Origin of the sequence: Robertmurraya massiliosenegalensis JC6, from assembly GCF_000311725.1 — a bacterium.
Lineage (GTDB): Bacteria > Bacillota > Bacilli > Bacillales > Cytobacillaceae > Robertmurraya > Robertmurraya massiliosenegalensis.
The window spans coordinates 362,216-403,309 of record NZ_HE978515.1 but is presented as its reverse complement, the minus strand read 5'-3'; the positions used below and the strand labels follow the sequence as shown (position 1 = coordinate 403,309).

44 protein-coding genes and 2 pseudogenes (1 of these 46 running past the window's edge) are annotated in these 41,094 nt (G+C 37.3%); 37 read left to right on the top strand and 9 right to left on the bottom strand.

Annotated features, from left to right (window positions below; translation table 11 throughout):
- Positions 1–97 precede the first annotated feature (97 nt).
- The 6 genes and pseudogenes from BMSHG_RS18365 to rpsN all read left to right on the top strand — a co-directional run bounded on the left by BMSHG_RS18365 (position 98) and on the right by rpsN (position 3,859).
- Positions 98–964 carry a 5'-3' exonuclease gene (locus BMSHG_RS18365; protein WP_019155928.1) on the top strand — a complete coding sequence of 289 codons (867 nt, stop codon included), beginning with the start codon at positions 98–100 and terminating at the stop codon, positions 962–964.
- Between the two features lie 410 nt (positions 965–1,374).
- Positions 1,375–2,121: a GTP-binding protein gene (locus tag BMSHG_RS26500; RefSeq protein WP_019155927.1), complete on the top strand. Its 747-nt coding sequence runs from the start codon at positions 1,375–1,377 to the stop codon at positions 2,119–2,121.
- Between the two features lie 10 nt (positions 2,122–2,131).
- Positions 2,132–2,425 carry a permease gene (locus tag BMSHG_RS18355; protein ID WP_019155926.1) on the top strand — a complete coding sequence of 98 codons (294 nt, stop codon included), beginning with the start codon at positions 2,132–2,134 and terminating at the stop codon, positions 2,423–2,425.
- A gap of 5 nt (positions 2,426–2,430) precedes the next feature.
- Positions 2,431–2,655, top strand: a complete 225-nt coding sequence (locus tag BMSHG_RS18350) for a hypothetical protein (protein WP_019155925.1) — start codon at positions 2,431–2,433, stop codon at positions 2,653–2,655.
- Between the two features lie 120 nt (positions 2,656–2,775).
- Positions 2,776–3,466, top strand: a pseudogene (locus BMSHG_RS27765) (CobW family GTP-binding protein); the annotation flags it as partial.
- Positions 3,467–3,589: 123 nt separating this feature from the next.
- Entirely contained in the window at positions 3,590–3,859 is a 270-nt protein-coding gene (rpsN, locus tag BMSHG_RS18330; RefSeq protein ID WP_019155924.1) for a 30S ribosomal protein S14, read from the top strand.
- Positions 3,860–3,958: 99 nt separating this feature from the next.
- Here rpsN and sspL read toward each other — a convergent pair whose 3' ends face one another.
- The gene (gene sspL, locus BMSHG_RS18325; RefSeq protein WP_019155923.1) at positions 3,959–4,099 is read right to left on the bottom strand and encodes a small, acid-soluble spore protein L; all 141 of its coding nucleotides are present in this window, start codon (positions 4,097–4,099) and stop codon (positions 3,959–3,961) included.
- Positions 4,100–4,202: 103 nt separating this feature from the next.
- Between sspL and BMSHG_RS18320 the strand changes: the two genes are divergently transcribed.
- Positions 4,203–4,694, top strand: a complete 492-nt coding sequence (locus tag BMSHG_RS18320) for a divergent PAP2 family protein (protein WP_019155922.1) — start codon at positions 4,203–4,205, stop codon at positions 4,692–4,694.
- A 27-nt stretch (positions 4,695–4,721) separates the two neighbouring features.
- Entirely contained in the window at positions 4,722–4,994 is a 273-nt protein-coding gene (locus BMSHG_RS18315; protein ID WP_019155921.1) for a DUF6123 family protein, read from the top strand.
- Positions 4,995–5,032: 38 nt separating this feature from the next.
- On the opposite strand, the gene BMSHG_RS18310 is transcribed toward BMSHG_RS18315, so the two are convergent.
- The 3 genes from BMSHG_RS18310 to BMSHG_RS18300 form a co-directional block, all read right to left on the bottom strand.
- On the bottom strand, positions 5,033–5,965 hold the full coding sequence (locus BMSHG_RS18310; RefSeq protein WP_019155920.1) for a DMT family transporter: 933 nt from the start codon (positions 5,963–5,965) through the stop codon (positions 5,033–5,035).
- Between the two features lie 4 nt (positions 5,966–5,969).
- Positions 5,970–6,368, bottom strand: coding sequence for a reverse transcriptase-like protein (locus BMSHG_RS18305; RefSeq protein WP_019155919.1), 399 nt, complete (start codon positions 6,366–6,368; stop codon positions 5,970–5,972).
- Between the two features lie 202 nt (positions 6,369–6,570).
- On the bottom strand, positions 6,571–7,248 hold the full coding sequence (locus BMSHG_RS18300; RefSeq protein WP_019155918.1) for a queuosine precursor transporter: 678 nt from the start codon (positions 7,246–7,248) through the stop codon (positions 6,571–6,573).
- 149 nt (positions 7,249–7,397) lie between these two features.
- Between BMSHG_RS18300 and BMSHG_RS18295 the strand changes: the two genes are divergently transcribed.
- Positions 7,398–8,054 (top strand): reverse transcriptase-like protein, encoded by a 657-nt coding sequence (locus BMSHG_RS18295; RefSeq protein WP_019155917.1) that lies wholly within the window; start codon positions 7,398–7,400, stop codon positions 8,052–8,054.
- Between the two features lie 51 nt (positions 8,055–8,105).
- Positions 8,106–8,282: a zinc-finger domain-containing protein gene (locus tag BMSHG_RS27760; RefSeq protein WP_019155916.1), complete on the top strand. Its 177-nt coding sequence runs from the start codon at positions 8,106–8,108 to the stop codon at positions 8,280–8,282.
- Between the two features lie 56 nt (positions 8,283–8,338).
- On the opposite strand, the gene cspD is transcribed toward BMSHG_RS27760, so the two are convergent.
- Complete coding sequence (gene cspD, locus BMSHG_RS18285) at positions 8,339–8,539, bottom strand: cold-shock protein CspD (RefSeq protein ID WP_019155915.1); 201 nt, start codon at positions 8,537–8,539, stop codon at positions 8,339–8,341.
- A 327-nt stretch (positions 8,540–8,866) separates the two neighbouring features.
- Between cspD and BMSHG_RS18280 the strand changes: the two genes are divergently transcribed.
- The 7 genes from BMSHG_RS18280 to mntR all read left to right on the top strand — a co-directional run bounded on the left by BMSHG_RS18280 (position 8,867) and on the right by mntR (position 16,415).
- Positions 8,867–9,838 (top strand): HD-GYP domain-containing protein, encoded by a 972-nt coding sequence (locus BMSHG_RS18280; RefSeq protein WP_019155914.1) that lies wholly within the window; start codon positions 8,867–8,869, stop codon positions 9,836–9,838.
- Between the two features lie 255 nt (positions 9,839–10,093).
- Positions 10,094–11,020 (top strand): metal ABC transporter solute-binding protein, Zn/Mn family, encoded by a 927-nt coding sequence (locus BMSHG_RS18275; RefSeq protein WP_026073520.1) that lies wholly within the window; start codon positions 10,094–10,096, stop codon positions 11,018–11,020.
- 11 nt (positions 11,021–11,031) lie between these two features.
- On the top strand, positions 11,032–11,781 hold the full coding sequence (locus tag BMSHG_RS18270) for a metal ABC transporter ATP-binding protein (protein WP_019155912.1): 750 nt from the start codon (positions 11,032–11,034) through the stop codon (positions 11,779–11,781).
- 10 nt (positions 11,782–11,791) lie between these two features.
- Positions 11,792–12,724: a metal ABC transporter permease gene (locus BMSHG_RS18265; RefSeq protein ID WP_019155911.1), complete on the top strand. Its 933-nt coding sequence runs from the start codon at positions 11,792–11,794 to the stop codon at positions 12,722–12,724.
- Positions 12,721–13,599 (top strand): metal ABC transporter permease, encoded by an 879-nt coding sequence (locus BMSHG_RS18260; RefSeq protein ID WP_019155910.1) that lies wholly within the window; start codon positions 12,721–12,723, stop codon positions 13,597–13,599. Before BMSHG_RS18265 ends, BMSHG_RS18260 begins: the two co-directional genes overlap by 4 nt.
- A gap of 127 nt (positions 13,600–13,726) precedes the next feature.
- Positions 13,727–15,880 (top strand): DNA topoisomerase III, encoded by a 2,154-nt coding sequence (locus BMSHG_RS18255; protein ID WP_026073519.1) that lies wholly within the window; start codon positions 13,727–13,729, stop codon positions 15,878–15,880.
- Between the two features lie 109 nt (positions 15,881–15,989).
- Positions 15,990–16,415 (top strand): transcriptional regulator MntR, encoded by a 426-nt coding sequence (gene mntR / locus BMSHG_RS18250; protein ID WP_019155908.1) that lies wholly within the window; start codon positions 15,990–15,992, stop codon positions 16,413–16,415.
- A gap of 663 nt (positions 16,416–17,078) precedes the next feature.
- Here the strand turns inward: mntR and BMSHG_RS18240 are convergent.
- Entirely contained in the window at positions 17,079–17,288 is a 210-nt protein-coding gene (locus BMSHG_RS18240; protein WP_019155906.1) for a DUF3892 domain-containing protein, read from the bottom strand.
- A gap of 138 nt (positions 17,289–17,426) precedes the next feature.
- Here BMSHG_RS18240 and BMSHG_RS18235 point away from each other — a divergent pair, with 138 nt between their 5' ends.
- A complete protein-coding gene (locus BMSHG_RS18235) occupies positions 17,427–18,122 on the top strand; it encodes an AIM24 family protein (RefSeq protein ID WP_019155905.1) in 696 nt (231 codons plus the stop codon).
- A gap of 65 nt (positions 18,123–18,187) precedes the next feature.
- Here BMSHG_RS18235 and metA read toward each other — a convergent pair whose 3' ends face one another.
- The gene (gene metA / locus BMSHG_RS18230; RefSeq protein WP_019155904.1) at positions 18,188–19,096 is read right to left on the bottom strand and encodes a homoserine O-acetyltransferase MetA; all 909 of its coding nucleotides are present in this window, start codon (positions 19,094–19,096) and stop codon (positions 18,188–18,190) included.
- A 156-nt stretch (positions 19,097–19,252) separates the two neighbouring features.
- On the opposite strand from metA, the gene BMSHG_RS18225 reads away from it, so the two are divergent.
- From BMSHG_RS18225 to BMSHG_RS18205, 5 genes and pseudogenes are all read left to right on the top strand, one after another.
- Positions 19,253–20,941 carry a formate--tetrahydrofolate ligase gene (locus BMSHG_RS18225; protein WP_019155903.1) on the top strand — a complete coding sequence of 563 codons (1,689 nt, stop codon included), beginning with the start codon at positions 19,253–19,255 and terminating at the stop codon, positions 20,939–20,941.
- Positions 20,942–21,000: 59 nt separating this feature from the next.
- On the top strand, positions 21,001–21,522 hold the full coding sequence (locus BMSHG_RS18220) for a hypothetical protein (protein ID WP_019155902.1): 522 nt from the start codon (positions 21,001–21,003) through the stop codon (positions 21,520–21,522).
- Between the two features lie 99 nt (positions 21,523–21,621).
- Positions 21,622–22,476 (top strand): DegV family protein, encoded by an 855-nt coding sequence (locus tag BMSHG_RS18215; RefSeq protein ID WP_019155901.1) that lies wholly within the window; start codon positions 21,622–21,624, stop codon positions 22,474–22,476.
- 144 nt (positions 22,477–22,620) lie between these two features.
- A pseudogene (locus BMSHG_RS26490) lies at positions 22,621–24,506 on the top strand (ABC-F family ATP-binding cassette domain-containing protein).
- A gap of 110 nt (positions 24,507–24,616) precedes the next feature.
- A complete protein-coding gene (locus BMSHG_RS18205) occupies positions 24,617–25,741 on the top strand; it encodes a conserved virulence factor C family protein (RefSeq protein ID WP_019155900.1) in 1,125 nt (374 codons plus the stop codon).
- 46 nt (positions 25,742–25,787) lie between these two features.
- On the opposite strand, the gene BMSHG_RS26485 is transcribed toward BMSHG_RS18205, so the two are convergent.
- Positions 25,788–26,615 (bottom strand): polysaccharide deacetylase family protein, encoded by an 828-nt coding sequence (locus tag BMSHG_RS26485; protein ID WP_019155899.1) that lies wholly within the window; start codon positions 26,613–26,615, stop codon positions 25,788–25,790.
- A 204-nt stretch (positions 26,616–26,819) separates the two neighbouring features.
- Here BMSHG_RS26485 and BMSHG_RS18195 point away from each other — a divergent pair, with 204 nt between their 5' ends.
- The 14 genes from BMSHG_RS18195 to BMSHG_RS18125 all read left to right on the top strand — a co-directional run bounded on the left by BMSHG_RS18195 (position 26,820) and on the right by BMSHG_RS18125 (position 40,937).
- Positions 26,820–27,254 (top strand): BrxA/BrxB family bacilliredoxin, encoded by a 435-nt coding sequence (locus BMSHG_RS18195; RefSeq protein ID WP_019155898.1) that lies wholly within the window; start codon positions 26,820–26,822, stop codon positions 27,252–27,254.
- A gap of 75 nt (positions 27,255–27,329) precedes the next feature.
- Entirely contained in the window at positions 27,330–28,106 is a 777-nt protein-coding gene (locus tag BMSHG_RS18190; protein WP_019155897.1) for a class I SAM-dependent methyltransferase, read from the top strand.
- 254 nt (positions 28,107–28,360) lie between these two features.
- Positions 28,361–29,542, top strand: a complete 1,182-nt coding sequence (locus BMSHG_RS18185; protein ID WP_019155896.1) for an LL-diaminopimelate aminotransferase — start codon at positions 28,361–28,363, stop codon at positions 29,540–29,542.
- A 4-nt stretch (positions 29,543–29,546) separates the two neighbouring features.
- Positions 29,547–30,134: a YpjP family protein gene (locus BMSHG_RS18180; protein ID WP_019155895.1), complete on the top strand. Its 588-nt coding sequence runs from the start codon at positions 29,547–29,549 to the stop codon at positions 30,132–30,134.
- Positions 30,135–30,355: 221 nt separating this feature from the next.
- Positions 30,356–30,937, top strand: coding sequence for a TerD family protein (locus tag BMSHG_RS18175; protein WP_019155894.1), 582 nt, complete (start codon positions 30,356–30,358; stop codon positions 30,935–30,937).
- A gap of 89 nt (positions 30,938–31,026) precedes the next feature.
- Positions 31,027–31,797 (top strand): TerC family protein, encoded by a 771-nt coding sequence (locus tag BMSHG_RS18170; protein WP_019155893.1) that lies wholly within the window; start codon positions 31,027–31,029, stop codon positions 31,795–31,797.
- 94 nt (positions 31,798–31,891) lie between these two features.
- Positions 31,892–33,079 (top strand): HpcH/HpaI aldolase/citrate lyase family protein, encoded by a 1,188-nt coding sequence (locus tag BMSHG_RS18165; protein ID WP_019155892.1) that lies wholly within the window; start codon positions 31,892–31,894, stop codon positions 33,077–33,079.
- A complete protein-coding gene (locus tag BMSHG_RS18160; RefSeq protein ID WP_019155891.1) occupies positions 33,033–34,394 on the top strand; it encodes a phosphoribosyltransferase family protein in 1,362 nt (453 codons plus the stop codon). The genes BMSHG_RS18165 and BMSHG_RS18160 overlap by 47 nt, the downstream gene beginning before the upstream one ends.
- Entirely contained in the window at positions 34,379–35,485 is a 1,107-nt protein-coding gene (locus tag BMSHG_RS18155; RefSeq protein ID WP_019155890.1) for a cysteine protease StiP family protein, read from the top strand. Before BMSHG_RS18160 ends, BMSHG_RS18155 begins: the two co-directional genes overlap by 16 nt.
- A 7-nt stretch (positions 35,486–35,492) precedes the next feature.
- On the top strand, positions 35,493–36,287 hold the full coding sequence (locus tag BMSHG_RS18150; protein ID WP_019155889.1) for an HAD family hydrolase: 795 nt from the start codon (positions 35,493–35,495) through the stop codon (positions 36,285–36,287).
- Between the two features lie 575 nt (positions 36,288–36,862).
- Positions 36,863–38,494: a YceG family protein gene (locus tag BMSHG_RS18140; RefSeq protein ID WP_019155887.1), complete on the top strand. Its 1,632-nt coding sequence runs from the start codon at positions 36,863–36,865 to the stop codon at positions 38,492–38,494.
- 41 nt (positions 38,495–38,535) lie between these two features.
- Positions 38,536–39,648: a toxic anion resistance protein gene (locus tag BMSHG_RS18135; protein WP_019155886.1), complete on the top strand. Its 1,113-nt coding sequence runs from the start codon at positions 38,536–38,538 to the stop codon at positions 39,646–39,648.
- Positions 39,649–39,707: 59 nt separating this feature from the next.
- Positions 39,708–40,316, top strand: coding sequence for a TerD family protein (locus BMSHG_RS18130; protein WP_019155885.1), 609 nt, complete (start codon positions 39,708–39,710; stop codon positions 40,314–40,316).
- A 39-nt stretch (positions 40,317–40,355) separates the two neighbouring features.
- On the top strand, positions 40,356–40,937 hold the full coding sequence (locus BMSHG_RS18125; protein ID WP_019155884.1) for a TerD family protein: 582 nt from the start codon (positions 40,356–40,358) through the stop codon (positions 40,935–40,937).
- A 49-nt stretch (positions 40,938–40,986) separates the two neighbouring features.
- Here BMSHG_RS18125 and BMSHG_RS18120 read toward each other — a convergent pair whose 3' ends face one another.
- A protein-coding gene (locus BMSHG_RS18120) for a GIY-YIG nuclease family protein (protein ID WP_019155883.1) crosses the window boundary here: on the bottom strand, positions 40,987–41,094 show its final stretch. 267 nt of this gene lie beyond the right edge of the window; only the last 108 of its 375 coding nucleotides appear in the window; its start codon lies beyond the right edge, outside the window; its stop codon occupies positions 40,987–40,989.

Sequence of the window (41,094 nt, the reverse complement as noted above, 5' to 3'; positions counted from 1 at the left end):
TCTTGTGATATTTAAGTCACATTAATATTTGTCATGTAGTATAATTAACCTTATTTGCTTACTACAATGAGTTTATTTATAAAGGGGAGTTAGAATTTTGACGAATAAACATTTAATGTTAGTAGACGGGATGGCACTCTTATTTCGTTCATTTTATGCGACTGCTGTAAACAATTATTTTATGATAAATAGTAAAGGGACCCCAACGAATGCCCTTTTTGGATTCGTAAAGCACTTATTTGCTGCAAAGGATCAATTTAACCCTACTCATATTATTTGTTGTTGGGATATGGAAGGGCCAACCCATAGAGCCAAACTTTTTCCAGATTATAAGGCAAATCGTTCTGAGGCTCCAATAGAACTTTTACCTCAGTTCAGTTTAGTAAAGGAATTGGTGTCTTCATTGGATATCCCAAATGTGGGGATTAAAGGATATGAAGCAGATGACTGTATCGGTACAATCGTAGATGAATTAAGCAATGATACGAAAATTACCGTTGTAACTGGTGATAAGGATTTGCTCCAAATCATCAATCATAATACCTCTGTCGCGATATTGAAGAAGGGGATCGGTAATTATGATGTCTTTACAGTAGATAAGTTTGTTGAAGATTATGGGATCTTCCCAAGCCAATTTAGCGATGTAAAGGCGTTAATGGGGGATTCATCAGATAATTATCCAGGAGTAATGGGGATTGGAGAAAAAACGGCGCTTAAGTTAATCAAAGAATTCAATTCCATTGATGGATTACTAGAGAATCTAGATAAATTAACAAAAGGGCAAAAGACGAAAATTGAGAAAGATTTAAAGAGTCTAGAACTATCGAGGGTTTTAGCGAAAATACACAATCAAGTACCAATTGAGTACAACTTAGAACATTCCGAACTGAAAATAGATAAAAACAAAGCGTTAACGATGTTTGAAGAACTTGAGTTTAAAGGATTAGATAAGATTATTAGTTAATAAAGAGAGGCTGGGGAAAAAAGTCGATGTTTACTACTTTTTGATTCCAGTTTGGAGTGTATCAATTCCCTCGCAATTGGAGGAGCGGTATAAAAAAATAACAGGAAAAATTCCGCTTAAGGGTAGAGATAAACTAAATCTGATTTTTTTATGTCCACGTTTTAGACGAATCTCAATGGTTGGAGCAAATAGGGTCTTATAGTAGAAATTTAGACAAACCAAACATACTAAGATTAGTGGGCAAAGTCATCCGTCGATGACCGTACCCACTAATCTTAGTATGTTTTTAATATCTGTAAAGCCACTAGATTCAAAATCATTCCTAAATATTTTTAAATAACCGTAATAATTACGATTATCACTTAATGAATCTACTAGTATACGTAAGATTTTTTAAGGAGGGATGATTGATGAGTAAAATGCCCGTTTTTCTGATTAATGGCTTTTTAGGCAGTGGAAAAACAACACTCATGCTCAAATTAATTAAAAAACTAAGAGAAAATGATCTAAAAGTTGCTGTCGTGCTAAATGAACTAGGCCAGGCCAATTTGGAAAGGCACTTGTTCTCAGAAGGAAATTTTTTTGAATTATTAAATGGATGCATTTGCTGTTCCATTCAAGAGGATTTAAAAATGGTTATGGCAGAACTGACAAATTTATTTAAGCGTAAGGAAGCAGATATTGCCATTATTGAGGGGACTGGAGTAGCCAATCCTTCTGAGATTCACGAAATTTTTGCGCAATCTCCTTTTTCGCAAAATTTTCAATTACAATCATCCGTGTGTTTGGCTGATGCTTCCATGCTACAAGATTATTTAAGTATATATTCAAGTTCTAAGGAAGTTAGGAACTTGCAAAAACAACAAATTGTTCATGCTTCACATATAGTTTTGAATAAAATAGATTTACTAGAAAAAAATGAGCAATTAGAAAAAGTTCAAAAGCTTGTCAGGAAGTTAAATTCTGCTGAGATGATAAGTAAATCAACCTATGGAGATTGCACAGATGAAATTATACAGAAAAGTTCTTACACGATAGATTTGCAAAGAAAGACACAGCTTGAGCCGATTCAACATAGAGAAATAAAGGCAGTGAAACTCAAACTGGCAAATTTAAAAATAGCAAGAACGGACATTAATCAGATTCTTATTAAGTAGTACGGTTTTAATGGCGACAGCTCAAAATTCACTTAATGGTACAACATTTATGATGGGACTAGCTTTCATTCTTTCTCTTTGTTCTGAGGCCGATGCATTTGTTGCAGCATCCTTTGAGCAAATTGTTCGACCTGAATCGATATTGGCTTTTCTCGTATTTGGGCCAATCATCGATTTAAAGAATACACTGGTAATGCTCTCTAGCTTTAAATTGAAATTTGTTCTTGTTTTTATTCTTGCCGTTTTTATGATTGTTTTGATGTTCTCGTTACTGGCAAGAATACTACAAGTAGAGGGAGTTTAGGAAATATGATGAAAAATTCAATAAATAATTGGCAAATAGCAAATGAGTTGCAAGGTGTCATTTTGGTTTCCTTTAGCCTCGTCATTTATAAATTATATTTATCCAATCAAATCATGTTGATTCTTTCTTCAAACATGATTCCCTTTGTCTTAATTTCGATGGTCGGAATGTTTATTATGGTTGGTTTCGGATTATCAATCGTGACATGTATGGGGCACATGAAAAAATAAAACGAAAGAGTTTACAATTAAAGAAAAGTACAGTAAGATTGATTTTAACATGAATCGTAATGATTACGATTATCGATTAAAAACTTTTTTCAGGGGGGGTAATATGGATAAAAAATACCTCTTTTCATTGATCAAATAGAGTTTTGTGATGTGTTAATTTTGAATAAAACGGATCTCGTATCTAAGGAAGAATTGGAGAAATTAGAAGGGGTGTTGCGGACACTTCAGCCAGACGCAAAAATTATTCATAGTGTTAGAGGACAAGTGAACCCGAGAGAGCTATTAAACACAAGAAAATTTGATTTTAACAAGGCAAGTGCTTCAGCGGGCTGGATTAAAGAATTAACACTAGGTCATCAGCAGCACACACCGGAAACAGAAGAATATGGAATTGGGTCTTTTGTATACACTAGAAGGCTCCCTTTTCATTCTGAGCTCTTCAATAACTGGCTTCATAATATGCCAGAAAACATTGTGAGAGCAAAAGGGATTGTCTGGTGTGCAACTAGAAATTCTATTGCCTTATTAATGTCCCAGGCTGGAGCTTCCGTAGCGTTGAACCAGTTTCATATTGGGTGGCTTCGATGCCAAAGCTAGAGCAACAGGAAATATTAAGACAAAACCCAAAAATGCTGGATGAGTGGACCCTGTTTATGGGGATAGAATGACCAAATTGGTGCTGATCGGTACAGAGTTGGAGAGAAAAGAGATTGAAGCAGAATTAGACATGTGCTTACTGACAGATACTGAAATGGAGGATGACTGGAATCTACTAACAGACCCGTTTGAATGGGTTATTACTTATACTTAAGGTAGGATCTATTTGGGAAAAGAAAACAATCATGTTGTTGAGATTCCCTTACTTTATTAATTGAAATTGAATGATGAAATATACGATGAAAAGAAATAAAATAATCTCTGAAGGAGAGCAATTATGGCGAAAAAATCAAAAGTTGCAAAAGAAAAGCAGCGTCAAAAAACGGTAGAAAAATATGCTGAATTAAGAAGAGAGCTTAAAGAAAAGGGGGACTATGAAGCACTCAGAAAGCTTCCAAGAGATTCTTCCCCAACAAGATTAAAGAATAGATGTGAAGTAACTGGAAGACCGAGAGGATATTTAAGAAAATTTAAAATGTCACGTATTGCTTTTAGAGAGTATGCTCATAAAGGACAAATTCCAGGAGTGAAAAAATCAAGCTGGTAAACTCTTCTATTCATTTGGATTATTCACAAATACTAACGTGCGTGCACCTCTAAATATGATCTAAGAGGTGCACTTTTTGACCTTAGTGAAAGATTGAAATTATATCTTAGTATTGCTCTTTTTCGCTCGATTTTCAAGCTCACTTTTGGGATTTTCGGTTAATTCAGCATCTTGTCCATACCCTTGAGGGTTTACTGCAGCTGCCGTTTTGCCGCGATTTCGTTGATCATGTTTGGCCATGAAAACACCTCCCTCACAGATTTTAGTATTTACGGCTCTTATGAAAGTCATGCAGTGTATAGTTTCGTTTAAGAGTCATCACACTAAAGTTAGAGGTGAGATGATGAATAAAGGTGTATACGTTGCATTGTTAAGTATTGGACTTGCTCAAGGTTTGAAAATTCCTATTCATTATGTGAAGGAAAAGGAATGGAGACCTGAACTCTTCTTTCAAACGGGTGGAATGCCGAGTTCACATTCTGCGGGAGTTTCTTCCTTAACAACCTATATTGCTTTACAAAGAGGATTTCCTACAATTGACTTTGCTTTATCACTTGTATATGGCTTAATTGTCATGTATGATGCTCAAGGAATAAGACGTCAGACTGGAGAGCTCACCCTTAAAGTGAATGATTTAGGGGAGTTAATCGATAAGGTCCACCATGATGAAACCGTAAAATTTGAACAAAAAACACCAAAAAAACTCAAAGAAATGCTAGGACATCAGCCAGAAGAAGTAGTTGGTGGTGCGTTGCTTGGAATATTAACTGGGACAATCGGCCATTTATTAACAAAAAAGAATAGAAAATTGTCGAAGTTTAAGATAAAATTTTAGCAGAAGAGTTAATTGTGGGAGAGGAAAGTGGTTGTGGGCTTAGAAGATTATTTACAATTATTAAGTAGTAAAGGTTTTCAATTTGGTGAAGAGGCAATCGGCTTTATTTATTTTGGAAAGCAATATACCAATGCGTCTGATGAATTGGCTCGTACAGCGCTAGAATTAACGTTAAAAGCTCAAAAATCATTTGATGGTAGTTTCTATGTATCTTTATTAGAACTATTAACATCAAAGCAAATTACATCAAGAAACGAAGCACTGAAGTTTATTAAGGAACAAAAGATATTAGCAGTATAAGGCAGGTTCGCAAATTGATGCGCCTGCCTTACCCTTTTTTATATAGAATGAGTATTCTCCTGCTTTCTTTTTTCTTTGAAAGAGAGCTTGGAAGTTGGAAGTTCAGCGAAAAGCATTCCAGCGAGAATCAATAAGCAACCGGCAATGGCGCTGATCGATAGGCGGTCATTCGCCCAAATGAAGCCGGTAATCGCAGCAAATACAGGCTCCATCGCAAAAATTAAGGCAACTCTAGTTGGTGTTGTGAATTTCTGAAAATTTGTTTGGGCTAGAAATGCAAGAGCGGTTGCAAATACGGATGTAATTATGAGTGCAGTTAGGACTTCTTTGCTATACAGGATAGACGGTTGCATGGCTAATTCCCACTCTTCAAAGAAAAAGGAATAGATGATAGATAGAATGGCGACTGTTGAGATTTGGATGATGGTTAACAACAGGGCTGGGTATCGGCTGCTATATTTTCCAGTGAAAGTGATGTGAAGTGCAAAGCCGATGGCACAAATAAAAACGAGCATATCTCCTCTATTTAAAGCAACAACATCAGTCATCGTTAATAAATATAGGCCAATTGTTGCGATTAAAACCCCAAGAATAGCATTTTTACTCGGGCGAAGTTTTAGTAAAATAAACGAGAATAATGGAACAAGAACAACACTCAATCCTGTAATAAACCCCGCTTTGGAAGAGGTTGTATATAATAGTCCCATCGTTTGTGTAGCATAACCTAAAAATAGCCAAGCACCAATCATGATCCCAGAAAGGATGAATTTTTTATTCAATCCTATTAGCTGTTTTCTTTCAAATAGAAGGAGCCAAATCCCTAATAATATCGCCGCAAAAAGGAAGCGAATCCCATTAAATGCAATAGGTGGTAGCAAGTTTATCGCATTTTGGACAATGACAAAGGTCGCACCCCAAACTAGTGCAACCATTAGCAAGGATATATCTGCAAAAATCGTTTTATTTACCAAATTGTTACCTCTTCTCTGTGTTTTTCCTTATCGCTTCTCGTGCCAATTGATCTGCCTTTTTATTTTCTGTATTTGGTATCCATTTGATAAAAAATAAATCAAAATTCTCTATAAGACTTAAAGCTTCCTCAAAGTAAGGAATAAACACTTTGTTCTTTACAAATTCTTTTTCGATCGCACGACTCACTAATTGAGAATCTGTTCGAAATGAAACGACTCTATACTCTTTTTCTAAACAAAGGCGGAGTGCTTTGATCAATGCTTCGAATTCAGCTTCATGGTTATTTAAAATCCCTAATGGAATAGAATAACAAGCAGTCTCTCCGTTCCCTTTCATAAAAATCCCAGCACCGCTCGGTCCAGGATTACCTGCACTTGCCCCATCTATGTAAACTTCAATCAAGCTGAAACCTCCTTGAAGCGAATAATCTGTTTTAAAAATAATATACATAGTTTACCATAAATAATATGTGCCAAACCATATAAAGAAGGCACCGGAAGCGTAAAAATCAACGTATTTTGCCAAAATGTCATCCACAAATGGCAAAAGGCATCTAAAGGGAGTCCTCTCGATCCCTTTTGCACATCGTTAGGTCCAATTAAATTTAATCATTTTTTGGAAAACGTTTTGCAATATAGCCAAATGGAGTATCTAAAATGGAAATGAGGAATTTCAATAAATAAGTAGTCAGAAAGATTTGCCACCATTCATTCATTGGATATACGCCTAAAAAAGCTATGCTTGTAAAGACAACCGTATCTAAAAGCTGGCTAATCATCGTACTTCCGTTATTACGAATCCAAAATTGACGATCTTGAGGAAATTTCTTTCTCAAATAGGAAAAGATATAAACATCTGCAAATTGACTAATTAAATAGGCACATAAACTACCTAAAGCAATTCTTGGTAAAATTCCAAAAATTGTTGCTAAAGATGCATGGGCAAAATCGATTTCATGAGGCTGGAATAATAAAACCATTTGCATAATAACCGTCATTGCTAGTAAGGTAAAGAAACCTAACCAAACGCCCTTTTTCGCATCGTTTTTGCCATATTTTTCGTTCAAAATATCAGTAACAAGAAATGCTGTACCATACATGGTATTTCCTAGTGTAGCTGTTAATCCAAAAATTTCAATCGTTTTAACAACTTGAAGATTAGCTAGCACCGTGGAAAAACCGATCCAGACAAATAAACCAGTTTTTCCGAAGAGACGATAAATAGCGAGAACAAATACAAAATTGACAATAACAAAAATAAGGCCAAACCATTCATTAAACATATGACTTCCTCCTGTAGTTTTGATAATGCGGGAGTTCACGAACCGCATAGGATTATTCAATTGTCTTTGCCTATTATAACGATCTTTATGCTTGCTGAAAACAATTAAGTCATTATAAAAATGGGGAATATTAGGAAAGGTTTGATTAGATGAATTATAAAATCGAGATGACATATAAATTACGTGGAAGCCAGCCTATTGCGTTTGCATCAGAGTGGTTAGATGCAGAAACAGCAATTCGAATGGGGGAGGAATTAGAAAAACTAGGGAAGGTTTCCTACTTTTCATTTCTTGATGAAATGAATCAGTCATGGTCTATGAAAGAAATGAAAAAACTTACAGCGGAGATTGAAGAGGAACCTCATGATCTTACGTTATATTTTGATGGTGGATTTAATAAGAATACATATGAAGCTGGTTTAGGGGCCATTATTTATTATAAGCAAGGGAAGAAACAGTACCGCTTAAGGGCCAATCAATTAATTGAACAGATGGAAACAAATAACGAATCTGAATATGCAGCATTGTATTTTGCTTTAGATTTACTTGAAGAACTTGGTGTCCATCATCTACCGTGTGAGATTAAAGGAGATTCTCAAGTTGTACTGAAGCAATTAGAGGGAGAATGGCCAGTCTTTGAAGAGAAATTGAGTCGCTGGCTTGATCGAATTGAAGAAAAGATGAAAACACTTGGGATTAAGGCGAAATATGAATCTGTGCCGAGAAAAGAAAATAAAGAAGCTGATAAACTTGCCACACAGGCATTGGAAGGTAAAATCATTCATAGTACAATGGAACTTAATTAGTTAAAGGGCATGCATTCAAATGACGAAAAATCGATGAGAGGGGTTGAGCGTTTGAAGCGGAAAGACATCCTTTTAGAAGTGGAAGAACTGCTAAGCAGCTATTGCAAGGACTGTTTTTTACATAGACACCATAAAAAAGAGATGGGAAGGACCTATGCTCATCGTTTTTGTATTACCCAGTGCACAGTTGGTGAGAAGATAAAAGATATTGGCAAAAAACTTGAATAATGGACATTACGAAAGGCTGGTGAAATTCACCAGCCTTATGCTTATAATGTATTGAATTATAGCTTAACTACGTTAGAAGCTTGTGGTCCACGGTTACCTTCAACGATTTCGAAAGAAACTTCTTGACCTTCTTCTAGAGATTTAAAGCCGTCTCCTTGGATAGCTGTGAAGTGTACGAATACATCGTCTCCGCCTTCAACTTCAATGAATCCAAAGCCTTTTTCATTGTTGAACCATTTTACTTTACCGTTTTGCATAAAAAAAATTCCTCCTAAGCCTTTAAGGACACAAAAAAGTGTCAAGTGATATTATCATTAAATGAAATTATATTAGTGCCAATTGTTGCCAAAGGCGGAAATAAATTCACTTTAATGATGTCTATAATATACATGATTGAATCTTAGTCGTCAAGCAATGTAAGCCTTTTTACAACTTATATACTAAAAATTCTGATTAGGAAAATCATTGAAAATTACTATAATAAATCTTTCATATATTCCCATTTTTTGTTATGCTTTGGATAAGTTTAATAGATTTAAATTGCTATAATTATTCATTATAATCTGGATAAGTAGGTGAACGAAATGAAGAAAAAGCAACCTTTTTTTGCGCAAAATACACCTATGACTACTTCCGAAACAGAACAAAGGCAATGGAACGAGCCTGACCAACCATTAACCATCTTAGAGAAATACGACCCGTTGCTACTAAAAAAAGTAGCAGAAAAAATCACAGCAGCTTCTAAGCAAATGGAATCGATTTTTTTTCATGTAAGGGGAGGGAGAGATCTTCCGCTAGAGGAGATAAAAGAGAAGATTATTCCTGTTATTCACGAAGCGGCCAAGATCCCCCATATCTATCACCTCTTCTATCAATTAAATGAAAAAGAAAGCTATACATACAGACATCCGATCGCTGTTGCGATCATTTCCACATTGATTGGAAAGTGGTTAAAATTAAATGAACAAGAGTTAGAGGATTTAACTTTAGGTGCTACATTATACGATATTGGAAAAGCGTCAGTTCCTTCCGACGTATTAAACAAAACGGGGAAACTAACGAGAGAAGAATATGAAATCATGTCCAATCATACGGTATATGGCTATAATCTTCTCAAAAATACAGAGCATATAAATGAAAATGTGGCTTTAATCGCGTTGCAGCATCATGAAAGAGAAGATGGAAATGGCTATCCAATTGGGATTAGTGGTGCTCAAATTAGTTATTTTGCAAAAATTGTAGCCGTTGCCGACGTTTTTCATGCCATGTCCTCACCGAAAATCTATCATGAGGCGCTTCCATTTTATGGAGTGATTAAACAAATGGAACATGATACGTTTGGAAGACTAGATCCGAAGATTGTTTTGACTTTCTTACACAAAGTGATGGATAGCTTAGTAGGAAGAAAAGTTCTTCTTTCAGATGGGAATATCGGAACAATTGTCCTTATAAATCCTTACGATCCGATTCGCTGTCTAGTTCAAACAGAAGATCGTCTAATTGATCTGAAATATAATCACCACCTGCAAATTGAAAGAGTGTTAGAGGATCATTAAATACAGCATAAATGAGTCAAGGTTCCTTATTGAAGGAGCCTTTTTTTGATCCCATTTTTAGGCAAGAAAGAAGGAAATGTGAAAATTTCTGTATTTTTAGGTTGACTTTTTTTTGAACTCGCTTAAAATGTTGCGTATAGGAAACTTTTATTGATTAGACTAAAAAACATGTCCTAAGGTTAAAAAAGTGGTCTTAGTTAATAAAAGTGCGTATGGACAGAAGATAAGAAAATGATGAAGGGATGGAGAAGAAAAATGAAAAAAATGATGTGTTTAATTCTGGTATTCTCGGCTTTTCTATTGGGAGCTTGTGCGAACGAGAGTAGTAATGCTGAACAGTCTAATGAAAAAATTATCGTAACGACAACAATCGGGCAGATAGCTGATGGGGTCAAAAATATCGGTGGAGACAAAGTTGAAGTAGTCAGTCTCATGGGTCCAGGTACGGATCCTCATTTGTATAAAGCCACTCAAGGAGATATGGAAAAACTTGAGAAGGCAGATATTATTTTTTATAATGGCCTTCATCTAGAAGGGAAAATGCTGGATGTGTTCGATAAAATAAATGAAAAGAAACCGACCTATGCGATTGGTGAAGTGATTTCTGAAGGAAATTTACTTGAGGATGCAGAGGATAGCAGTGCCATTGATCCTCATATTTGGTTTGATATTTCTTTATGGACGCAAGCACTTGAAAAGGTAAGAGATGGCCTTATTGAAATTGATCCTGACAATGAAGAATATTATACGAATAATGCAGAGAAATATTTTTCAGAGTTGGATGCTTTGAAGAAGGATACGGAAGATGAAATGAAAAAAATTCCATCAGAGCAAAGAGTGCTAGTCACTGCCCATGATGCATTCGGGTATTTTGGAGCAGCCTATGATATTGAAGTAATGGGCTTACAAGGACTTAGTACAGAATCAGAATATGGTCTTGGAGATGTTCAGAAATTAGTAGATTTATTGATTGAAAGAAATATCAAAGCTGTTTTTGTAGAATCTAGTATTTCAGAAAGGTCCATAAATGCGGTCATTGAAGGAGCAAAACAAAAAGGACATGATGTCGCAATTGGGGGAGAACTATTCTCAGACGCGATGGGTGAAGAAGGCACGGAAGAAGGCACTTATATCGGGATGTATAGGCATAATGTGAAGACTATTACAGAGGCATTAAAGTAGGAGTGAGTAAGATGAAGCCAGTTGAAGTGAAAAATTTAACGGTTGCCTATCAAAAAAAGCCCGTTTTACAAAATGTGAGTTTTACTGTTCCTGAAGGAAAGTTAATCGGGATTATCGGTCCGAATGGAGCGGGGAAATCGACATTAATAAAGGCCATATTAGGATTGATTCCAAAGGCAACTGGTGAAATTAAAGTTTATGATAAATTATATCGGGCAAAGGATCGAATTGTGGGATATGTTCCGCAAAGAGGTTCAGTAGATTGGGATTTCCCAACAAATGCCCTAGATGTTGTGTTGATGGGAAGATATGGCCATGTTGGTTGGTTTAAAAGACCTGGAAAAAAAGATATAGAATACGCTCTAAACTGTTTACAGAAAGTAGGCATGTCAGAGTATGCCAATAGGCAAATAAGCCAACTATCTGGCGGTCAACAGCAAAGAGTTTTTTTAGCAAGGGCACTTGCACAAGATGCAAAGGTTTATTTCATGGATGAACCATTTGTCGGTGTAGATGCGGCGACAGAAAGAGCGATTATTGAGTTATTGAATGAATTGAAGCGACAAGGGAAAACGGTACTCGTTGTTCATCATGATCTGCAGACGGTTAAGGATTATTTTGATCATGTTATCTTGCTTAATGTGAATGTAATTGCAGAAGGGCCAACAGAGCAAATCTTCACATTAGAAAATTTACATCGCACTTATGGTGGGACATTAGCTTTTTTGGAAAAAGGTCATTTTTTGGTGGGGCAGAAATGAGGTGTGAGGGATGGACGTTCTAATAAAAATTAGTTTAACCGATGCAAATACACAATGGGTTCTTCTTGGGACAATGTTGCTTGGAATTTCGAGTGGGGTCCTTGGAAGCATTGCCTTATTAAGAAAACAAAGCTTAATAGGGGATGCTGTCGCACATGCATCACTACCAGGTATATGCATTACGTTTCTTCTTTTAGGAGAAAAATCATTATTGCCCTTATTGATTGGAGCTGCTATATCTGGTCTATTGGCTACATTTTGTATCCAGGCAATATCCTCCTTGTCTATTATTAAGGAGGATACGGCCATCGGCTTAGTATTATCGGTTTTCTTTGGACTCGGAATTGTATTGCTAACAAAGGTGTCCCAATCAAGTGTTGGCAATAAAAGTGGACTAAACGATTTTATTTTTGGGCAAGCGGCATCCCTCGTTGGCAGTGACGTAAAGTTAATGGCAGGAGCAGCTGCCTGCTTAACCGTTATAACGTGGCTTATTTTCAAAGAATTAAAGGTCTTAACGTTTGATCCTGAATTTGCGAAGGGGCTCGGATTGCCTACAAAGCGATTAAACTTTGTCTTCCTTACCTTGCTCGTATCCGCAATTGTGGTAGGAATTCAAGCAGTTGGTGTTATTTTAATGGCAGCGATGTTGATCACGCCAGCAATCTCTGCTCGTTATTGGACCAACTCACTCTCTAAAATGATCATTGTATCCGGAGTCTTTGGTGCCCTATCTGGGGTGGTTGGCACATTATTAAGTACTTTAGGAGAAGGGTTAGCGACTGGCCCTTTTATCGTCGTTACTGCAACGTTCATCTTTTTTATATCCCTTCTGTTTGCACCTGAACGAGGGCTTGTTACAAAATGGATTAAGAGGTTACGTTTAAATAAGCGTCTACAACAGGAATTAATCGTTGGCCGTGAAGGGAAGAGCTATCAATGAGCTATGAAGCATGGATTTTAATCATCGGATCATTAGCAGGTATAAGTTGTGGGATTACAGGTTGCTTTCTGATTTTGCGACGTCTCGCCATGCTTGCAGATGCGATTAGTCATACCGTATTGTTAGGCATTGTTTTAGCCTTTTTAGTCAGCCAAAGTTTGAATGGATTTTATATGCTCATAGGAGCTGCAGGGATTGGAGTGTTAACAGCCGTATTCGTGCAACTTTTAAACAGTTCTGGCATACAGGAAGATGCCTCAATTGGAGTTGTGTTCACATTTCTATTTGCGGTTGGTGTGATTCTCTTAAGCTTGTATGCTGATCATGTTCATTTAGATGTCGATCACGCTCTTATGGGAGAAATCACCTTTGTACCATGGGATTTAGTGCAATGGGGATTCTTACCAGAATTACCGCGGGCTTTTATTATGCTATCAGCAGTGCTTATCATCAATTTGGTGATCATCATTCTTTTTTATAAAGAGTTAAAATTAACTTCCTTTGACCCGCAAATGGCAGCGGCAATTGGAATACCTGTTCTAATCATTCATTATATTTTAATGGCCATGGTCTCCATGACGACAGTCGCTTCTTTTGATAGCGTCGGCGCTATTTTGGTTGTTGCCATGTTGATTGCACCTGGAGCTTCTGCATATTTACTGACGGATAAATTAAGCATTATGCTTCTACTTAGTGCAATACTCGGCGTTGCCGCAGCCATCATTGGCTACTATCTCGCAAGCTGGTTAGACGTATCCATTTCAGGTTGTATGGCAACGGTCAATGGAGTAATATTTGCTTTCGTCTTTCTATTTGCTCCTCATAAAGGCGTCTTGGCGAAAAAATGGTCTCAAAAGGGATTGAAGTTAACTTAGAAGTCTCATTTTTTATGAGGCTTTTTTCTATTTTTTGAAAAAATAGTGAAATGTATTCTCGTAGCTGCTGGAATCATGTACAATAGGAGAGGTGTTTTATTTTGTCAAATTGGAAGTGAGTCCCATTATGAAACTCGTACTAGCGGAAAAGCCAGACCAGGGTCTGACGTTGGCATCCGTATATAAAATGAAGAAAAAGCAAGGCTACATCGAAATTCTACCAAATGAAGTATTCCCCAAAGGAGCATATGTCACATGGGCAATCGGACATATTACACAGCTCATCTCCCCTGAAAAATACGACTCAAATTGGAAAAAATGGTCCCTTCAAACCTTGCCGATGATTCCAGCACAATTTCAGTATGAAGTTTCCAAAGACAAGTGGAAGCAATTTGCTATTATCAAACAGCTTATCTCCGATCCGAATGTGACGGAAATTATTCATGCTGGGGATGCTGGTCGTGAAGGGGAGTTGATCGTTCGCAACATTCTCAGGCAGACGAAATGTCAGAAACCGATGAAAAGGTTGTGGATTTCCTCCCTAACGCCTAAAGCCATTCATGAAGGATTTCAATCTTTACTTTCCGAGAAGGATACGAGAAATCTCTATTATGAGGCATACACAAGAGCATGTGCCGATTGGGTAGTGGGAATGAATGCATCGAGACTTTATAGCCTTCTTCTTAAACAAAAAGGGTTTGCAGATGTGTTTTCTGTAGGGAGGGTTCAAACACCGACGCTAGCTCTTATTGTTAAAAGGGAAGATGAGATCAGTTCCTTTGTTTCTGAACCTTTTTGGGAAGTGAAAGCGAAGTTTAATATCGACAAAAAGAAGTATGATGGCAAATGGGAAAAAGACGGTGTCACGAGAATTGACACAAAAGAGATGGCAGAAAAAATAGCCGCTTTTTGCGAAGGCAAAGAGGCTCAAGTAGCAGATGTCCATTCGGAAAAAAAGGAATATTTACCACCGTTCCTTTATAATTTGTCTTCCTTACAAGCAGAAGCCAATAGGCGTTTTAAATTCTCGCCAAAGAAAACATTGGATACCGTTCAAAAACTCTATCAAAAGGGTATGGTTTCTTACCCTCGCTCAGACTCACGGCATGTGACAAAGGGAGAGGCTGAGATGTTCCCTGAAATACTAGGAAAACTGGAGAATTTCCCTGAATATCATGAATTCTTTCCTCTACCTAACGCTTCCATATTGAATAACAGTAGATATGTGAATGACAAGAAAGTAACCGATCACTACGCGATCATCCCTACAGAGCAAGTTCCTACTATGTCTAGACTTAGCCCTGATGAACAAAAAATGTATGATTTGATTGCAAGAAGTCTGATTGCTGCTCATTATGGAAAGGCTGTAACGGAATATACAACGGTTACAACATTAGTCGATGAGAGAGCAACTTTCCAATCAAAAGGGAAAGTTCAGAAGGAGGAAGGCTGGAGAAAGGTTATTCCTCAATATGAAAAAGATAAGGATCCAAGTCTTCCGATTTTAGAAAAAGGGGAAGTAGGAAAGGTTGCGAAAGTGGAAGTGAAGGAAAGCAAGACCCAGCCTCCGAAGCGATATACAGAAGGTCAATTAATCACATTAATGAAAACGGCTGGAAAGCAGATTGAGGATAAAGAACTTGAAAAAGTTTTGATGAAAACAGAAGGTCTTGGTACAGAAGCTACAAGAGCTGGGATTATTACGATGTTAACAGAACGAAAATACATTGATATCCGCAAAAACCTTGTTTATGCAACGGCAAAGGCAAAAATTCTGATTCAGGCAATCGGTGATGAGATTTTAGCTTCTCCCGAGATGACCGCGAAATGGGAGCAACGCTTAAAAGAGATTTCAGAAGGACAAGCTATTCCGAAGCAATTCATGGAGCTAACGAATAAAATGATCACACATCTTATTACAAATACAACCGAGGCTTCGACTCAATGGGAATTTCCTGAAGAATTGATAGATGGATTTGTTCCGGGGAAACAATCGGGAAAACAAAGGAGACAACCGACTCATTTAGGTCCCTGCAAGAAATGCAGTGGTACGGTCATTGATAAAGGCACCTTCTATGGCTGTTCCAACTATCAAAAGACAAAGTGTGATTTTACAATTTCAAAAAAGATACTCGGCAAATCGGTTACACAAAAGCATATTAAAGCAATATTGTCTGAAGGGAATACTGAATTGATTCAAGGATTTAAAGGGAAAGAAAAAATGTTTGATGCAAAACTTGGATGGGATGAGACAGAGAAAAAAGTGAAATTTGTATTTTAAAATGAAGGACACCATAATCTTTCTTGTATCCCCTTTCTTAATATAGTAAACTTTGAATATAAACAGAAAAAACTTTTGTATTAGTGCAAAATTATTGGAGGGTGTACTGATGGCAACACCAAGTATGGAAGACTATATCGAGCAAATTTACTTATTAATTGAACAAAAAGGTTACGCACGAGTTTCAGATATCGCTGAAGCTCTTTCGGTTCACCCCTCATCGGTAACGAAAATGGTTCAAAAATTAGATAAAGACGAGTATTTAGTCTATGAAAAATATAGAGGATTTACGTTAACTTCAAAAGGCAAAAAAGTTGGCAAGCGTCTCGTTTACCGCCATGACTTACTAGAGGATTTACTGCGAACAATTGGAGTTATGGAAGAAAATATTTATAATGATGTAGAAGGGATTGAACATCATTTAAGCTGGAACGCTATCGATCGCATCGGGGATCTCGTCCAATTTTTTGAGGAAGATGAAACTAGAGTGCATGCATTACGAGATATTCAAAAAAAAAATGAAGAACCGGAATAACCATTTTCTTTTCACGAATAAAACAAAACCTCTACAAAATGTTCGAAGTTTCCGGTTTGTCTCATTCGATCCAACCCTCTCTCACCCTTAAGCGGAGTTTTTCCTGTTATCTCCTCGATGGAGTCCCTTTTAGGGAAAATAACGGAAGATTTTCCGCTTATAGAGGGCTAAATCGTTTATTTTGGCTTTTTTGGAGTGATTAGCAGGAATTTTTCCTGTTATTTCGGCTCTTTTTCATGATGGTTGCTCATTAAGCGGAATTTTTCCTGTTATTTTTTCATACCGATACTCCTACCGTTTATACGAACATTTATCCACAAGTCGAGGGAATTTATAAATTCCTGGATAGACAACAAAAAAGGCGACCGAAAATTTGGTCGCCTTTAATAATACGCTTTTTTCGTAAATGTCCAAATTTTTTTCTCTGAAAAAAATCACAGGCCGACATTTCCCCCTCAAATGAGTTTTAGAGCACACATTATTTTTGCGCAGCACTTTTCGCTTACTTTGAGACTAATTTAACGAGTAATAGTAGGGCTTTATTCTCCTATCTATGACTAAATAGCAACAATGGTTGCGAAAAGAGCCTTTCGTATAGAACATGGTTATTTGTAAAAACCCACAAAGCAGATTTTCCCCCATATATCACGGTTATGGCTATACCTAGTAATAAGATGGGAGATTTTCAAATGCAGCGTGATCAAATAATGTTTCACCATTCTCATATTCCACAATATGAACATCTGAGAATTTCTCATCACTTGCTTCCAATAGCGCTTTTCGATAGGAAATGATTCTTCCTTGGGAAGTTTGGAAACTAATAATATCTCCCATATGATTTCGATAGACGGATACGATTTTTTCTTTTTCCATGAAAGAGGTCTCCTTTATAAACTTTCTTCTTATTGTTGATGGTAAAACAAGGATTTATTCCTTAAAAATAGAAATAGTATCAGTGAAGATTATACGATTAAGAAAATGATGAAAATTTGATAGAGGAGAGGGTATTGAATGAGTCGATATTCAATGAACGAATTTGTTAAACAAACACAGCAGCAGGATAAAGGAGAAGGCTTGTTTGAGCTTGAAACACCGCGTATGCTTGAAATCAATCTCAATGGACAAATCTGGGCAAAGGCAGGAGCGATGGTCTCTTACAGAGGAAACATTAAGTATGAGCGAGAAGGGATTTTTGAGCACGGACTTGGAAAACTGTTTAAGAAGGCGTTTACAGGTGAAGGAACATCATTGATGAAAGCTACGGGCAATGGGAAGCTATATGTGGCCGATCAAGGGAAGAAAATCAGCATTTTACAACTTCAAGGTGAGTCTATTTTTGTCAATGGAAATGATTTGTTAGCCTTTGAACCATCAATTGATTGGGATATTAAACTGATGAGAAAAATTGCTGGAATGATGTCTGGTGGGTTATTTAACGTACGTTTAGAAGGTCATGGAATGATTGCGATTACTTCTCATTATGAACCATTGACGTTGCTGGTAACACCTAATAACCCAGTATATACGGATCCGAATGCGACTGTTGCATGGTCTGGTACCTTAGAACCGGAATTTGTGACAGATGTTTCGTTTAAAACCTTTATCGGAAGAGGAAGTGGAGAATCGATTCAAATGAAGTTCTCAGGCAATGGTTTTGTCGTTGTGCAGCCATTTGAAGAAGTTTATTATTCCAATCAGCAGTCCTGATAATTTTTTATACAAGTCAAAAAAAAGCAGTCTACCTGAAATCGTCAGGGCTGCTTTTTCAATTTCTATTCCCATACATAAGGTGTTTCTTGATAAACATAATAATTCAGCCAGTTTGAAAAAAGAAGATGAGCATGGGAACGCCAACGGTTCAGTGGTTGTCTATTGGGATCGTTATTTGGAAAATAGGATTCGGGTAGATGAATGTCTAAACCTCGTTGACGGTCACGATTGTACTCCTCACCTAACGTACTAGCATCATATTCTAAATGACCAGTAATCATTATTTGTTTGCCGCCACCTGCACTCATGATAAAAGGCCCTGCATCTTTTGAATAGGAAAGGAGCTTAATATCCGGATGTTGAGTAATTTTGTCTTGATCAACATCGGTATATCTTGAATGAGGAGCATAAAATTCATCATCAAATCCTCTTAATAATTTTTCACTCCGGTCATGTACAATATGAGAAAAAACGCCTGAACACTTACGAGGTAATTCGAATTTTCCGATCCCGAAGTGATGGTAAAGGGCAGCCTGAGCACCCCAGCAAATATGTAATGTAGAAGTAACATTTGTAGTTGACCAAGTCATAATTTCTGTTAGTTCCTCCCAATAATCAACTGATTCAAACGGGAGCATTTCTACTGGAGCGCCAGTAATGATCATGCCATCAAATTTTCGATGCTTGATATTCGGGAATGTCGTATAAAATTGATCGAGATGGAACTGACTTGTTGTTTTCGACTGATGTGTCGCCATTTGTAAAAATGAAATATTGACTTGTAAAGGTGTATTTCCGAGCAATCTTAGTACTTGAGCCTCGGTTTTTTCTTTTTCAGGCATCAAATTTAAGATGATGATATTTAATGGCCGAATATCCTGTGTATTCGCCCGAACTTCATCCATAATAAAAATACTCTCTTTTTCTAATATCTCACGTGCTGGAAGAAGCTTCGGTATTTTGATAGGCAAACGATCACTTCCTTGTTTGAATTTTCAATATTTTATATTATATAGCCCTTTAAATGATGTATCAATCTTTTTGCCAAATTAATTCCGAATCTTGTGTATAAAAGATGGTACAATATATGTGGAAATCACCAATGAAATGTAATGGGGGTAAATGCTATGAGTGTGAATGTGAAATTTAAAACTGACATCGAAATTGCCCAAGAGGCGAAAATGAAACCCATTTTAAAAATTGCAGAGGAATTGGATTTAACAGAAGATGATCTTGAGCTTTACGGCAAATACAAGGCCAAGCTTTCGTCTGATTCGATTAAAAGAGTTCAAACGAAGGAATCTGGAAAAATCATTCTTGTAACAGCGATTAATCCAACACCAGCCGGAGAAGGGAAATCTACTGTTACAGTGGGTCTTGGTGATGCATTACATAAATTGAATAAAAAAGTGATGATTGCTTTACGAGAACCGTCTTTAGGCCCGACGATGGGAATAAAAGGTGGAGCGACAGGCGGCGGGTACGCACAAGTCCTTCCAATGGAGGATATTAACCTTCATTTCACCGGTGATTTTCACGCAATCACAACAGCCAATAATGCGTTAGCTGCGCTCGTTGATAACCACTTACAACAAGGAAATGAACTGCGCATTGACCAAAGAAGAATTGTCTGGAAGAGAGCGGTTGATCTGAATGATCGGGCATTAAGAAAGGTTATTGTTGGACTTGGTGGACCTATTCAAGGCGTGCCTCGTGAAGATGGATTTGATATTACAGTAGCTTCTGAAATTATGGCAGTACTATGCTTAGCAACAGATTTACACAATTTGAAACAAAGATTATCGAATATGATCGTGGCCTATAATGTAGATAAAGAACCTGTAACAGTAGCTGACCTTGGTGTAGAAGGAGCATTAACACTTCTTCTAAAGGATGCGATTAAACCAAATCTTGTACAAACGATTGAACATACACCGGCACTCGTCCACGGTGGCCCATTTGCCAACATTGCTCATGGCTGTAACAGTGCGATTGCAACCGTTACAGCAGCGAAATTAGCAGACTTTGTAGTGACAGAGGCTGGTTTTGGAGCGGACCTAGGAGCAGAGAAATTTCTTAATATTAAAGCTAGAGCAGCAGGTTTTAAACCAGAAGCGGTCGTGATCGTGGCCACGATTCGAGCATTAAAAATGCACGGTGGAATTTCAAAAGCTGAGTTAGCAAAAGAAAATATTGCAGGCTTAGTAGCGGGGTTTGAAAACTTAAGAAAACATGCGGAGACAATTCAAAGCTTCGGGCTTCCATTTGTCGTCGCCATCAATAAATTTGTTACAGATACGGATAAAGAAGTTGAGACTCTTCTTGAGTTATGCGCAAAATTCCAGTTGCCAGTTGAGCTAACAGAGGTATGGGAAAAAGGTGGAGAAGGTGGAATTGCACTTGCCAAAAGAGTTCTAGAAGTGATGGAAAAAAGTGAATCTAATTTTTCTCCATTGTACGACTTGTCTGATTCTCTTGAAGGAAAAATAACAACGATTGTTCAAAAGGTATATGGAGGAAGCAACGTAGAATTCTCCTCAAAAGCGAAAAAACAGTTGGAGGATTTCGAACGCTTCGGGTGGGGGAATCTACCCGTCTGCATGGCAAAAACTCAGTATTCATTATCTGATAATCCTTCCATGCTAGGAAGGCCAACAGACTTTACCGTTACCGTGCGAGAGCTAAAGCCATCGATTGGCGCTGGTTTTATCGTAGCATTAACAGGTGATGTTATGACCATGCCAGGTTTACCTAAAGCACCAGCTGCTTTAAAAATGGATGTTGACGCAAAAGGAAATCCAATCGGATTATTTTAATTTTACAACTTGAGCGACGGGGGATGAGCCTGTCGCTCCTTTCATGAGGAGCGAATAATATGTTTGACCCAACTGCATTTGAAAACATGAAGGTCGTATTAGAAGGTGCTTTGTATGACCGAGATTTAGAGGGCGAAATTGCGATCCTTGACCGCAATGATTTGATGAATCTAGCCAAGCTATCAAGACATTATGAGGTGGCGTTTTCTGAGCGGGATTCTTCGTCAGTCCAGTGTACTCTTATTTTAGAAGCAACTTTAGAAAATCTCGCATCAGAATTACATCACAAGTTGCATAACGTTCGGTTAGCTGGGGTGAATCTTCTCATACTTTTTAAAATGGAACATGAAAATAGTCTAGACTTACATAAAAAATTGAATGGAGTACTAACCGACATCTGGGGTGCAGAGAGAACTTTTACACAAAAAGTTAGTTATGACCCCTTTGAAGAAACGAATAGAATTACGAAAGAAATATCCCTTAAATTTAATCGTCTCATTGGTGAAGAACAAATAGATGATCTAATAGTGATGATTGACTATATGGTTGAATCTCTCCAAAAAATAAATCGGCTTTTATAATCGTTAGGCTAGCACTCTTCCCGTTGAACGTGTAAAATAAAATTAGCACCTAACTTTAGTATCAGGTCATAATTATAGTGTGTAGAGGGGGAGAGTGCATTGAAAAGAGTGGCGTGGGTAACAGACAGTACAGCGAGTTTAGATGACGAAATGAAAGCGCATCCAGATTTGTATGCGGTTCCAATGTCGATATCATTAGATGGAGAACAGTTCTTAGACACGATAGATTTAACACCAGAAGAACTATATGAAAGATTGAAATCATTAAAAACTCCACCAAAAACGTCTCAACCATCAGTGGGAGAATTTAAGCAGCTATTTGACAAGCTTAGCCTAGAATATGAGGAGATTATTCCGATACTTGTTTCAGCAAAATTAAGTGGTACGGTGTCGTCCAGTGAACAAGCAGCCCAGTTGGTTGACATCCCAGTAACGACAATCGATTCCAAAATTTTGTCTTATCCATTAACGGTTCAAATTAAACAGGGGATGAAATGGTTAAAAGAAGGCTTGAGTACTGAATCGATTAAAGAAAAAATTGAAAAATTAAGAGAGACATACGAAGTGTATGTGTTAGTAGGCAGCCTTGAACAACTGCATCGTAGTGGAAGAATGTCGGGAATGCGATATTTTCTAGGCAGTATGCTAAATATAAAGCCTATTATTCAAATATCTGATGGAGTCCTTTCGATAAAGGACAAAGCGCGTAGTGAGAAGAAAGCAATGGACAAAATCCTCAGTTATTTGCGTGAGTCTTATGAAAAATTCAACATTCATGAGGTATATATTTTGTATGGACTCCATCAGGAAGCAGCTTTAAAATGGAAGGAAGAACTGCAACTTCATTTTCCTTCGTTACGTTTTAGTTGTCATCCGATAGGGGCAACGGTCGGAGTCCATGCAGGTGAACATACAATTGGAATTAGTTGGTATAATGGTTTAGATGAAAATTAATTAAGATTAATCAAAAGGGATTCGGAGTGACTTCATTCTGAATCCCTTTTGTTTTTATTGGTAGATCGCCTCAAGTACAAGGTTTGTTCGCTTTATGATAAAATGGAGGACGGATAATACTTGATGATTGGATTGGTTTTAAACATGAAGATGTTAACGATAGAAAATTTGACGAAGACGTATGGAGAAAAGGAATTATTTCAGGATATATCATTTACGATTACGGAGAAAGAACGAATTGGCTTAATTGGAGTTAATGGTACTGGTAAGTCTTCCTTACTGAAGATTGTGGCAGGGATCGATGAACCAGATGCTGGCGAAGTGACGATGCCGAAGGACTATAAAATTGCCTATGCTTCCCAATCTCCTATCCTGGATGAAAGTTTAACTGTTCTTGACCAAGTGTTTGCAGGAGAGTCAGCAATTCTACGAGTGGTGAAAGAATATGAGCAAGCACTGCTCGCTTTAGAAGAAGATCCAAATCGAACTGAATATCAGGAAAAACTATTTGACTTACAAAGAAAGATGGATGCTGTTAATGGCTGGGATGTAGGTACAAATGCAAGAACGATTCTAACAAAGCTAGGAATTTCCGATTTTAATAAAAAGATTGCGGCGCTTTCAGGTGGGCAAAAGAAAAGAGTTTCACTAGCACAAGTCCTAATTCGAGATGCTGATTTATTAATATTAGATGAACCTACCAATCATCTTGACTATGAATCGGTTAAATGGCTTGAGGAATATTTAAGTAGGTATAGTGGTGCGTTGTTACTCGTTACCCATGACCGTTACTTTCTCGATCGAGTCACGAATCGAATGTTTGAATTAGATGGTGGAAAGCTATATAGCTATAAAGGGAACTATGGGGCATTTCTTGAAGCGAAAGCCATACGCGAAGAAAATGAAGCGGCAACTTTAGAAAAACAACGAAATTTATTTCGTAGAGAGCTGGAATGGATTCGCCGTGGAGCAAAAGCACGTACAACGAAACAAAAAGCGAGAATTGGCCGATTTGAAAGCTTAGATGAGCAAATTTCTTCCGTGAAATCAACAGAAAAGCTCGATATATCCCTTTCAGGAAGTCGGTTAGGGAAGCAAGTCTTTGAATTAAAGGATGCCTATATAGCTTACGGAAGCCAAGTGATCTTAAAGGATTTTGATTTATTGGTAAAGCCAGGAGATCGCATCGGAATTGTAGGTAGAAATGGAACAGGCAAATCAACATTGTTAAACACCTTAGCTGGAAAGCTACCATTAGATTCTGGAGAATATATCATTGGTCAAACGGTGAAAATTGCCTACTATACCCAGGAAAATGAAGATTTAGATGAGAATAAACGAATGATCGAATATTTGAAGGAAACCGCTCAGGTCGTTAATACTTCAGATGGAAAAACGATTTCAGCAACACAAATGCTTGAACGTTTTTTATTTCCTTCCTATACCCATGGAACACCGATTCGTAAGTTATCAGGTGGAGAAAAACGCAGGCTGTATTTATTGAAAATACTGATGTCTGAGCCTAATGTTTTATTGCTTGATGAGCCAACAAATGATCTAGATACGCAAACACTAACCGTTTTAGAGGATTATTTAGAGGACTTTCCAGGGGTGGTCATAACGGTTTCCCATGATCGTTATTTTCTTGATAAAGTCGCAGAGCAACTTCTGATTTTAAATGGAGACGGAAATATTGATTCATTTTATGGCAATTATACGGAGCTCTTAGAAAGTCAGTCCGCACAGCAGAATGTAAAGGAAGCGACCACTCAGAAGGAAAAAGTAGTCCTGGAAGACAAACCAAAAAAGAAAAAATATCGTACAAAGAGAAATTGGAATGGGAATCAATCGATGACGATATAACTGCTGTAGAAGAACGTTTGAAACAAATATCAGAGGAAATGCTCCAAACGGGAAGTGATTTTGAGCAGGCGCAGGCTCTAATGAATGAAGAAAACCGCTTAAATGAAAAACTGGAATATTTAATTGAAAGATGGAGTTACTTATCTGAACTTATGGAAAATGAGTAATGATCATGTTTGAGCACAATAATGTGTTCCATCTAGGTACTTATGATACGATAATAAATAATTAAAACGATACAACTTGGCGAAAAATGGCCAGTAAAAAGGGTGAAATTATGAAAATCAAATCTATTGAACCTACTCCAAGTCCAAATACAATGAAAATTAATTTGGATGAGCAACTTCCAATGGGGAAGAGCAATAATTATAAGAAAGATACAATCGAAGGGGCTCCGAAAGTAGTGCAAGAGATTCTAAATATTGAAGGGATCAAAGGTGTTTATCATGTTGCTGACTTTTTAGCGGTTGAGCGCAATGCAAAATTTGACTGGAAAGATCTTCTCCCACAAGTACGAAAGGCTTTTGGAGAAGATGAGGATGGACAACATTCTACCCATCAAAGGATGGATGAACATTTTGGGGAAATCCAAGTTCAGGTTCAAATGTACAAGGGAATTCCTCTTCAAGTGAAATTGACAGATGGGACAGAAGAAAAACGATTTGGGATGCCTGAACAATTTACGAAACTCGTAGCAGAACTTCAAGATGACGAAAACTATATTTTACAGCGAAAGTGGAAGGAACATGGAGTTCGTTACGGTGAGTTTGATGAAATCGGCCATGAGGTGGTTGAAGAACTTATCGCAGCGTATCCAGAAGAACGTTTGCAGGATATTGCGTCGCAAGCAAAGAGTTCAGATCCGGTAGTACAACTACAACCACGAAAAAAAATAAAGGTTTCATCAGAAGATTTACATGAACCGGATTGGCAAAAACGTTATCAGTTGTTGGAGCAAATGGAAGATCCAACAATAGAGGATTTACCCCTTTTAGATAAGGCTCTAGCAGATGAAAAAGCTTCTATCAGAAGACTTGCAACCGTCTATTTAGGAATGATTGAAGATAAGCTGGTTTTACCTTTATTATATAAGGCACTAAAGGATAAATCCGTTACCGTGAGAAGAACGGCTGGTGACTGCCTATCTGACTTAGGTTTTGAAGAAGCAGCAGCTGAAATGGCAGAAGCTTTAACAGATAAGAGTAAGCTTGTACGTTGGAGAGCAGCAATGTTCCTCTATGAGGTCGGAGACGAAAAAGCATTGCCAGCATTAAAAGCTGCCGAAGAGGATCCGGAATTTGAAGTTAGCATGCAAATCAAACTAGCAATTGAAAGAATTGAGCATGGAGAAGAGGCAAAAGGTTCGGTCTGGAAGCAAATGACGGAAATGAGAAATAAATAAAAAATTGTAAAAGAAGAACAGCTCCACATATGGAGCTGTTCTTCTTTTATGACTGAATTTTGAATTGGACAGGAATATCTTTTTCATCAATAGGTAAAAACTCATAACCTAAATTCTTTAATGCCTCAATAATGGTTGGTAAAGCTTTAACCGTAACTTCTTTATCATGAAAAAGGATAACAGGAACTCTCTCACGCTTATATAATTTCTGTACCTGGTCTAGAACGGACTTCGTCATTTTCTTTTCATTATGGATACTCCAATCATTACTATCTACATTCCAATCCCACATCACATATTTCGCTTGATCAAGTTTAGCTTTTTGTGAAGTTGTTAGGTGCGGAAAGCTACCAAATGGTACCCGAATAATGTTGACAGGTTCTCCTGTAATCGATTGTACTGATGTCTTACACGTATTCATTTCATCTAGTGGAGATGAACTTGTTTTATAAAATTTAGAAACTTGATGCGTAACCCCGTGGCAACCAATTGTATGATTCTTTTCCTTAACAGCCTGTACGACTGTGGGGTTATGTAGCACATTATTGCTTAGCATGAAAAAAGTAGATTTAATTTCATATCTGTCTAGGATTTCAAGAATATCTTCCGTATACTCAGTTGGTCCATCATCAAATGTTAAATAAATCGGTTGTGTCACATCTTTTTTTAGAAAACTATCAGTTATAATATCAGATTTTATTGAGAGTTCACTTATTTTTTCCCTATGAATCCGATAGGAGCTCTTGTTTAAAGTAGTAGCTTCAACTTTAGCTTCAAATGTTAAGTGTTTTCCTAGAATAATAGAAGAAGTAAAAATAAAAAAGGAAATACAAAACAAAGTGGTAAATATGATCAGTCTTTTTCTAGGTGTCATGCTGCGGACTTCCTCTCCTACAAAATATCTATCTATTATAATAGGACAATAGTAGACAAATTTATAGAGGAATTCGACAAAATTTGGAAGTTATAATATTATGAATATTCAATTTATTATGCATAACCAAAGCTCGCAAATTGCTTCAATGCTGTACAATATAGTATGCTAATAGTGGAAATCAATTTAGGAGGGATGTTCATTATGTCAATGGCATATGAAGAATATATGAAGCAAATGGTTCGTCCAATGCGTGAAGAGCTTGTCCAAGCGGGATTTCAGGAACTTCTTACAGCAGATGAAGTGGAAAACTTTATGGAGAAAACAGAAGGCACAACTTTAGTCGTGGTTAATTCGGTCTGTGGCTGTGCTGCAGGACTTGCTCGTCCAGCTGTTACTCAGGCTGTCCTGAGAACTGATAAAAAGCCTGACCAGCTCGTGACTGTTTTTGCAGGACAAGAAAAAGAAGCAACAGCAAAAATGCGTGAGTACTTTGAGGGATATGAGCCTTCTTCACCATCAATGGCAATTCTTAAAGGCAAAGAGGTTGTTCACTTTATCCCAAGAGACGATATTGAAGATAACACAATGGAAACGATCATGGAAAACCTATTAGTAGCTTTTGAAAATCATTGCTAAGATGATGAAAAGGATGTCATGGGGCATCCTTTTTCAATTCACTAATAAGATTAAGATGAGAGTTTAGGTGGATATATGTTTGTGACTACAGCTGGACGTACGAATGAGAGCATGATAGCGGAGGCAAAGAAGGTAGCAGAAGATTTAGGGATTGAATATATTTCTAGACAAAAGCGTGCTGTTTTTACGCTTCAAACAATGAACGAGGATGATTGTATTGTAGTAGGGAAGGAACGGTTAGAAATGTTTCCTTATGGCGACGAGAAACCGTTTTTCTTCCATCCTAATTCAAGTATGTTTCGTCTTAAGCGATTAATAGCGGGAAAGAACGATCCGTTTATCGATGCCTGTCAGCTGAAAATTGGTTCAAAGGTTTTGGATTGTACACTAGGCCTTGCCTCCGATAGCATTGTTGCAAGTTATGTGGTGGGAAATGAAGGAAAAGTGGTCGGAATTGAAGGAAACTCCTTTATTGCTTATATTGTTCAAAATGGACTACACACCTGGGAAACGACAATACCAGAAATAGATGCAGCTTTGAAGCGCATTGAAGTCATAAATCAAAGCGCACTTAACTATTTAAAAAGCTTGGATACTCGTAGTTTTGACTGTGTGTACTTTGATCCCATGTTCGAAGAGACCATTTTAGAATCGGATGGAATTAAAGGCCTGACAAAGTTTGCATTATATGAAGACATCACGGAAGAATTGCTCAGCCATGCAAAAAGAGTGGCAAAAGATAGAGTAGTATTAAAAGACCATTATAAAAGTGAGAGATTTGCAGAGTTTGGCTTTCATGTATTAAAGCGAAAAACAGCTAAATTTCATTATGGCATCTTACAGATACGGTGAGGTAAATCCACTGTATCTGTAAGTAAGTTAATCAGCGATAGCTAAATAAACGAAGTACACAAGTAAAAGTAAGCTGCTTAAGACAATAAGAATGGTCCAATCCACACTTCCACACTCCTTTCGATCATAAATATCAAAAAAATGAAACTTATTTTCCCAAAATTCCGTAAAAAAATGTATAATTTATTTTATAGCAAAATTTTATAATTATACATGCGAAATTCGAGATCGGATCATTTCTGGGGGAAATCATGATGGACATACATCGTGCTAGTCGAATGCTAGCTTTCCAAGAGAATATTTTCACGGAGTTATCAAATGTCAAAAGTGCCAAAGCAGCACAAGGCATTGACTTAATAGACTTAAGCATTGGAAGCCCTGATCTTGCACCGCCTCAATATGTTTTGGATATTCTATCAACTACAACAAAGAATCAAAATATGTATGGATACGCCATAAAAGGGACAGAGGAATTTCATCAGGCGATAAAGAATTATTACATAAGAAACTATCATGTCGACTTGGACAATGATCATGAAATCCTTTCGTTAATGGGTTCGCAAGATGGGCTCGTTCATTTACCGATGGTCCTTTGTAACCCTGGATATTATATTCTTGTTCCTGATCCAGGATATACTGCATATTCAGCTGGTGTTTCGATGGCAGGAGCTACATTGTATCCAATGCCGTTGAAAAAGGAAAACGGATATTTACCAGACTTTGCCGAAATTCCGCCAGAAGTGTGTGAAAAAGCAAGGCTAATGATCCTAAACTTTCCAGGCAATCCGATTCCGGTAGTAGCTACGGAAGATTTTTTTAAAGAAGCGATTACTTTTGCAAAAAAACATAGTATAGTCATTTTGCATGATTTCGCCTATTCAGAGCTTTATTATGATCATAAACCCCCTAGCTTTTTATCGATTGAAGGAGCAAAAGATATCGGGATTGAAATGAATTCCTTGTCAAAAAGCTTTAATATGGCAGGCTGTAGAATTGCTTATGCTGTAGGAAATCGCAAGGTAATAAAGCTATTAACGATGTTAAAATCGAATTTGGATTATGGTGTATTTTTGCCGATTCAAGCTGCGGCAACCATGGCTTTAAAAGATCCATCTGACTTTTTACAAAAAAACCGTTCTGTTTATCGAAAAAGAAGAGATATTTTAATTGAAGGATGTCGAAATTTAGGTTGGGATGTGAAATCTCCTGAAGCTTCCATGTTTATATGGGCAGAAGTTCCTCCGGGGTTTACGTCAAAAGAATTTACATTTAAATTATTAGAAAAGGCACAAGTCGTTGTCACTCCTGGGAATGCATTTGGAAAATGGGGCGAAGGGTATGTAAGGATCGCACTCGTTCAAAAGGAAGCAGCGTTAAGAAAAGCATTATATCAAATAGAGAAAAGTGGATTATTTCACATCGTAAGGGAGGAGTAGACTTATGCCAAAGTGGTTACGTAAATCATTTGTTGTGTTGGTGACGGTTTTAACTTTTGGACTTGTTTCTCCTTCGCAATTATATGATCTTGTTGATGATAAGCCCGCAAAACGCGATACGATTCAATCGAAAGCACAGGAAAGTTCTTCAACACATAAAGAATTCACTCTCGTTCATCCGCCGTCGACCGAAAATGTCATTGATCAACTAGTAAAAGATGCAGAGTCACAGTCATATATGAAATTTGGAGAAAGAATTAGACCGGTGATTGAAGATGAATTTAAAGAGATTATTTTACCAAATATTGAACAAGCTATTCAATCTATCGCTGCAGACTATGAAGAAAGTCAAATGCGAAATCTTGCCATTTCAGAAACACCAACAGGTGGAGATTCTGAGAAAATATTCCATATATCAGACAGGGAGAAAAATGAAGAGATCATTCGTTTTCATGTGAGGAAAGATCATCCACCACAGGCGGGATATTGGTTTAATTTTCATTATCATACGAATATCGATAATTTTGAGGAACACCATGAGTTAGGTTCTATTTATTGGGCGAAAAACACGCCACCAAAATGGATGAGTTAAGAAATTTCGGTGAGGGTGCTGAAAAGTTATATATAATCAGTCTCAATAATTGAATTTCATCGTCATTTATGAAAAAATAATGACATGTTTTGAAACTTTAAAGAGTGGATAATCGTAATACCATAATAGGAAATGGAAGAACTTCTATATGGGAGAGAATAAAATGTTACAAGTTGATAACATTTAAGAAGTGAAATCATTAAAAAATGGAGGTAGTGAACATGGCAATTAGTTTATCAAAAGGACAAAAAGTTGATTTAACAAAAACGAATCCAGGACTTACAAAAGTGGTCGTTGGATTAGGCTGGGACACAAATAAGTATGATGGTGGGAATGATTTTGATCTGGATGCTTCCATCTTTTTATTAGGAGAAAATGGCAAAGTGGCCTCTGAAAGTGATTTTGTTTTTTACAATAATACAACTGGTGGCAATGGTTCAGTCGTACATACAGGTGATAACAGAACAGGTGAAGGAGACGGGGATGACGAGCAAGTACAGGTTGCCTTAAATGACGTCCCGCAAGCCGTTCAACGTATTACTTTTACGATTACGATTCACGATGCTGAAGCTAGAAGCCAAAATTTTGGGCAAGTATCTAATGCATATGTAAGAGTTTTAAATGGAGATACTAACGAAGAACTTATTCGTTACGACCTCGGAGAAGACTTCTCGATTGAAACAGCATTAGTTGTTGGAGAATTATATCGACACAATGGAGAGTGGAAGTTCAGTGCCATTGGTAGTGGCTACCAAGGCGGACTAGGAGCACTTGCGACAGACTTTGGTTTACAGGTTGGATAAATAACCATATGTTAGACAAAAAGGGCTCGGCTGATGCCGAGTCTTTGTAAAGAATTCATTTATATACCATTTTGGGAGGAACATCTTGAATGTCAATAATACAAGGAATCTTAGATACTTATGCCCAATTTTTTGATTGGCACATGTGGGTGGAGGCATTAAGTAATCCTGTATCATGGGGATTAATTGGAACACTTATCATTATGGAAGGTTTGTTATCTGCTGATAACGCCCTCGTACTTGCAGTAATGGTAAAGCATTTACCAGAGAAACAAAGAAGAAAGGCGTTATTTTATGGATTACTAGGAGCATATATCTTCCGGTTCCTTGCCATTGGTGTTGGGGTTTACCTCATTGAATTTTGGTGGGTTAAAATACTTGGTGCTGGATATTTAGCATGGTTAGCGATCAAGTACTTTATCGATAAAAGGAAAGAAAATGAAGAAGAAGATGAGCTGGAAGGAATTAATAAAAGTGGTCTTCTTATCCGTTTGTTTGGTAATTTTTGGGGAACGGTTGCCGCAGTTGAATTAATGGACATTGCTTTCTCAATCGACAGTGTATTAGCTGCCTTTGGAATTAGCCAAGAAATTTGGGTTCTCCTTTTAGGTGGTATGCTTGGGGTACTGATGATGCGTGGTGTAGCAGGTGTATTCTTAAAGCTCATTGATCGTGTTCCAGAGATAGAAACGACAGCATACGTACTTATTTTAATTATTTCAGTCAAAATGTTACTAGGTGTCTTTGATATTCATATTGACCATATCTACTTCTTCATTATTTTACTTATTGCTTTTGCAGTAACGTTTATCATTCACTTCAGAAACAAGAACAAGGAATCTGAAGCTCAAAACTCTTAAATACACATGAATAAGGCATATACAGATGAGAAAGGGAACAGACACTTTAGTCCGCTCCCTTTCTTTTTATAAAATAATAGGAGGAGAACGTAAAATGAGATTATTTTCAAATTTATTTGATGATCAATTAAAGCGATATTTTTATAAAAGCCCTTCTTCTTTTACTAAATATTCTCCTCGTGAAATTCTTTCATATGGGCTAGGTGGAACTTTGTATATGCCAGCAACAAAAAAGAATATCAACGAGGATATTTTGACAAAAAAACATGTCGGATTAACGTCACTCGTCATCTGTTTAGAGGATGCAATCGGAGATAATGAAGTGGAGAAAGCTGAGCAAATGCTCCTCCATGAATTGTCCCAACTGTACGAAGGAATTGAAAGAGGGTATATCGATATCGAGGAGCTCCCTTTGATCTTTATTCGTATAAGAGATAGACAACAGTTAAAGCGTATAGTTAAGCTACTTGGAACAAGAAGAGAAGTGTTAACAGGAATTGTCATCCCGAAGTTTCGTCAGGAAAATGGGGAATCCATTTTAAATGAAATAGCTCATTTACATAGTAAAAGTTCTCCGATGTATGCCATGCCGATTCTCGAGACAAAAGAAATTATTTATAAAGAAACAAGAGGTCAAGAATTGCTGGCTATTAAAAGCCTCTTAGACCAGTATAAAGACATAATTTTGAATGTTCGAATTGGGGCAACTGATTTCTCCGGTCTATTTGGTATTCGTCGCAATTCGGATACAACGGTTTACGATATTGCGGTGATTAGAGATTGTATTGCGGATATTATCAATATGTTTGTACGATTAGATAGTCCTTATGTCGTCTCAGGCCCAGTTTGGGAATATTTCTCTTCACCTGAAAGAGTACTAAAACCACAAATTAGAGAGACTCCTTTTCTAGAGAAATATGGAAAAGAAGGATTAAAGCTTCGTCAGGAAATCATTGGAAGTCATATTGATGGCTTCATAAGGGAAATCCTAATGGACATCGCAAACGGGATAGTAGGTAAGACCATTATCCACCCTACACATATTCAAGCTGTACAAGCATTAAATGCCGTATCGTATGAAGAATATACAGATGCAGCACTTATTCTTGCTGAAGGGAACGGAGAAATTGGGGTATTAAAAAGCTCATTTGCCAATAAAATGAATGAACTTAAGCCTCATTTATACTGGGCCCAAAAGATCATGTTAAAATCGGAAACTTATGGGGTGCTACAAAATGAATACACATACGTCGACCTTCTCAAACAAGACAATTACGTATAATATTTTAGACGAATTAAAAGTAAATTTGTCCATTCAAGAAAATCCTTATCAATTATCATTAGATGATTTATTTGAAATGGCGGCAAGGATTAATAAAAAACGTGCCTTTTTATTTGTCAGTAAAGTTCTTGGCAAGCATATTCCCATTCTTCCTCAAAAGGGTATTCACGTAGGAGCCCTTTTAGCAGCAAGATATTTGCAGGTTGTTAAAGGGATAACACCTAAGGGACTTCATGAATTACGTAAACAGTTTAATCAAAATGATTTTCCAGCAGACATCCCCGTAATTGTCGATGAGAGCAATCATCCACTCATTATTGGCTTTGCTGAAACAGCAACCGCTCTTGGACATGCTTTTTTTGAAGCATTTCGAAATGCAGAATACTTTCATACAACTCGTGAGCAATTATTGGACGTGGAGCCAATTATTACGTTTGAAGAGGAACATTCTCATGCAACCTCTCATCGAGCCTATCTGCAACCAGAATGGTTAGATCGTAATAATGAGATTATTTTAGTAGATGATGAAATTACAACCGGAAGAACAACGATAAACATCATTCGTTCCATCCATGAAAAATTCCCCAGGGATACGTATACGATTGTATCTATCCTCGATTGGCGTTTAAAAGAGCATTTGCAACAGTTTCAAGCGTTGGAGAAAGAGCTTGGGATAACGATTCGTTCAGTAAGTTTAATAAAAGGTACGGTTGATGTAAAAGGAACAATTGAACAGGCGAATGTGCAAGAAGTAACAGATGATGCATTACAGGTCAAACAGCAAATCATTTCTATCCCTGTTGCATTGCCATCAGCTATTTACATCAATGGCCATGAAAATGCTCCATATACCCGTTTTACAGGTAGGTTCGGGATTACTTCAGAAGAACAACAAGAGGTTATAAAGTGGACGAAAGAAGTAGCCCAGATGTTAAAAAAGTATAGAAATGGCTCTAAAACCTTGGTTCTTGGTTCAGGAGAATTTATGTATTTACCGATGAAAATAGCCGCCTATATGGGAGAAAATGTGTACTATCAATCTACTACAAGAAGTCCGATTTACCCACTTCATCGTGAGCGCTATGGGGTCAAAAATCGTTTTTCCTTTCTAAATCCAGAGGATGATTCAGTGCAACATTATGCTTACAATATTCATCCGAATCAATATGATGATATCTTTCTTTTTTTGGAAAAAGAAGTTGAATTTGAACAATTACGTCCGAAGTTAGACGAATTGAAGAAAACACAAATTACAGATATCAAAATCGTGTATTTAAGTGAGAAGGAAGGTGCCTCTAAATGGATCCAGTATTAGCTTCATATCGTAAAATAGGTTCCTACTCTGAAGAAGATGTGAAATTTCTATTAAAGGACTTAAGTGAGATCCATTTAGAAGGCTCCACAGAATCGAGGGAAAAAAGAATCCAATCAGGCGAGCATTATAGTGAATCGCTACCAGTTGAGTACCAACCGCCAAAAGAATATTTAAAGCTTTTCCATGATACATTAGACGAATATAAAAAGATCGTGGCCCTTAATGTGGGTTTAGTTGCAGAACAAATCATACGTTTAAAAGGTAAAGATGCCGTTCTTGTATCACTAGCAAGAGCGGGGACGCCGATCGGAATTCTCATTAAAAGGTATATGGAATGGAAATATGACATACATGTTCCTCATTATAGTATTTCGATCATTAGAGGCAGAGGTCTTGATCTTAATGCGATTAAATATATACTTCATCATCATCCAGAAGGAAAGCTACAATTTATTGATGGATGGACTGGAAAAGGGGCTATTTCGATTGAACTCACCAAAACATGTCAGGATTTAAAAAACAACGAAGGAATCGAGCTCGATGATACATTAGCTGTATTAGCAGATCCTGGTCATTGTACAACGCTATTTGGAACTCGTGATGATTTTATCATCCCAAGCGCTTGTCTAAATTCGACTGTTTCTGGACTTGTCAGTAGAACCGTATTAAATCGCAAGTTTATTGGTCCCAATGATTTCCATGGTGCGAAATATTATAAGGAATTAGAAGAGGAAGACTTATCAAACTTATATGTAGAGACAATTACAGCACAGTTCCCATCTATTAGTGCTGAAGTTTCTCGGGAAATGGAGCATTTTACACAGTCAGAAGAAGTTACCTTTTCAGGTATTGAGACGGTAAAGCGAATGATGAAAGAGTTTGATATTGATGATATTAACTTTGTTAAACCAGGAGTTGGCGAGACGACTCGAGTTCTATTAAGAAGAGTGCCATGGAAAATTCTTGTTAAAGACTGGGAAAGTCCATACGTTAAGCATATCCTGATGCTTTGCGAGGAGCGTGGTGTACCGGTAGAACATTACCCAAATATGGATTATACATGCTGTGGCCTAATAAAGAATGTGAGGTAAAAAAAGTATGATGTTTGCATCAGACCTCGATCGAACGCTCATATACTCAAAACGTGCGATGGAAGAATATTCGTTAGTAGAAGAGTTAGAGCTTATTGCAGTAGAGAGAAAAGAGGACAAAGAAGTTTCATTTATGTCAAAAAAAGCATTAGATTATTTAGGTAAACTATCTTCTAGGCTAATGTTTGTACCCGTTACCACTCGATCACTTAGCCAATATAAAAGAGTATCCTTTCAAGGGATCGAACATCAGTATGCAGTGACAACGAATGGGGCTATTATTCTTTATAATGGGGACCAGTTAAGAGAATGGGACGAGAAAATCTCAAAAGCAATAAGAAGCTCTTCCGTATCCATGGGGGAACTAGTTGATTTGCTCGTACACCAATTCGCAATCGATGGAGACTTGAGATTTGTAGAAGAGCGATTTGTGTATTATTACTTGGAAAAAGAAATCACTTCCGATTTTTTGTCTGAGCTTACCCATTTTGCCGAGGAAAGAGGATGGCGTGTTTCCTTACAAGGGAAAAAACTCTATTTCGTCCCGAAACCTTTGTCAAAAGGGAGTGCGATTAAGTATATACAGGAACGAGAAGGGATTTCGACCGTAATTGGAGCGGGTGATTCGTTGTTAGACGATGATTTCCTGCAATTTTGTCAGCATCCATTCGTTCTTGGACATGGTGAACTTAACCGGTATCCCCTTAAAGAGCATTACAACGTAATTGAACAGCTTGGTGTTAAAGGTGGGGAAGAACTGTTAAAATCGATCCATACGATCTTGGAAAGTAAACATAAGTAAGAATTATGGTTTCGCTGATTTCTCGTGTTTCCACAGTCCTAAAAGAGAATAGAAACTAAAGCATAACAAACCAAACCCAATAAAGATAAGTAGGGATAGCGTTAAAGACTGATGTAATGGATAAAGCATATAAGAAAAAATAAACGACAAAAGGAAAAAATCCATATAAACAAAAATTCGAGAAAACATAATATCTTCTATTGTGGTTAACTCCTTTTGGAGGTCCCCTGTTGCTTTCAGTCGATAAAGTAATCGCATAATAAGTCTCACCTTCCTAATAAATCCTTTTCAATTACAGTTGGATTTCTACAACATATGCGAAGACAAGAAAAAAGGTGAAATGGGGAATGGAAGGATTCTTTTTCTCTTTTATCGGCAAGGGAGTGGCTTTTAGATTCTCTATATACCTATCCTAAATCACCACTTCATATGGAATAAAAAATGAAACTTTTTTCAATATTTCTCGTAATAGAAAATATAGCATTCTTAGAAATCAAATCGATAACTGTGATATGATGGTAGTATACATATATCATTGAAATGTAGAAGAGCTTTGTTAAAAGGGAAGGGATTTCATGAATCCATCTTATAGTCATTTAGTTGCACATATATTGCCATTGTCTTTAGAGACATGGGTATCAATGCTTAAAAAAGCGATTTCGGAACGGCCGCGATTTCAAACTGAGAAAGGGACCATTCACATCGGCCAAGTGGTTGCTCGATTTTTAGGGATTGCGATAGATGAAGATGAGTACTATAACCAGCTATTCGAATATGTTCATGGCGAAGAGAAGATTTTAAATCTTCTAAGTGAAGAGACGCTTGATAAAAAAATCGATAATCAACACTTTCAAGCGATACAACGAGTGTTGAATATTAATCAAGAACAAAAACTGTCCATCAACCGATTTGTCGCTTTTTTAGACGGAGAACAGCTTCTTTTAAAATCAACACAACCAGCCCTTCATCGCAAGCTTCGAGAGGCGATGATTGATACGCTCAAGCTATTTGATGAAAAGGAAGCACAAGGTTTAAAAAACCATGAACTAAGAAGAGTGTTAGTGGATTTAGTAAAGTGGTCAGTTAATCATCTACAACCTGAGCTTGAGAAAAGCGAACTTGAGAAGGAGTTACCGAAATTTCTTTGGTATGGTGACTTTAAGAAAAGCCACTTTTACTTCTTCTATTATTTGCTGAAAATAGGCTGTGATCTAGTCGTCTATAACCCTAATGGCAAAGATATTCTTTCTGAAATCGATCCAAATGGAGAGTTGACCTTTGTTCATCATTACCCAGGGCAAAAGGCAGCGGAAGCATTCCCGGTAGAAAAAAGAAGTCGTAAAGCAACGGTTGCCTATAGAGCTTCAAGAGAAATCGAGACGATCCTTAACCATGAAGGATCTGGTTTGTATAAACCTTGGCAGTTAAGAGACTACACACCAACTTCTATCACGTTAAAAACAACGTATGATGAACTGTTTCTTTTATCAAAAGAAATTGCCATGATTCGACCAGATTTCGAAGTGAATAATGGAATTGTCAAAATTCCGACTGTATTTGCAAAGGTACAAGGAGTAAGTCGCAATCGAAAGGAATATTGGGATCGCATACATGGGATTACAGAAGGGGATGCGAGTTTACTGATTAAACAGTTCCCGTTTTCAAGTTCAGTAAATAATGACTTTCGCTTTCATTACCGTGACGCTTTAGAACGAGATGGTCTGTTGAGTGTCGAAAAAATGATTAGCAGTAATTATTGGCGTTATAGTCATCTTCCAACTGGGCTGCAAATGGGTATAGCCAATGCAATCCGAAATATTTGTGCGAAGCCGGCGCTAAAGCCTGTTTATAAGGAAACAACCGATGATGTAAAAATTTATCTATTTACTCAAGGGATGCAGATTCCCCCTAATGTTTTACAGCTCCTGCAACAGTTCGACTATTCGCAAACTGTTCCAAAGCTTATCCTTTATAATAATGAATTAAACGGAACGATGACGAGAACCGATGCCGCATTATTATTACTTCTTAATCAATTTGGGATCGACATCATTTTATATAATCCTCCTGGTCATAATGATATTGAAAATTTTGTAGAAGATCATTTATATGACACACACTGGCTAGAAGATGTCGTCTTTAATTTAGATTTTCGAGAACCTTCTATTGTGAAGCGACTTTTTCGCCAAGGGTTTAGAAGAACTTAAAATATATGAAATCAAAAAATATAGTAAAGGTGGATGATCATATGAGTCAAATTGAAAATGCACAGCTTGATTTGCTTGCAAAGGAACCTGAAGATAAATTATCGGAATCGAAAGTATCAGAGATAAAGCTTGCGCTTCGAAACGAGCCGGAAGTGCAACAGCTAGCTCGTTCAATTGATGCAAACGATCAAATTCAGGTGCTAGAATTCGGGAAAGAGCCAGCAGTTCAAATTTCAAGATTTTCGGATCAAATTTTAAGTAATATGAGAGCGACAAAATTAGAGGATTCAGGGGAATTATTAAAACAGCTTGGCCGCATCATGGATAAATTTGATAAGAAGGATTTTGAACAAACGTCAGGTGGTCTCTTTGGCAAGCTTTTTAAACGTGGTGAAAAGTTGATTGAGAAGCTATTTGGTAAGTATCAGACAATGGGTGGAGAAATTGACAAAATATATGTTGAGATTTCTAAATACCAAGGAGAAATGGTAGATTCCACTCAAATGCTTGACCAAATGTATGAGCAAAATTACCAATACTACCTCACTCTAGAGAAATACGTAGTGGCTGGGGAAATGAAGGTCGAAGATTTGAAGAAGAACCAGCTGCCTCTCCTTCAATCAAGAGCAGAAACTGGGGACCAAGTAGCCGCTATGCAACTTGACACATTAAGAAATGTGATTGAACTACTAGAACAAAGAATCTATGATTTAGAAATGGCTAAAATGGTCGCATTGCAAACAGCACCACAAATTAGATTACTGCAAAGAGGGAATACAAAGCTAATTGGAAAAATTAATTCAGCATTCGTTACGACGATTCCTATCTTCAAAAATGGCCTGATTCAAGCAGTGGCGGCAAAACGTCAAAAACTAGTGGCGGATTCAATGAGTGAACTGGACCGACGTACAAATGAAATGCTCCTTCGGAATGCCCAAAATATTTCTCAGCAAAGTGTTGATATTGCAAGACTTGCAGGAGGGCCAAGTATTAAGATTGAGACGATTGAGGAATCATGGAATGTAATCATGAAAGGCATGCAAGAAACAAAATCGATTGAAGAAGAAAACAAGCGCCTAAGAGAAGAAGGTACGAAGAAGCTTGAGCGCTTACAAGATAATTTTAAACAAATGAAGCTTCAAGGGAATGCGTAAGCAGCAATTTAGTTCAAAGATCAAGAAATGAGTAAAAAATACATACAGAGGTGAATGAAATGGCGATAAATTTACAAAAAGGTCAACGAGTTGATTTAACAAAAGGGAATCCAGGTTTATCAAAAATTTTAGTAGGACTTGGTTGGGATCCAGTAGAAAACCGTGGCGGCGGTTTGCTAGGTTCGTTATTTGGCGGTGGCGGCGGTTCGAATATTGATTGTGACGCCTCAGTCATTATGCTTGGTGATGGAGATAGACTACGAAATAATAATGATGTGATTTACTTTGGCAACTTGAAGAGCAGTGATGGAAGTGTTCAACATACGGGTGATAATTTAACTGGTCATGGTGATGGAGATGATGAACAAATTAATATTGATTTAGACAGAATTCCATCAACGATCCAGAAGCTTGTGTTTGTTGTTAATATTTATGATTGTGTAAAGAGAAGACAGCACTTTGGAATGATTCGCAATGCTTATATACGAGTGGCTAATCCAACGAATGGTCAAGAGCTTATCCATTACAATTTAAGTGATGATTATAATGGAAAGACAAGCTTAGTTGTTGGAGAAATTTATCGTCACGGTACTGATTGGAAATTTGCTGCTGTTGGAAATGGTACTACAGCTGCTAGTCTTGGAGAATTAGTACGATCATATTCATAAGCAATCAGGCTTAAATAAAATCTATTAAGAGGTGAGAGAATGAGTAGTATTAATTTATCAAAGGGACAACGTATTGACTTAACGAAAACGAACCCAGGTTTAACAAGAGTGATCATTGGATTAGGCTGGGATACTAATCGCTATGACGGTGGACAGGATTTTGATTTAGATGCCTCTGCCTTCTTAACAGATGAGAATGGAAAGGCTACTCAAGATTTAGATTTTATTTTTTACAATAACTTAGTCCATCCATCAGGTTCTGTCGAGCATACAGGAGATAACCGGACAGGTGAAGGGGATGGAGACGATGAACAAATCAAAATTGACTTCAGTAAAGTCCCATCAAACATTAGTAGAATTGCAATTACGGTAACAATCCATGATGCTGAACAGCGTAGTCAAAACTTTGGTCAAGTATCGAATGCCTTTGTCCGCGTTGTAAATGCAGATACGAATGATGAGGTTTTACGATATGACCTTGGAGAGGATTTCTCAGTAGAAACAGCCGTCGTCATTTGTGAGCTTTATAAGCATAATGGAGATTGGAAATTCAATGCGGTTGGAAGTGGATTTTCTGGAGGACTTGCAGCGCTTTGTCGTAATTTTGGATTACAGGTTTAATAAACTAAAGAGTATTAATAAAAACAGGCTACGATAAAAGTAGCCTGTTTTAGTTTGCCGTATAGATTAAATGAGAAGGACATCGACAATCAGTTGAACCAAATTTTTTGATCGGAAAATGCCCCTCGCTTTTTTTCCTTAATTTCTCAGCTAACTG

What these genes read in the sequence shown, in the direction of transcription:
- BMSHG_RS26500 (WP_019155927.1), top strand. Translation starts at nt 1,375, where the DNA reads ATGAGTAAAATGCCCGTTTTTCTGATTAATGGCTTTTTAGGCAGTGGA.
- BMSHG_RS18355 (WP_019155926.1), top strand. Translation starts at nt 2,132, where the DNA reads ATGGCGACAGCTCAAAATTCACTTAATGGTACAACATTTATGATGGGA.
- BMSHG_RS18350 (WP_019155925.1), top strand. Translation starts at nt 2,431, where the DNA reads ATGATGAAAAATTCAATAAATAATTGGCAAATAGCAAATGAGTTGCAA.
- rpsN (WP_019155924.1), top strand. Translation starts at nt 3,590, where the DNA reads ATGGCGAAAAAATCAAAAGTTGCAAAAGAAAAGCAGCGTCAAAAAACG.
- sspL (WP_019155923.1), bottom strand. Translation starts at nt 4,099, where the DNA reads ATGGCCAAACATGATCAACGAAATCGCGGCAAAACGGCAGCTGCAGTA.
- BMSHG_RS18320 (WP_019155922.1), top strand. Translation starts at nt 4,203, where the DNA reads ATGAATAAAGGTGTATACGTTGCATTGTTAAGTATTGGACTTGCTCAA.
- BMSHG_RS18300 (WP_019155918.1), bottom strand. Translation starts at nt 7,248, where the DNA reads ATGTTTAATGAATGGTTTGGCCTTATTTTTGTTATTGTCAATTTTGTA.
- BMSHG_RS18295 (WP_019155917.1), top strand. Translation starts at nt 7,398, where the DNA reads ATGAATTATAAAATCGAGATGACATATAAATTACGTGGAAGCCAGCCT.
- cspD (WP_019155915.1), bottom strand. Translation starts at nt 8,539, where the DNA reads ATGCAAAACGGTAAAGTAAAATGGTTCAACAATGAAAAAGGCTTTGGA.
- BMSHG_RS18280 (WP_019155914.1), top strand. Translation starts at nt 8,867, where the DNA reads ATGAAGAAAAAGCAACCTTTTTTTGCGCAAAATACACCTATGACTACT.
- BMSHG_RS18275 (WP_026073520.1), top strand. Translation starts at nt 10,094, where the DNA reads ATGAAAAAAATGATGTGTTTAATTCTGGTATTCTCGGCTTTTCTATTG.
- BMSHG_RS18270 (WP_019155912.1), top strand. Translation starts at nt 11,032, where the DNA reads ATGAAGCCAGTTGAAGTGAAAAATTTAACGGTTGCCTATCAAAAAAAG.
- BMSHG_RS18265 (WP_019155911.1), top strand. Translation starts at nt 11,792, where the DNA reads ATGGACGTTCTAATAAAAATTAGTTTAACCGATGCAAATACACAATGG.
- BMSHG_RS18260 (WP_019155910.1), top strand. Translation starts at nt 12,721, where the DNA reads ATGAGCTATGAAGCATGGATTTTAATCATCGGATCATTAGCAGGTATA.
- BMSHG_RS18255 (WP_026073519.1), top strand. Translation starts at nt 13,727, where the DNA reads ATGAAACTCGTACTAGCGGAAAAGCCAGACCAGGGTCTGACGTTGGCA.
- mntR (WP_019155908.1), top strand. Translation starts at nt 15,990, where the DNA reads ATGGCAACACCAAGTATGGAAGACTATATCGAGCAAATTTACTTATTA.
- BMSHG_RS18240 (WP_019155906.1), bottom strand. Translation starts at nt 17,288, where the DNA reads ATGGAAAAAGAAAAAATCGTATCCGTCTATCGAAATCATATGGGAGAT.
- BMSHG_RS18235 (WP_019155905.1), top strand. Translation starts at nt 17,427, where the DNA reads ATGAGTCGATATTCAATGAACGAATTTGTTAAACAAACACAGCAGCAG.
- BMSHG_RS18225 (WP_019155903.1), top strand. Translation starts at nt 19,253, where the DNA reads ATGAGTGTGAATGTGAAATTTAAAACTGACATCGAAATTGCCCAAGAG.
- BMSHG_RS18220 (WP_019155902.1), top strand. Translation starts at nt 21,001, where the DNA reads ATGTTTGACCCAACTGCATTTGAAAACATGAAGGTCGTATTAGAAGGT.
- BMSHG_RS18205 (WP_019155900.1), top strand. Translation starts at nt 24,617, where the DNA reads ATGAAAATCAAATCTATTGAACCTACTCCAAGTCCAAATACAATGAAA.
- BMSHG_RS26485 (WP_019155899.1), bottom strand. Translation starts at nt 26,615, where the DNA reads ATGACACCTAGAAAAAGACTGATCATATTTACCACTTTGTTTTGTATT.
- BMSHG_RS18195 (WP_019155898.1), top strand. Translation starts at nt 26,820, where the DNA reads ATGTCAATGGCATATGAAGAATATATGAAGCAAATGGTTCGTCCAATG.
- BMSHG_RS18190 (WP_019155897.1), top strand. Translation starts at nt 27,330, where the DNA reads ATGTTTGTGACTACAGCTGGACGTACGAATGAGAGCATGATAGCGGAG.
- BMSHG_RS18185 (WP_019155896.1), top strand. Translation starts at nt 28,361, where the DNA reads ATGGACATACATCGTGCTAGTCGAATGCTAGCTTTCCAAGAGAATATT.
- BMSHG_RS18180 (WP_019155895.1), top strand. Translation starts at nt 29,547, where the DNA reads ATGCCAAAGTGGTTACGTAAATCATTTGTTGTGTTGGTGACGGTTTTA.
- BMSHG_RS18175 (WP_019155894.1), top strand. Translation starts at nt 30,356, where the DNA reads ATGGCAATTAGTTTATCAAAAGGACAAAAAGTTGATTTAACAAAAACG.
- BMSHG_RS18170 (WP_019155893.1), top strand. Translation starts at nt 31,027, where the DNA reads ATGTCAATAATACAAGGAATCTTAGATACTTATGCCCAATTTTTTGAT.
- BMSHG_RS18165 (WP_019155892.1), top strand. Translation starts at nt 31,892, where the DNA reads ATGAGATTATTTTCAAATTTATTTGATGATCAATTAAAGCGATATTTT.
- BMSHG_RS18160 (WP_019155891.1), top strand. Translation starts at nt 33,033, where the DNA reads ATGAATACACATACGTCGACCTTCTCAAACAAGACAATTACGTATAAT.
- BMSHG_RS18155 (WP_019155890.1), top strand. Translation starts at nt 34,379, where the DNA reads ATGGATCCAGTATTAGCTTCATATCGTAAAATAGGTTCCTACTCTGAA.
- BMSHG_RS18150 (WP_019155889.1), top strand. Translation starts at nt 35,493, where the DNA reads ATGATGTTTGCATCAGACCTCGATCGAACGCTCATATACTCAAAACGT.
- BMSHG_RS18140 (WP_019155887.1), top strand. Translation starts at nt 36,863, where the DNA reads ATGAATCCATCTTATAGTCATTTAGTTGCACATATATTGCCATTGTCT.
- BMSHG_RS18135 (WP_019155886.1), top strand. Translation starts at nt 38,536, where the DNA reads ATGAGTCAAATTGAAAATGCACAGCTTGATTTGCTTGCAAAGGAACCT.
- BMSHG_RS18130 (WP_019155885.1), top strand. Translation starts at nt 39,708, where the DNA reads ATGGCGATAAATTTACAAAAAGGTCAACGAGTTGATTTAACAAAAGGG.
- BMSHG_RS18125 (WP_019155884.1), top strand. Translation starts at nt 40,356, where the DNA reads ATGAGTAGTATTAATTTATCAAAGGGACAACGTATTGACTTAACGAAA.